The following is a 55,384-nucleotide window of genomic DNA, read 5'->3' on the forward strand; positions in this document are numbered from 1 at the left end:
GGGGTGAGGCCCGGCCGCTCAAGGTCCGGCTCAAGAAAGCCCGCTCGCTCAGCTCCTCCTCGCAGAAATGGCTTCAGCGCCAGCTCAACGATCCCTATGTCGCGCGCGCCAAGCGCGAAGGCTGGCGTTCGCGCGCGGCCTTCAAGCTCATCGAGATCGACGAGAAGGCGAAGATCCTGAAGCCCGGCCTGCGGGTGGTGGACCTCGGCGCCGCGCCGGGCGGCTGGAGCCAGGTGGCCGCGCAGAAGGTGAAGGTCGAGGACGGGCGCGGCAAGATCGTCGCCATCGACCTCCTCGAGATCGACCCCATCGCGGGTGTCGATTTCGCGCAGATGGATTTCCTCAAGGACGACGCGCCGGAAAAGCTGATGGCGATGCTCGGCGGCGAGGCGGATCTCGTCATGTCCGACATGGCGGCCAACACGACCGGCCACAGGGCGACGGACCATCTGCGCATCGTCGGCCTCGTGGAACTGGCGATCGATTTCGCGCGGCAGGTACTGGCGCCGGGCGGCGCCTTCATCGCCAAGGTGTTTCAGGGCGGCACGGAGAGCACGCTGCTCGCCGATCTCAAGCGCGACTTCGCCACCGTGCGCCACATCAAGCCGCAGGCAAGCCGGGCCGATTCCGCCGAGCTCTATGTGGTGGCGACCGGCTTCCGCGGGCGGCGGCGCGAGGCTGCGCCCGAGACTGACGAGTCCTAGGCGGCGCTGCCCATTTCGTTCGGCGTCTCGGCCGGAGCCGCGGGCTTGGTGCGCCGCTGCGCGAGTTCTGCGCCGGCGTCGGCGGGCAGGCGCACGAAGAAGAACACCGAGCACACCGCGATCAGCGACACGACGATGAAGGCGACGCTGAAATCGTCGAGATGCAGCGTGCCGTCGCCGCGCCAGCTGCGCATGCCGTCGAGCACCAGCGCGGCCACGGCGACGCCGGTCGAGATCGACACCTGCTGCGCCACGCTGGCGAAGCTGGTGGCGCGGCTCATCGCCTCGTTGGACACGTCGGCATAGGACAGCGCATTGGTGCTGGTGAACTGCAGCGAGCGGAAGAAGCCGCCGAGCAGCAGCGCGCCCACGAGCACCAGATAGGGCATGTCCGGCCGGAACAGCGCGCCGATGGCGATGAAGCCGGAGGCGATCACGCAGTTCACCACCAGCACGCGGCGGAAGCCGAAGGTGCGGATGATCGGCGCCGCGGTGAATTTCATCGTCATCGCGCCGGCGGCGGAAGCGAAGGTGATCATCCCCGAGGCGAAGGGAGTCAGGCCGAATCCCAGTTGCAGCATCAGCGGCAGCAGGAAGGGCAGGGCGCCGATGCCGATGCGGAACAGCGAGGCGCCGATGACGCCGGCGAAGAAGGTCGGGATCTTGAGCAGCTCGAGATCGAGGATCGCCCGCTCCGTATGCCGCGCATGGCGGACATAGAAGGCCATCGCCACGGCCCCGGCCGCGATGACCGCTAGGGCGATGGAGGGCGCCACCGCGTGCTGGCCGAGCAGCGCGAAGCCGAAGACGAGGCCGGACAGCCCGATGCCCGAGAGCCCCATGCCGCGCATGTCGAACGGCGGCACGTCCTCCTCGCGTATGTCCGGAATGAAGCGCGTCGCCAGCACGACCCCGATGAAGCCGATCGGGATGTTGATGAAGAAGATGTAGCGCCAGTCGAAATAGGTGGTGATGAAGCCGCCGAGCGGCGGGCCGAGAACCGGCCCCATCAGCGCCGGGATGGTCAGCCAGGCGAGGGCCGAGACGATCTCCTCCTTCGGCACGGTGCGCAGGATCACCAGCCGCCCGACCGGCACCATCATCGCCCCGCCCATGCCCTGCAGGATGCGGAAGGCGACGAAGTCCGGCAGCGAATGCGCGAGCCCGCAGAGCAGGGAGCCGGCGGTGAAGATGACGATGGCGGCCCGGAACACGGTCCGCGAGCCGAATCGGTCGGCGAACCAGCCGCTTGCCGGGATGAACACGGCGAGGCTGAGCAGATAGGAGGTCAGCGCCAGCTTGAGCGAGATCGGGTCCTCCTGCAGGTCGGCGGCGATGGCCGGCAGCGAGGTCGCGATGACGGTCGAATCGAGCTGTTCCATGAACAGCGCGCAGGCGACGATAAGCGGGACGAGGCGTTCGGCGCGCACGGATCCATCCGTAGGGGCGGCAGGGGACGATTTCACATGACGGTCGGCCTATAACGCCGATGCGCCCGACCGGGGAACCAATTCGCACGCACATATGCGTCATCACCTTCAGGTGACGCAGCGGCGCCGCGGGCGCGCAGCCGCATTGCGCGGAACACAGAGATAGATGCCTAGGAAAGCGTGTCGGCCCATGGTATGAGCCCTCGCCAACTCGAAGGTGGCGGCGTTCAGCAACCCGTCTCCCCTCGATCATCCATCCAACGGGCGGACGCGACCTTCGGCGCGTCGGTTGCCCCTAATCGGGAGTTGGCGATGTCGGTTTACGACGGCCTCGCGCGGGAAGCGCTCACCTTTGACGACGTGCTCCTCAAGCCGGGCCTGTCCGATGTCATGCCGGGTCAGGTCGACATCCGCTCGCGGGTGACGCGCTCGATCTCGCTGAACATTCCGATCATTTCCTCCGCCATGGACACCGTCACCGAATGGCGGCTCGCCATTGCGATGGCGCAGGCCGGCGGCCTCGGCGTCATCCACCGCAACCTCGACCCTGAAGTGCAGGCCGAGCATGTGCGGATGGTGAAGAAGTTCGAATCGGGAATGATCGTGAACCCGGTCACCATCCATCCCGACCAGACGCTGGCCGATGCGCTGGCGCTGATGAAGAGCCATGGCATCTCCGGCATTCCGGTGGTCGAGCGCGGGCCGAACGGGCGTTCCGGCAAGCTGGTCGGCATCCTCACCAACCGCGACGTGCGCTTCGCCAACAACCCGTTGCAGCCGGTTTCCGAGCTGATGACCAAGGAGCGGCTGATCACGGTGCGCGAAGGCGTCGAGCAGGCCGAGGCCAAGCGGCTGCTGCACCAGTTCCGCATCGAGAAGCTGCTCGTGGTGGACGATGAGGGGCGCTGCGTCGGCCTCATCACCGTGAAGGACATGGAAAAGGCGGTCACCAACCCGAACGCCGCCAAGGACGAGCAGGGCCGCCTGCGCGTCGCCGCGGCGACCAGCGTCGGCGATGACGGCTTCCGCCGGGCCGAGCTGCTGGTCGAGGCGGGCGTCGATCTCGTGGTGGTCGATACCGCGCACGGTCATTCGCGCAAGGTTCTCGATCAGGTCAGCCGCATCAAGCAGCTCTCCAACAAGGTGCAGATCCTCGCCGGCAACATCGCGACGGGCGAGGGCGCGCAGGCGCTGATCGACGCGGGCGCGGATGCGGTGAAGGTCGGCATCGGGCCGGGCTCGATCTGCACCACCCGCATCGTGGCGGGCGTCGGCGTGCCCCAGCTCACCGCCATCCTCGACGCCGTCGAGGTCGCGAAGAAGAACGACACGCCGGTGATCGCCGATGGCGGCATCAAATATTCCGGCGATCTCGCCAAGGCGCTCGCCGCTGGAGCGGATTGCGCCATGATCGGCTCGCTGCTCGCCGGCACGGACGAGAGCCCCGGCGAGGTCTACCTCTATCAGGGCCGCTCCTATAAGTCCTATCGCGGCATGGGCTCGGTGGGGGCGATGGCGCGCGGCTCGGCCGACCGCTACTTCCAGGCCGAGGTGAAGGACACGCTGAAGCTCGTGCCGGAAGGCATCGAGGGACAGGTGGCCTATAAGGGCCCGGTGGGCGGCGTGCTGCACCAGCTGGCCGGCGGCCTTCGCGCCGCCATGGGCTATGTCGGCGGCGCCAATCTCGGCGAATTCCGCGAGAAGGCGCAGTTCGTGCGCATCTCCGGCGCCTCGCTGCGCGAGAGCCACGTCCATGACGTGATCATCACCCGCGAGAGCCCGAACTATCCCAACGGGGCCTGAGGTCCCGTCCGTTGCCGCCGGCCGCCCGAGGAGGATTTCCAGCGCCGTGACCGTCACCGCCATCCTGCTGCCCGTCCTGGCCCAGGTCGCACTCACCTTCGTGGTGCTGATCCGGCTCGGGCTGGCGCGGCTGGCGGCGATCCGGGAAGGCGGCGTCGCGCGCGAGCGGGTCGCCATCGACGAGACGGCGTGGCCGCCGAGGGCGCGGCAGGCGGGCAACTGCTTCCGCAACCAGTTCGAGCTGCCGGTGCTGTTCTACGTGCTGGTTGCGCTCGCGCTGCTGACCCGGCAGGCGGACGGGCTGTTCGTCCTGCTCTCCTGGCTGTTCGTGCTGAGCCGCGCCGCCCACGCGCTGGTTCACGTGACGGTCAATGACGTGGCGTGGCGCTTCGCCGCCTTCGCCATCGGGGCGATCGTGCTGCTCATCATGTGGGTGATTTTCGCACTGGCGATCTTGTTCGCGCCGGCGCTGCTTTGACGGAGAAGAAATGACGCCGGCTGCCAGGCTTTCCGCCGCCATCGAGGTTATCGGCACCCTTCTTGCCGAACGCCGTCCGGCCGCCGATGTGCTGAAGGACTGGGGGCGCAGCCATCGCTTCGCCGGTTCCGGCGATCGGGCGGCGCTGTCCTCGCTGGTCTATGACGCGCTTCGCCGCCGGGCTTCCGCCGCCTGGATCATGGGCGAGCGCGTAGGCGAGGAGAGCCCGCGCGCCCTGCTGCTCGGCACGCTGCGGCTGGCTCGTGGCCTCGACGTCGAGGCCATCGCCGCCCTGTGCGACGGTGCACGCTTCGCCCCCGAGCCGCTGAACGCGGATGAGAGGGCGCGTCTTGCCGCCGCGTCGCTCGATGACGCGCCCGCCCATGTGCGTGGCGACTATCCCGAATGGCTCGACGCGCCGCTGGCCGCGGTGTTCGGTGAGGCGCGGGCGGCGGAGGGGGCGGCGCTGGCCGAGCGCGCGCCGCTGGACCTGCGCGTCAACACGCTGAAAGGCGGCGTCGACAAGGCCGCGCGCCAGCTCGCCCATCTCCATCCGGGGGCGGGCAACTGGTCGCCGCTGGCGCTGCGCATCGCGCTGGAGGCCGACGGCAAGGCGCCGCCGCTGACCGCCGAGCCGGCCTATCTCAAGGGGCTGGTCGAGATACAGGACGAGGGCTCGCAGATCGCCGCCATCCTCGCCGCCCCGCCGCGCGGTGGACAGGTGCTGGACCTGTGCGCGGGCGGCGGTGGCAAGACGCTCGAACTCGCCGCGCTGATGGACGGCGCCGGCCAGCTCTACGCCTATGACGACGACCTGCGCCGCCTCGCGCCGATCCACGAGCGCGTCCAGCGTGCGGGCGCGCACAATGTTCAGGTGCGTTCGCCCAGGGGGCGCGGTCCCGGCCGCGAGGACGTGCTGGAGGATCTCAACGGCCGCATGGACCTCGTGCTGGTCGACGCCCCCTGCACCGGCACCGGCACCTGGCGCCGCAACCCGGACGCCAAATGGCGCATGCGTCCCGGCGCGCTGGTCGAGCGGGTGAAGGAGCAGGCGGAAATCCTCGACGCCGCCGTACGCTTCGTGAAGCCCGGCGGGCGTCTCGCCTATGTTACCTGCTCGCTGCTCGACGAGGAGAATGTCGGGCAGGTCCGCGCCTTCCTGGAGCGTCATCCGGGCTTCCGCGTCGTTCCCCCGGCCGAAGCCGTGCTGGCGCTCGGCGAGCGGGGCATGGCGCTGCGGGAAGCCGCGCTCGACCGGCCCGAGGGCCTCCTGCTGTCGCCGCGCCGCACCTCCACCGATGGATTCTTCGTCAGCCTGATGGTGCGCGACGCCTGAGCCGGGTATGAACCGAACCGATCCCGCCGCCGCAAGATCATAGAGCCGCACATGACCGATACCCTTTCCGCCACCGACGCTCCCGCCCATCACGACACGATCCTCATCATCGACTTCGGCTCGCAGGTCACGCAGCTCATCGCCCGCCGCGTGCGCGAGGAGGGGGTCTATTCGGAGATCGTGCCGTTCCAGAGCGCGGCGGAAGCGGTGCGCCGGCTGAAGCCGGTGGGGATCATCTTCTCCGGCGGCCCGGCCTCGGTGAAGGACGAGAACAGCCCGCGCGCGCCGCAGGAGGCGTTCGACGCCGGCGTGCCGATCTTCGCCATCTGCTACGGGCAGCAGACGGCGGCCCTGCAGCTCGGCGGCGAGGTGGAGGGCGGCCACGCCGCCGAATTCGGCCGCGCCGAAGTGACGGTGAACAAGCCGAGCGCGCTTTACGACGGCGTGTGGGAGATCGGCGGGCGCTATCCGGTGTGGATGAGCCACGGCGACCGCGTGACACGGCTGCCGGAGGGCTTCGAGGTGGTCGCCACCTCCGAGAATGCGCCCTTCGCCATCGCGGTGAACGAGAAGCGGCGCATCTACACCACCATGTTCCACCCCGAAGTGGTGCACACCCCGCACGGCGCCGCGCTGATCCGCAATTTCGTGCGCAGGATTTCCGGCGCGCGCGGCGACTGGGGCATGAAGGCCTATCGCGAGGAATCCATCCGCCGCATCCGCGAGCAGGTGGGCAGCGAAAAGGTCATCTGCGGCCTGTCGGGCGGCGTGGATTCCTCCGTCGCCGCCGTGCTGATCCACGAGGCGATCGGCGACCAGCTCACCTGCGTCTTCGTCGATCACGGCCTGCTGCGCCTCGGCGAGGCGGAGAAGGTAGTGACGCTCTTCCGCGACGCCTACAACATTCCGCTGGTCCATGTGGACGCTTCCGAGATGTTCCTCGGCGCGCTGGAAGGCGTCACCGACCCGGAAGTGAAGCGCAAGACCATCGGCAAGCTCTTCATCGACGTGTTCGAGGAGGAGGCGAGGAAGATCGGCGGCGCCGCCTTCCTCGCCCAGGGCACGCTCTATCCGGACGTCATCGAGAGCGTCAGCTTCACCGGCGGCCCGTCGGTGACGATCAAGAGCCACCACAATGTCGGCGGGCTGCCCGAGCGCATGAACATGAAGCTCGTCGAGCCGCTGCGCGAGCTCTTCAAGGACGAGGTGCGCGCGCTCGGCCGCGAGCTCGGCCTGCCGGAGATCTTCGTCGGTCGTCATCCCTTCCCCGGCCCCGGCCTGGCGATCCGCTGCCCCGGCGAGATCACCCGCGAGAAGCTCGACATCCTGCGCCTCGCGGACGAGATCTACCTCGAAGAAATCCGCCGCCACGGGCTCTATGACGAGATCTGGCAGGCCTTCGCGGTGATCCTCCCGGTGAAGACCGTGGGCGTGATGGGCGACTACCGCACCTATGACTACGTGGTCGGCCTGCGTGCCGTGACCTCGGTCGACGGCATGACGGCGGACTTCTACCCCTTCGACATGGCCTTCCTCGGCCGCGTCGCGACGCGCATCGTCAACGAGGTGAAGGGCGTCAACCGCGTGGTCTACGATGTGACAAGCAAGCCACCGGGGACCATCGAGTGGGAATGATTTTTGCCCATCCGAGCGTATCCAAAAATACGCCACGATGCGACATAAGTGACTGAAATATATAAGTAAATATCTCGGAATCTTTCGGCATCTATCGCTGGGTTAGCCTCCGGAATGACGGTATGGCTGACGGTATGGCGCATCTTGTCTCATCCGAAAATCGCATATACCGTCAGGGCTAAGAGAGCTTCTGACGGTATAGTTTTTGACGTAATGCTCTGTAAACGCAGAGAAAATACCAATCAGAAGGGCCGTTTTTGGCCTGACGGTATAATTGGGCGCTCTCCGGCATATTTTGACCAATCTGGAGGGTGTGGATGTTGACCGACGCCGCCATTAAGGCCCTGAAACCGAAAGAGAAATTATACAAGATCGTGGACCGTGACGGTATGTATGTCGTGGTCCAGCCCTCGGGCGCGATCGTCTTCCGCCTGGACTACCGACTGAACGGCCGCCGGGAGACGTTGACGCTGGGGCGCTACGGTCCCGCTGGGCTCTCCCTGGCTCGGGCGCGTGAGAAGGTGGTCGATGCTCGACGCGCCATTTCGGAGGGCCGCTCGCCGGCGCAGGAAAAGCAGCGCGAGAAGCGTCGCCTCCAGGAGGCGAAGAGCTTTGGCCAGTTCGGTGAGCGCTGGCTTCAGGAAGCGCGAATGGCGGACAGCACGCGCGCCATGCGTCGATCAATCTTCGAGCGCGACATTCTTCCGGCGTTTCGCAACCGGCTGCTGCCGGAGATCCTGCCGGAGGATCTGCGCGGGCTGTGTGCGAAGGTGAAGGAGCGTGGAGCTCCGGCAACGGCGGTCCACGTCAGGGACATCGTGAAGCTGGTCTTCGCCTTCGCCATTCTGCATGGCGAGAAGGTCGCTAACCCGGCCGACGAAGTTGGCCCGGCGTCGATCGCGACCTTCGTGCCGAAGGACCGATCCCTGTCTCCGGCGGAGATCCGCATCATGCTCAGCCAGATCGAGCATGTGGCGACGCTGCCGACGATCCGGCTCGGGATAAAGCTGATCCTGCTGTCGATGGTACGAAAGAGCGAATTGCAGGACGCGGTTTGGGATGAAGTCGATTTCGAGAACGCCGTCTGGTCGATTCCCAAGGAGCGGATGAAGCGCTCGAAAGCGCACAACGTCTATCTGTCTCAGCAGATGCTCGACATTTTCATCGCTCTCAAGACCTGCGCCGGCAATTCCAAATACGTCCTGCCGTCGCGCTACGACGCCGACGCGCCCATGTCGCGGGCGACGTTCAACCGGATCACGACGGCGGTGGTGGAGCGAGCCAAGAAGGAAGGGCTGCCGCTGGAGTCCTTTACGGTTCACGATCTCCGACGCACCGGCTCGACCCTGTTGAACGAGTTGGGCTTCAACAGCGACTGGATCGAGAAGTGTCTGGCGCATGAGGACGGGCGATCCTCACGGGGCATCTACAACAAGGCGGAATACGAGCATCAGCGCCGGCATATGATGCAGGAATGGTCCAACCTGGTGGACGCCTGGGTTGCCGGCCAAAAATACACGCCGACCCTCTATCCGCCGACGATGGACCTGCTTACGCCCGAGCCGGATGTTTGATGGGGCGGGTCTTGCGGAGCTGGACGTCCGGAATGGGCGCACGCTTCACCGCCTTGGCGCGTGAAGCTCGGCGCCGTTCGTCCAACCAGGCTTCGACCTCGGTTAGATCCCAGACCACGCAGCGGGACGTGAGATAGAAGCGCTGGGGAAATTCGCCGCGCTGTTCCATGTCATAGATCGTGGTGTCGGCGAGAGGGACCATTTCCCGGAGTTGATGCCGCCGGATGGTGCGCTTCATGGTGGGCTCGACTTGCTGCCTCATGCCAAATTCCTTCGGTCGCCTCTCTAAGCGGATAGAAGGCGATAGATGATGCTGAATGGAAGCTCGAATATTCGGGCGTAGCAGCGCGTCGTGCTGTGGCGTGCAAATCGGACAAGCCCGAGGAGCACGGCGACAGCATCTCTTCCTGGCAGTCGTCCAGCAACCGTCCCTGAATGCGGCTCCTGCTATCCTGGCGTCCTACGATACCGTCCCTTCCGCCGCGATCCGATATAGCTGATGAGGTCCGCTGCTTTGAGGATGGCGATGTCCCGGCGCGCGGTTTTCAGGCTCACCGTCCAGGCCGCCACGATCTCGTTGGCGCCGCACCGGCCGTCCGCGACTCGGTCCAGGAACCAGCGTTGTCGCTCGTTGAGTTCCGCCCGATCAGGGACATTTATAGGGTCGCGTTCAGGGACACGATCAGGGTCATTAAGTTGCGCGCCTGTTGCTGGCCTTCCGCCAGCGGCCTCGCCGGCCACATAGGCTTCCCGGGCTCTTGCGAGCGAAATGCGATCCACCGGATCTGTCAGCGGGGTTGCCGCAGGTCCTTCGATCAGGCCGAGAACGAAGGCCCTGATGACCGGCGACGAAACCACGAGACGGAGGAAATAGACCGTATCCGGCCCGTGTTGCCCTGAGAGCCAATGCTTGACGGTCCTCTCACTCGCCTCGGTCTGGCGCATGAGCTGCTTGATCGCGCGATGGCTGTCGCCATGCGCCACGATGGGATTTGGTGGTGTTCGATGAAGCGCACCATCTGACCGCCTACCGTACCGGGGGCAAGGTACGGAAAACGGAGAACTACAAGCTGGCGGAGGCGCTCAAGGATCATTCGCGCGATCTTCTCCTCCTCTCCGCCACGCCGCACCAGGGGAACCATTTTCAGTTCTGGATGCTGGCGCAGTTGCTGAATCCGACGTTGTTCCGCAGTCCCGAGGAGATGGTGGATAATCGCCACCGGCTCAACACGGTGATGTTCCGCCGCACCAAAGCTGATGCTTGCCAGCCAGATGGCTCGCCGTTGTTCGCACGGCGTTGGGTTCACACCGAATCCTTCATCATGGCGCAGGAAGAGCGGCTGTTTTACGAAAAGCTGCGCGAGTATCTGGAGGACGGCTTCGATCTCGCGCGTCGTCAGGGCAACCAAGGGCGCGCGCTGGGCTTCCTGATGGCGATCTTTCAGAAGATCGCCGCATCGAGTTTCGCGGCCGTGCGCCGAACGCTCAAGCGCCGCTTGTTGATGCTGACCCTGCATGAGGCGCTGCTGCGCGACAAGGAATTGGACATCGAGGGGCGGGAACGGCTGACTGAGGAAGCGCGCGAACTGATCCACCAGGAATTCGATTTGCCGCGCGATAGCATCGGGCGCAGCGAGGTGGATCGTGTGCTGGCCGACTTGAAATACCGGCTAGTCAAGAAGCTGGATGAAGAGGCCCTGGAGATGGCCTCCGACCCCTACGACAGCGAGTATTCGGCCTCACATGCGGAAGAAGCTGCCTCTGCGGTCGTCAATCTGCACTTGCCAGAAGAGCGCTTGCGTATCGGCGATCTGCTGGGTGCGTTTCCGCCTCAGCGCGAGACCAAAATGCAGAAGCTGCTCGATGGTTTGGGGACGCTTTGGCGGCAGAACCAGAACGAGAAGATCGTGATCTTCGCCACCTATCTCGGCACGGTGGACATGATCGCCCGCGAGATTGAGCAAACCTTCCCCGGTCAGGGCGTGGTGGTGTTGCGCGGCGGGGATCACGGGGCCAAGGTGGCGGCGGAACGTCGCTTCCGACAGAAGGACGGGCCTCGCGTGTTGGTTTGCACAGCGGCGGGCCGCGAAGGCATCAACCTGCAATTTGCGCGTATCCTGTTTAACTTCGATCTGCCGTGGAACCCGATGGATATGGAGCAGCGCATCGGGCGCATCCACCGCTACGGCCAGAGCCACACCGCGCAGGTTTATAACCTTGTTCTCTCGGACACTATCGAGGGGCGTATCTTCCTGTTGCTGGATGAGAAGTTGACCGAAATCGCCCGGACAGTGGGCAAAGTCGACGAGCAGGGCAATGTTGCGGAAGATTTGCGGGCGCAGATTCTTGGGCAGTTGTCCGAACGGTTAAATTATGACCGCCTGTACCAAGAGGCGCTGTCTGATCCTGAGCTAAAGCGCACCCAAGTAGAATTGGAGGCAGCGCTCTCTAACTCTCGTGAAGCTCGGCAGGTTGTCTTCGATCTTTTCCAAGATCTCGATGGATTCAGTTTGGATGACTACAAGCCGTTTTCGGATGTCTCGTCCAGTCTGGATCGACTAGTGCGTTTCTTCGCGGCGGCGGTCGTGGACCGCCAGCAGAAGCTGGTGAAGGTGGACGACACCACATACGATCTCGTCACTTCTGAGGGCAATCGTCGCGCGCGCTTCACCTTGAATCGTGAGGCGGCAACAAATCAGGATGAGCTGCAACTGATGGGTCTGGACCACCCGCTGGTGCAGGAGGAGTTGGGGCGTTGGCGTAGTGTGGCTCCAGAGGAAATCGGCATTGCCGTGTCCGGTGATGTTGAAGGGCCGGTGCTGCTATCTCTGTGGATGGTGGAGACGTCCGCTGGCAACGGTGAGCGTCGCGTGGTGGTGCAGCCCATTGCCGTCAACCAGGACGGCGTGCGCATCCCAGCGGTTGAGCGGGCGTGCGAGAAATATCTACATGCGCCGGCGGCCCCACCAACTTTCCAACCGGAGCAGCGAGCGGATTTTTTCGCGCAAGCCGTCGAGCCGACTTTGCAGCGTGAACTGAAACACAAGGGGGCTGCAAACGGCGACGGCAGCTATTCGGCCGAGTTAATAGGATACGTTGAGATCGCGAGTGGCGTGTAAAAATTAATATATCAAGAAGTGTGAAGCTGCTTGGCTTCATAATCGTACAATCGACGTGATCCAATTTGCGGCTCGAAAACTGGAGAAGGGTGTCTCCATTATGATCGAGTTGCGTCATATCCGATATTTTGTCGCCGCCTCAGAACAAGGTAGCCTTCGCAAGGCCGCGATGCTTCTGAATATTGAGGAGTCCGCGGTAAGTCGGCGCATCCGCGATCTTGAGGATCGGCTCGGCGCTTCCCTGTTTCACCGCCATTCTGGCGGGGTTTCTCTTACGGTGGCGGGGCAGCGTTTCATTCGGCGCGCCCGCATCGCTCTTCAACAGATCGAAGATGGCATCAGCGACGTCGCCGCGATCGGCCGATCCGAGGACGGCATCGTCAAGATCGGCATCTTCTCATCGCTGGCGTCGGGCTTCATGTTCGAATTGCTGAAGACGTTCGCTGAAAGATACCCGCAGGTGGCGGTCGAGCTGATCGAGGGCAACCCAGAGGTCCATGTGGCCGCTATCCGGCAGCTCCAGCTCGATGTGGCGCTCATCACCGGTACAGGCGATTGGCCCGGCTGCGAAACCGAACAGCTTTGGTCGGAAGGTGTCTTCGCCGTCCTGCCGACAGAACACCGCTTTACGGAGAAGCAGACGCTTCGCTGGCACGATCTCTCCGGCGAAAGATTCATCGTCAGCGATGCGGCGCCGGGGCCGGAGATCCGCGACTATCTGATTCAGCGCCTGGCCGATCTTGGCCGCCATCCGAATATCCACCCCCAATATGTCGGGAGGGACGTCCTGTTGTCGATGGTGGCCATAGGGCGCGGACTTACGGTGGTCAGCGAGGCCGCGACAGGTGCGCGGTTTCCCGGCATCGCCTATCGCCCGATCGTCGATGAAGTCCTGCCGTTCAGCGCGATATGGTCGCGTAAGAACGACAATCCGGCGTGCCGCAGGTTTCTGAGCCTCGCCCGGATGCTGGCGCGCACCTATCGGCCGGCCATCAGGCAGGCGGGCGCGGCGATGAGCCCGCCTGCTTTGCCTTCGCGAAGCCTCGATCTGTCGCCATGAATCGCTCCAGCATGGGAACGATCAGGCGCACCGGATCGGTCGCCGGCTGACCCGACTCGCGGCCGAGAATCTCCGCGTAGGCGGTGAGATCGCGGTGAAGACTGGCGGGCAGTTCCAGCGAGATCTTGACCGGCTTGTCGTCGGCGATCGGGCCGAGTTTCAGCTTCGCCATGTCAGCCTCCGTAGGGTTCGAGCACGAGATCGCGCGTGACGATGACGCGGACGGGGAAGCCCGGACGGATGGTGAGCGTTGGTGCGATGTTGAGCTGGCGTTGCACGATCTGCTGACCGGTCTGGTTGACGCTGTTGGACGCACCATTGCGCAACGCGCGGGCGATGTCGCTTTCCTGTCCTGATGAGCCGGCCTCGGCGCCGACGCTGAGCAGCGTCGAGAGCACCGCGGCCTTGAACAACTCGCCCCAATGGTAATCGACGCCATCCTCTAGCCCGGCATAGCCTTCGGCGTCCGCGCCAGGCTGGCGCTCGAGGGTGATCGAGCGGCCGTTCGGAAAGGTCATCCGGTTCCAGACGAGCAGCACACGCCGCTGGCCGAAGCCGACGCCGCTATCATATTGCCCGATGACGCGGGTGCCTTGGGGCACGAGCAGAATCTTGCCCGTGGGGCTGTCATAGACGTTTTCCGTCACCTGCGCGGTGATCTGTCCAGGAAGATCGGAGCGGATGCCGGTGATGAGCGCGGCGGAAATCACCGCTCCGGCCTGAAGGACATTGCCCGAGGCGGGCGCTACGACCCGATCGGGCGAGACGGTGCGCTTGTCGGGCGTCTGGTTGAGGAAGGCGAGCTGCCGATCCTGCGCCGACGGTGTGGCTGGCTGCGGTGCGAGACCGAGGCTGGCGAGATCGGTTGCGGGGGCAGCCGTCGCGGAGGGCTGTGCGGCCGTCGCGGTATTGGCAGGCCGCGTCTCCGTGGACGCGAACAGGCGCGCGGTGCGAGCCGCCTCCAGTTCCTGCGTCCGACGTTGCTCCTCCGGGCTGGGGCCGGCTGGCGCGGGAGCAGTACCTCCCGGTGTCGAAACGGATGGCCCGCCGTTCTGTGCGTTGAGGATAGGGCGGCCGAGATCTCCGGGGAGCGGTGGGCCGAGTTTGGGCACGCCGGTATAGTCCTTCGGCAGACCCGCCAGTCCGTCAGGCGTCGAGCGGTTGTCGGTGGAATAGAGTTCCTGCCCCTGATTGCCGCCGTTCCGGGTCTGGAGCGCATAGACCAGTGCGCCACCGACGCCCAGGCTCGCTGCCAGGCCGAGGCCCGCCAGCACCTTGCGTGACAGGCGGGTGACGCGCGGCGGTTCGGGGCGCAGCCGCATCGGCGCGACCGGCTCACCCGTAAGCGGCTGGCCGTCATTCTCGTCGACCGCCTCTGGCTGCGGCGCCTCATCGGGCTTCCGATCGGCCTCGTTCTCCGGATCGCGTTCGTCGCTCACGATGCCGGCCTCCCATCGGTGCGGACGACGCGGACCCGCTTCTGATTTTTGCCCGCACCGAAGCGCAGTTCGGCGGCGGCGAACAGCCGGTCCACGATCATGTAGTTGCCGCGCACCCGATAGTTCACCAGTTCGGAGGTGTCGCCTTCCGGACCGACCACGAACAGCGGCGGCATCTCGCCCTGGCCGATGCCGCGCGGAAACTCGATGAAGACCTGTCGGCCATCGTCGAAGGCGCGCAGCGGTCGCCACGGCGCACGATCGCCTGTCACATCGTAGCGGAAGTTCACGCGCGCGAGGTCGATGCCATCGGAGACGGGCTGCGCAGCCTCGGCCTGACTGTTCTGGCGGCGCAGCGCGATGAGCTGATCTTGCGGATATTGCCAGGAAACAGACGCCATATAGGTCGAAGGCGTCGAGCGCAGTTCCATATGGTAGGTGCGGCGGTCGGTGTTGATGACGAGGTTGGTCAGCAACTCGGCCCGCGTTGGCTTCACAAGAATATGGATCTGCTTGCCGGCGCCGGCGCCGCTCTCGGTGTCACCGATGATCCAGCGCACGGTGTCGCCGGCGGCGACGGGGCCGGAACCGACGAGCTGCTCGCCGGGCTGGAGGGCGATGTCGGTGATCTGTCCCGGTGAGGCGTAGACCTGATAGAGCGCGCCATCGACGAAGGGATAGACCTGCATCGAGTTGATGAAGCCATTGCGGACGGGCTGGACACGCGCGGCGGCGTTGGCCTGGTTGACGCGGACCGTCGGGTCGGCGGCTTCCGGTTCGGGTTTGCCGTCCCTGCCAACCGGCTTCAACTGGCCGGGAAGTGGCAATGGCTTCGGCAGTTCCACGACCTGCACGGGTTTGGGCGGATCGGCGGCCTGCACGGCCGGCGCCGCATTGTCGTAGGAGATCTCCGGCGGCGGTGTATGCGTGGCGCACCCGGCGAGCGCCGATGCGCCGAGCAGCAGAAGCGGCATTCCGGCCTTACGGAAAACCGGAATGGCGTGGATGAGGAAAGCCGGACGCCCTGCACTCCAGGGGGCGGCTTTTCGGAGTGCTGGCGTCATTGTCCGAGCTCCTTCGACCAGTTGATGGCGTTGACGTAGATGCCGAGCGGGTTCTTTCTCAGCGTGTCGGCGTCGCGCGGCGGCTGAACGGTGACGGTGAGGATGGCGGACCAGCGTTCGGTGGAGGCGAGAGCACCGTCCTGATAGCGGCGCTCGATCCAGGCGATGCGGAAGCTCGACGGCGAGGCGCGAATGACCGACGAGACCTCCACCGCGACCTGCTGTTTGCCAACCTTGGCGAAGGGATCGTTGGCGCGGGCATAGTCGCTCAGCGCCAGAGCCCCGGCCTGGGTGGTGAAGTCGTAAGCGCGCAGCCAGTTCTGCCGCACGATGATCGCATCGGCCGGGATCGAGCGGACCTGCTCGATGAAGCGCGCGAGGTAGAAGGCGATCTGCGGGTCGTTCGGCTGATAGTCGGCGGTCGCCGGCGCGACGGCTTGGGCCTGGCCGAGCCGATCGACCTGCACCACCCAGGGCACGATCGAGCCATTGGTGGATTGCCAGACCAGCGCGGCGGAAAGGCCCATGGATAGAGCCAGCGAGCCGAATGCCATGAAGCGCCAGTTGCGGGCTTGCACGCGGGCGGAGCCGATGCGGTCGTCCCAAACCTGCGCGGCGCGTTGATAGGGCGTCTCGGGCTGTGGAGATTTGCCGTAGTGGGTGGCTGGTCGTTTGAACATGGTCAGTCGCTTCCGGAAAGGTTGACGGAGGAGCCGCCGCCGTGGCTGTCGCCGCTGCGAACGGCGTGAGCGGCGGCCTGAACGCCGTGCGTGAGTTGCTGTGAGCGCTTCATGCGCTTCGCCCAGGCCGGTGGACCGTCGGTGGCGGATGATGCCGGTGAGGCGGCTCCAGCGGCGGTTTCGCTCGCCGTTGCGCCGGATGCGCCAGTGGCGATCTCTGTCGCGGCCTGGCTGCCGGTCCGGTAGCTCTGCTTCAGGCTATCGGCAGCACGACCAGCGGCGCGCTTCAGCGGCGAGACGGCTGCCTTCGCGCCCGTGCTGGCGACATTGCCGAGACCAGAGGCGACGGCAGACGCGCCTGATTGCCCGGCCGCGCCAAGGCTGTAGGCGCTGGTCGCACCGCCTGCGAGTGTCGCCCCGCCACGGGCGGCGGCGGCCGCGCCGCCAGCAAGGGCGGCGCCACCGGAGACGACGGCGCCAGCGGTCGCTGCGCCGGCCGCGACCATGCCGCCGGCGGCAAGGCCAGTTCCGATGGCGGCGCCCGCACCGAGTTGCGGGCCAGCGAACTCGCCAGGGAGCGCTCGAAACAGGTCGAGCTGTCCGCGCTCCGATCGGGATTGTTGCCGCACCGCCACTCGGGGTTTCGCCAGCGATCAGCGTGCGTATCGGCCGGCATGGGCCGGAGGCGCCGGCGTGTGACGCTTGGCGGGGAGGATCGAGCCGCGAGGATCGGAGGTCGAGGTGACGGCGCCGCGTGCGGCCCAGGCTTCGAGATCGTCGACGGCATAGACGACACGGCCACCGAGCTTCCGATAGGCCGGACCGGTGCCGTAAGTCCGGTGCTTTTCGAGAGTGCGGGCGGAAAGACTGAGAAACTCGGCAGCCTCCTTGGTGCGTAGGAAGCGCGGCGGGAGAACGGCGAGATCGGGTCGCATGCGAGGGCCTCCGTGGGGTTCGTGAGGGCCGCTGGAGATCAGCGGCGAACGAAGGCCACGATGGCGAAGGGGGACCGGCGAAATGCAGGGTGAAATCAGGGGGGCCTAAAATCGCCCACCAGGCATTGTGTGGGTGCGATCAGCTCTGTCTGCGATGGCGCAGCAGCGCGCGATAGCCGCCGGCGATCATGGCGCGAGCGTCTCGGAGCAGCGATTTGACGGAATGGCGGGCCGAGGACTCCTGCCATTCATGGCGATCGAGCGGGTTGGTATGGAACACGACCTGCGCGATCTCTTGCTGCGTTGCTCCGTCGCGATGGCCGTCGAAGCATTGCAGCATCCTGCGTGATCGCATGCGCTGTTGCGCCGTCAGCCGCGTGTCGGGAGGGATGGCCCTACCGTGAAGGGACGCGAGCAGGCGACTGACGGCTTCGAGCCGGTCGAACCCCTCACTGTTGAGGGGGATTATAGCGGCGAGCGGTTTGCCAATCGGCGCGGTCGTCCCACGGTCGATCTGGACACGCTGGCCATTGCCGAGATCGTAGAGAAGGACGTCTTCGTCATCATCACCGATGCGGGAGGCGGCATTGAGCGTTGATTGCAGGTCAGCGTCGGGGGAGAGCCCTGAAGGAGCCGGCCCCAGAAAGATGGCGCTCGTATCTTCCGCGGGCATCCAGATGATGCAGGCTTTGGGAGGTGGTTCCAGAGGGCTTACCGGGAAATCGCAACCTCCATCGCTGCCGGATCTTTTCAGTCAGCGCGTGGGGATCTGCCTTTCGGTCACTCAGTTCCTGGAAATCCTCGCCATAAGCATCATTGCGGCGGAGCCACTCCCAGGCGAGATCGGAGGCGCTCAAATCGTCGACATGCTCATAGGCCGTGGACGAGCGCCAGCCGGATGCGTCGGGTGCCATAGCGATCCTCCCTTGGCATTTTGAGCTTATTGGGGAGGAGAGGATTCCTGACGGAGCTGCACTGCGGAAGCTGGGCGGTCGGCAATGGGCGATGCCCGAGCGGCATCACGGCGATCAGTGTGTCGAGGGGATCAATTCGCGATAGCCGTGTTCCGTCATCCAGCGTGCCCGCGCGAGATGCGTGTCGTGGACATGGCGGCTGCGCAGCGGATCGCGAGCGGGGTCGAGGCCGAAAAGGATCTGGACGGCCTCTCGCCAGTCGGCGCCATCGCGCGCCGAGTCCAGCAAACGCAGATAGAGGGCCATATGCTCGCGGTCATAGGCCGTGAGCGTCTGGCTGACGGGCGGCTCGTCGAGGAATGGCGGCGTCGGTTGATCCATAGGGCGACTATAATCGCTCGACGGACTTTCGTTAACACGGTCGCTGGAAATTCCGACGACAGGACCACGGACGGCGCCGACTTGAGATCGGCAGGCTGCTAGCGTTTTGCTGGTAGATGCTTCCGATCGTGGAGCAGCAAGACACCTTCGCCCTTGTCGGTCGAGAGCAGGACAATACCGGCTGCTTCGAGCGCCCTGCGAACGAGATCGCGCGTCGACTCATACACCTCGAGGCCGTTTTCGGATTCGAGGCGCTTGAGTGCGGTCAGCGATGTGCGGGCCTGGTCAGCGAGCGTCTCCTGTGTCCATCCCAGCAACGCGCGTGCGGCCCGTGATTGTCGGGCGGTGATCATGCATGACCACCTCCCACCGCCCAATAAGCCGTTGCCAGAACTACGACTATTTTAGTCGTTCTCGGTGCCCGAGAGAGGGGTGATGGCTGGTCGTCCGTCCGTTCCGATTTAGCGGCGTACCCGATTCGCTCGCAAGCAGAGGAAAGGCCCCGGCCTGTCCGGCCGGGGCCTTGCTCGGTGGTTCAGTCCCCGCGGCGGGTCGGGCGGGACCAGATCAGCGAGTAGCCATCGCCGTCCTCGTCGTCGAAGAGGTTGGCGTAGATGGGGGCGTTGAAGCTCGGATCGTCGAGCTTGAGGCCGAGATATTCGCGGCCCTCGTTGGAGCGTTTGGACCAGGCGGCGCCGATCTCGACGCGGCCGACCAGAACCCGGTGGCTGGGGGCGTTTTCGCCGGTGGCGCGCTGGTCGGGGACGATGCGCACGCCCTTGGCCTGGACGCTGAGGGTGACGATTTCGCCGCTGAACTCGTTCGAGGCGGTCTTCTTGAAGGTGCCGATGGTCGCCATTTTCAAATCTCCGTTTCCGTGTTCGAGCCCGCACCATTGCGGCCTCGATGGCGATCGACAGGCCGGAGGCGATCGACGGCGCACCCCGAAGGGGCCTGACAGCTAAGGAGGGCTTTCTTGTCCCGCGAGGAATGACGGCGCAGCCGGCAGGGGAAGAAAGTTTGACGCGGCTGTTGCGTCATAGGCGATCAAGGCGAAGCCGGCCTTCGGCCAGATCAAGCCATTGATGAGGCCGTTTGGAGCGGTCTGGAGACGCGAAGAAGCGGAGATGATGGCGGCCCTGTCGAGACCAGCGCCAAGACCTCCTCGATGCTCACCGGCGCATCCTCCCCTCTTGTCGGCGGGCCTTGCGTCTGTCGTGTTCACCCGACCTGCCACGGGCGGAAACCTCCGCCGCTTCGTGTCGATCGGTTGCGTCGAGATCGGCGCTCGATCCGGGTGGTCCTGAGGGGGTGCACGCTGCGGTCCTCTGCGTGATCCGGGCTCCGTCGCCCACATCGCCACCCCATGAAACGACGTGGACGCAGTGCGGTGTCGTTGTTCCGGTCTCGTTGGTGTCCGTTGCGAGACGATCAGGCTTGAGCGGGGTGCTGGCCGGTCGGGCCGGTGGCCGCCATCGCCGTGACGCGCGCAAACGCGGTGATGCCGACTGCAATCGCGCCGATGACAGAGAAAACCAACTGCCACGTCTCCGACGGCATGGTGTGTTTCACGATGCCATGCGTCGCGTGGTAGCCCGCGATGGCCGCGGGCGCGACGAAGGCGAGCGCGATCAGCATCCGCGCCCAGAGCGGGCGGACGATCCCGAGCAGAACCTGACCGATGCCGAGCGTCAGCCCGGCTGCGACCACGCCGACAAGGATTGCGCCAAGCCAGCCTGCGCCGGTGTCATAGGCCCAGGCGCCTGCGGTGATCCCTGCGAAGAATGGCAGCGCGAAGACGGCGAGCGTGAACAGCAGCCAGCAGAAGAAGCCGATTGCCGCGATGGAAAGGAGAATGCCGAGAAAGATCATGGTGGTGCCTCCGAGAGAAAAATTCTGACGGGCGCGCCTTCCACCACCACCACGGCGCGTTGGGGAACATAGCAAAAGATGGACGGCAACGGGAGCTGAAACGGATGAGGTTCCAGCTCCGCAGGCGATGACCTTCGCCCCGTCATGGGATGAAAGGGTCGATTTCGCGGACGATCTGGGAGGCGTCGCCGTCATATTCACTGGCGGGTGTGACCGACAGCGTGCCGTCGCCGGCGCGGAAGATGACGATGACGGTCATCAAGGTGGTGGCGAGGCTGAGCGCGAAGGCGTGGGCGGCGTTGAAGGACATCGATCCAGCTCCTGTCTCGAGCGGAGATCCATTCCCCGCTGACAGGCGCCCGATGTGTTCGGCCGAGGGCCGCAATCACCGCGACAGGCGCAGCCGAAGCGGCGGCACGCGCATGCGTAGTCCGACCCTTTACGGGTTGATGGCGTCAGGCCCTCGGCCGGACCAAGGATCAGCGCATTTGAAGCGGGGTGGAGATCCGCGACAGGAGCGGTCGTCGTCCAGGGGCGCTCATGCCGGTTTGCCTCGCAGCCACATCCGCACGTCGATGGAAATGTGGACGGCGCTCACGCGCCGCCCGTGCCGAACCGATAGACCGGGATGCCGAGCTTCCTGGCCTTGTCGGTGAGGTTGTCCTGGATGCCCGTGCCGGGGAAAATAAGGACGCCGATCGGCATCACCGCCAGCATGGCGTCGTTGCGCTTGAACGGGGCGGCCTTGGCATGCTTCGTCCAGTCGGGCTTGAAGGCGACCTGCGGCACCTTGCGCGTTTCCGCCCATTTGGCGGCGATCTTTTCGGCCCCTTTCGGGGAACCGCCGTGCATCAGCACCATGTCGGGGTGCTTGGCGTGAACCTGGTCGAGCTTGGCCCAGATCAGCTTGTGGTCGGCGGTGTCACCGCCGGAGAAGGCGATCTTCGGGCCAGCGGGCACGAGCACCTCGGTTTCCGCGCGGCGCTTGGCGGCGATGAAGTCGCGGCTGTCGATCATCGCGGCGGTCAGGTGGCGATGGTTGACCCGCGATCCTGTGCGCTGGGACCAGGGTGAGCCAGTGGCGCGGTGGTAGTGTTCGGCGGCGCCGTCGCGGAAGACTTCCAAGCTGTCGCGTCGTTCGATCAGCGATTGCCCAAGGTCGATCAGGCGTTCGAGCTGGACGGATTTGACTTCTGAGCCATCCTGTTCACGCTGGAGCCGCTTCTGCGCCTGCTCGTTGTCATCGAGCTTCCGGTCGGCCCGCTCGACGGCGCGGTGGAACATGTTGACGGTCGACCAGAGGAGATCGTCGAGGTCGGGATCGAGGCTGGTATCGGCCACGGTGGAGATCAGGGCGTCGAAGATGTCGGCAACGGCGCCTTCGATGATGCGGTCCTCCGGGACGGGTCGGGGATCGGCTTCCTCTTCCGAAGGTCGGTATCCGTAGAGCTGAAGCTCCTGCACGATATGGTCGGTCGGCGATGATGCGTGTTCGGGTTCGTAGTCGTCATGCCCGCTCATGGGATGCTCCGTCGGTTGGACCGCGACCGTCGCGGCCTTCATGGCGACGAAGCCGTCGGGCGGGACGGACCTGCACCCGGAGCGAAGCGTAGGGCCGAAGCGCAGCGGAGGATGGCGAAGGCCGGCGATTTTGCCTCGCGATGGAAAGCGGCCCGAAGGGCAGCGCCGGAAAATCGTCGGCCGCAGCCGTTGCCGGTCCGGCCCGGCTGACGGCCGATCGCCCTCTCGAAGGCCGAGGCGCGGTCCTCTCCGAAGGCTGAACGCATCCGGGCGAGCATGATGATTGCTGCCTCGACACTCCTTGCCGGCGACTATGCTGCTTCGAGCCAGAAACGGGCGACGTCCGGCGGTGCGAGCTGCACACGCAGATTGGCGCGGAGCGCGTCGATGCCGAGGCGCCGGAGATCCTCGTTGAAGTCCTCCAGCACCGGCGAGAGCACGATGGCCTCGATCCCGGCCGTGTTCGCCCGTTCGACCAGGCTATCCCGCGCGCTGTCGCCCGCCGGGTCATTGTCGCGGACGATGTAGAGCCGGCGCAGAGTCTCGGGGAACAGGATGGCGGCCAGATGGGCAGCGGAGAGCGCCGCCGCCATCGCCATGTGCGGTATCGCCTGATGTGCTGACAGGACGCTTTCGATGCCTTCGCCTGCCGCCATCACCTCGCTGGCGATCCCGAAACGGACGGCATGACCGAGCAGGTCGCCCATCGCCTTGCGCTGGGTTTGGATCGGCGCCTTGTCGGAGCCGTCAGGTGCGAGCCAGGTCCGATGCGCACCGGTGATCGTGCCCCTGAGATCGGTGACGGCGGCGATCATCGCCGGCCAGGTTTCGGTCGGGCCATGATCGTCGGGCCGGTAGTAGCAGCGCGGATGGAAGCGGAGGTTTCCGGTTCCGTGCAAAGCCGTAATGCCGCGATTGCGGAGATACGCCTCTACAGAGGTGCCGCCGATCGGCTGCGACATGGCGAACAATCGCCTTGCCGCTTCGGCTGAGCCTGACGGGGCTGGCGTGCTTGGTCGCTTCTTCTTCTCAGGTGCGGGTTCGGGACGCGGCAGGCTGAGGAAGGTTCGGGCTTCCGCGACGACATCGGCGAAGTCGATGAGGCCGCAGCTCTCGCGAATAACGTCGAGCAGATCGCCATGCTCACCGGTGGCGGCGTCGGTCCATTTACCCGCCGGTCCCTTCGCCGTCGCCTTGAGCCGCACGAACATCGAGCGGCCGGGCGTGTTGCGGACGTCGCCGACCTGCCAGTAATTGCCCTGGCGATGGCCGGCGCCGAGATAATGGCGGCATACCGCCTCGGCCTCCCGGCCGAGACGGTTCGCCAGATCGGAAGCGTCGAGACGGGTCATCACGCCGCCTCGCGTTCGCCGATGCGCTGGACCGGATAGCGGCCCAGCACGCGCTCCAGCACCACGGGGCCGGCGGTATCGGTCGGCACGAACATCCTGAGCTTCCAGGAGATGATCTCGTGGAACAGGCCGTAGGCGGTGAGCCGCTCGCGCATCGTGTCGGTGAAGCCGGACAACTCGATGCGCTCGGCGCCCATGATGCGGACGCGGCGAAGCTGAAGCCCCTCGGCGAGGTCGAGGATGGTGCGGCCATCCATTAGCGCCACGAAAGCGTCGGCGGGCGTGAGCGTAGCTGCGCCGGTCGTGGCGGCGTTGGCCGCCCAGGCGGGCGAGACCTTGCGGCCGACGATCCGCTCGCCGTCGTCGGTCTGGAGCCGATAGACACGGGTGGACTCGTTCGGCAGCCGCTTCCAGATCGGCAGCAACAGACCGGCGACGACATGGATCGTGTTGTCGGAGAACTCCGGCACGTCCGCGACCTCGGCGGCCCAGGTCATGGTGAAGGCATCGCGATCCGCCTCGGTCCAATGGGTCTCGCCCATCATCTTCACCGGAACGGTGTGCGATTCCATTGGCCGGATCAGCCGGACACGGCGTTCGATCTCGCCATCGTCGAGCATGATCGAGGTGGCGGGGATCTGGACGGCGGCGCGACCCGACCGTTCGTTCACCAGCAGCCTGGCGCCGGGTTCGCCGAGATAGGCGAGCGCGTCGTCCAGCGTGACCGGGCGGTTGCGGGTGCGCTGCGCGATGGTGAGCAGCCGGGTCTCGGCACCCGTGCCCGGATGGGTGTAGATCGTCTGGCGGCCGGTGACGGTGAAGCCTTCCGCTGTCAGCGTCTCCAGTCCGACATCGTAGATGCCGGCGGCGATGGCGCCCTCGATCTTGCCGGTGAGAAGCTGCTCGAAGGCGGTGAACAACACGCCCTGAAGTTCGATGGTCAGCGCCAGCAGCCGGTTGAGAAAGGTGGTGATCGGCGGCAACTCGTCCTTGATGCCGTTCGCGTCCATCAGCTTCAGGCCGGTGGCGGACTCGAAGCGGTCGAGCGAGCAGCCTTCGACCTTGCCGCGCACCAGCAGGAGATAGAGCTGGCGCAGCGCATCGCGGGCATAGGCGCTTTCCAGATTGTCCTCGGGGCGGAACAGGCCCTGGCCGCCGGTCTGGCGCTGGCCACGGGTGATGGCGCCCAGCGTGTCGAGTCGCCGGGCGATGGTGGAGAGGAAGCGTTTCTCCGCCTTGACGTTCGTGGCGATGGGCCGGAACAGCGGCGGCTGCGCCTGGTTGGTCCGGTGCGTGCGGCCGAGGCCCTGAATGGCGGCGTCCGCTTTCCAGCCGGGTTCGAGCAGATAGTGGACGCGCAGCCGCGTGTTCCGCGCCGAAAGCTCGGCGTGATAGCTACGGCCGGTGCCGCCGGCGTCCGAGAAGATCAGGATGCGCTTGCTGTCATCCATGAACTGCTGGGTTTCGGCGAGATTGGCGGCGGCGGCGCGGTTCTCGACGACGAGACGGTCGCCGCCCGAAGACGCGCGCTTGCGGACGATGCGCCGCGAGCGGCCCGTGACCTCCGCCACCAGCTCGGTGCCGAAATGCTGGACGATCTGGTCGAGCGCGCCGGGCACCGGCGGCAGGGAGGCAAGCTGCGCGATCAGCTCGTCGCGGCGCGCCACGGCCTCGCGGCTTTCGACGGGCTGGCCGTCGCGATAGACTGGCCGCGACGACAGATTGCCCTCGCTGTCGGTGAACGGCTCGTAGAGCTGCACCGGGAAGGAATGGGCGAGGTAGTCGAGAACATATTCCCTCGGCGTGATGTCGACGCGGATATCGTTCCATTCCTCGGTCGGCAGATCGGCCAGCCGGCGTTCCATCAGCGCCTCGCCGGTCGAGACGATCTGGATGACAGCAGCATGGCCGGCTTCCAGGTCGCTGGTGATCGACCGGATCAGGGTCGGTGTCTTCATGCTGGTGAGCAGATGGCCGAAGAAGCGCTGCTTCGCGCTCTCGAAGGCCGAGCGCGCGGCGGACTTGGCTTGCCGGTTCAGCGTGCCGGTGGCGCCGGTGATATTGGCCGCCTCCATCGCCGCGTCGAGGTGGTTATGGATGATGGCAAAGGCCCCGGCATAGGCATCGTAGATGTGGGTCTGCTCGAGGGTCAGCGTGTGCTCGACCAGCTCGTATTCCACGCCGTCGAAGGAGAGCGAGCGGGCGGTGTAGAGGCCGAGCGCGCGCAGATCGCGGGCCAGCACCTCCATCGCCGCGACACCGCCGGCCTCGATCGCCTCGACGAACTCAGCGCGGGTGCTGAACGGAAAATCCTCGCCGCCCCACAGGCCGAGCCGCTGGGCATAGGCGAGATTGTGGACCGTCGTGGCGCCGGTCGCCGAGACATAGACGACGCGGGCGTTCGGTAGCGCGTGCTGGAGCCGCAGACCCGCGCGGCCCTGTTGCGAGGCGGCGACGTCGCCGCGTTCTCCCTTGCCGCCACCGGCGTTCTGCATCGCGTGCGCCTCGTCGAAAATGAGGACTCCGTCGAAGTCTGAGCCCAACCATTCGACGATCTGTCGGACGCGCGAAACCTTCTCGCCACGGTCGTCGGAGCGTAGCGTGGCATAGGTCGTAAACAGGACGCCTTCCGGCAGCGTGATCGGCCGCCCCTGCGGGAAGCGCGACAGCGGCGTGACCAGCAGGCGCTCCATGCCGAGCGCCGACCAGTCGCGCTGCGCGTCCTCGATCAGCTTGTCGGACTTGCTGATCCACACCGCCTTGCGGCGGCCCTGGAGCCAGTTGTCGAGAATGATGGCGGCGGACTGACGCCCTTTGCCGACGCCGGTGCCGTCACCGATCATGAAGCCGCGCCGGAAGCGCGCGGCGTTCGTCGCATCCTCGCGCGCGGCGGTGACGACATCGAAGGTGGCGTCCACCGTCCACGATCCGGCAAGATGATCGGCGTGAGCCTCGCCGGCATAAATGACGGTCTCGAGCTGCGCGTCGGACAGCAGCTCGTGGATATTGACCGGGAGGTGCGGCCGATAGCTCGGTCTGGGCGGGGCGACCGAAGCCATCGCCGCCGATTGCACCAGCCTGGTGGGGTGCGCCTGAGAACCGGCAATACGGATCGCCTGCAATCCGTATTCTTCATAGATGCCGTCGGAATAGATGCCGTCGGACAAACGGCCGCCTTCGCCCGCTAGGCCGTCCGGGGTCTCGTAGGCGAGTGGCAGGCCGTCCGGCTCGGTCATCGGCACGGCCGCAGGGACGGCCTTGGCGGTGCGGTTGATATAGCCGCGCACGCTGCGAGGGGCGGAAGCCGCGACAGTCGGGACCGTGAGGGAGGGATCGACGGCGAGCCGTGTCGGCAGATGATCGTCGAGCCAGCCCAGCAGCGTGGCGGCGTCCGAGGCAACGCCGGGTGCGGCCGGGAACACGGCCGGATCGTCGGCGGGCCGCTTGTCGATGACGGTCAGCCGCGTCGGAAACGTCGTGCCGTGTTTGGCATAGACCGCGCCGTCGATGGCGGCGGAGAAGACGATGCGCCCGCGCTCCTGCAGGCGAATGAAGGCGCCCCGCCAGGCCAGATTGTCGGGCGCGAAGCTGGCGCCGGTGATCGTAACCAGGCGTCCGCCGGGAGTCAGACGCGCCAGCGCCGAGGCGACATGGCGATAGGTGGTGTCGGCGACGCGGCCTTCGACATTGGCCATCGCCGAAAATGGCGGGTTCATCAGCACGACGCTGGGTGTGGCGGCGGGATCGAGATGATCGTCGATCTGCGCCGCATCGAAGCGGGTGACGGGAATGGCCGGAAAGAGAAGCGAAAGCAGCGCGGCGCGGGTGTCGGCCAGCTCGTTGAGAACGAGCGCGCCGCCGGCGATCTCGGCGAGGATGGCGAACAGGCCGGTGCCGGCCGAAGGCTCCAGCACCCGGTCGGCCGGAGTGATTGCCGCGGCGTGGGCGGCGACCAGGCCGAGCGGGATCGGCGTCGAGAATTGCTGGAAGGTCTGGCTCTCCGTCGACCGCCGTGTATGCGTCGGCAGAAGGTTGGCGATTTTCGACAGCGCGGAAAGGCGGGCTGCCGGAGACCCGGCTTTGCGGAAAAGCGCACGGCCGTATTTGCGGAGGAACAGGACGGTCGCCGCCTCGCAGGCGTCATAGGCCGTCTTCCAGTCCCAGGCGCCGGTGGCGTCCGATGTGCCGAAGGCGGCCTCCATCGCCGCACGCAGGGCGGCGGCATCGACGCGCTCGCCGCGTTCGAGATGGGGCAGCAGCAGACCGGCGGCCGTGAAGATGGCGCTGGCGGGTTCGGGATTGGAGCCGAGCGGAAGCGGCGCGGCGGCGGAAGCCGCCGCGGATGCGGAAATCAGGGTCATGATGTGAGCCTCGGGAGAGCGGGAACGGACGAGCCGCGCGGCGCTCTCTCTCGACCGCACCGGCTCAAACCCGTTCCGGCCGCCCTCTCACTCTCGGGACGCCGGCATGGAAAAAGCGCCCGACCGTGAGGGGGGGCGCTTTTCCGGGGATCAGATCCAGTGTCCGTCCGCGATCTCGCAGGCGACGAGCGCGCGGGCCTTGCGGATGAGGTCATCGCCGCAGGTGTCGATGTGGCCGAAGAACCTGGCGCGGGCGCCGTTCTCGGCCCAATCGGCATAGGCGCAATATTCGCGAGCCTTGGATCGGAAGGCCCGCATGTCGTTGGCCCAATGCGGCTTGGGCTCGATGACCACGGTGATGCCGTCCCTGGTTTCCGGCCAGGGCAGAGACCGTTCGCGCGGCGGATGCTGGCGATCCGCCGCGAAGATGGCGTCGATGTCGGTCATGGCGCCTCTCCCGCGTCGGGGCGCACGAAGCCTTCGGGATCGCCGGGATCGGGCGGCAGATAGGCGTCATAGGGATTGCCGTCGGCGAGATGGCCGAAGGGCGTGAAGACGTAATCGCCATCGTCCCGCCCCACGGCGCAGATGACATAGCGCGGGCTGCCCGTCACCGCGTCGAGGCATTCCATGAGGGCGAGATTGCCGTCGCCCGCCGCGCGCAGCAGGGTCTGGAAGTTGCTCCGGGCGTAGGAGGGAATGCTCATAGCGCTCCTCCCTCGCCGGAGATGGTCTGATCGAGCCAGCCATCGGTGTAGATCCAGTCCACGGTCTCGCCGGTGGCGAGGTCGAGGACATGCGCGCCGCCGCCGAATCCATCGAGCCGGGGCTTCGAGCAGGTGTTGGCGTATTGGAAGCCCCATCTGCCGGCCAGGCCGAACTCGACGGCGCAGCGCTTCACGAACTGGATGAGGCGCTCGGGATCGCCGGTCACGTCGTCGCGCATCCAGAGTTGGCTGCCGCCATGCTCCGGCTGGATCGAGAGGAGGAAGCCTTCGGAGGGTGGTTCCTCCGATGCGCCGTCCTCGGACAGGCGGTTGTAGAGATCGAGCGCTCGGGCGGCGTTCTCGGGCGTGCCGACGTCGAGCAGGCACGAGAAATGGGTGAAATAGTCGGCCATGACAGGCTCCTGAAACGAGAAAGCCCGGCGCGATGGCCGGGCTGGGTTGGGGGGATCGAAGGCGGTCAGTAGCCGAACCGCCAGGATGGCCAGGGCTGGCCATCGTCGGCGGCGGCGACGGCTTCCGGCAGGTAGCCGGCATCGCCTTCGATCAGGGATGGATCGCGCACCGGCGTTTCGTCGATGACAGTGACGCAAACGACGAGACCGTCTTCGACCTCGACGTGAACGGGCACGAGATACTGAAAGACGACGCGGCGCGTGGCGGACGGGGCGGGTTCGATCATGGAGGGTCTCCTTGCGACGATGCGGGGAAGCGACCTCTCGCCGCTCCCCCGCCGTGAGGGTCATTCGGCCGCGATCGTCAGGGCGTCCTCGTCCTCGATCTCGTCGGTCTCCTCGTCCTCGCTGAGGAAGGCCGGCAAGGCAGCCTCGTCTGCGGCGTCGACCTCCGCGCCCGGTTCGACGGCGTGGCCATCGTTGGGATCGATCAGGCGCAGCGGCTCTGGCAGCCAGCCGGTGTCGGCCAGCAGGCGCTCGGCTTCCTTGGCCATGTCGCCCTTCTTCAGATGGTCGATGAGCTGGGCAGCCCGCTCGCCGGCGCCCTCTCGCACGGCTTCGAGGATACGGGGCTTGGTGACGCGGCCGAGATAGTTTCCGACCGTCGGCCGCCAGCCTGCCGCCACCATGTCGAGGCCGGTGGCTCGCGCCAGCCGGTCGGCCTGTGAGAACCGCACGTCCAGCCCATGCTGGCTGACGCCCGATCCGCTGTAGGGATTGGGCCGCTCGAACAGGGCGTTCACGCCGTAGCTGACGCAATGGGCGAGCAGATCGAGGCGCGTGCCGGGGTCGAGCAGGGAGAGCCAGTCCCACAGGGCCTGGTCGTCGTCGGGAACGTGATCGCCCCAGCGCTCGTGTCGCTCGGCGACCTCGCGCGCGGGCGTGCTGTCCTTCAACTCCTCGGACTGTGCCGAGAAGAAGATATGATTGACGCGGGCCTCGAGGCAGCCGGCCGGCGCGGTGCGCCGGAAGGTGTCGCTGACCAGCTTGTGCAGCAGCATGGTCATGGCGACGTCGGGATGTTCCGCAACCGCGTTGCGCAGAGCGAGGGTGCGATGCGCGGTCAGCTCGATGACGAGGCGCTCGGGCAACGGCTTGATGCCGTCCTCCTCATCGTCTTCCGGCTCCGCGGACTGGCCGCCGATGGTGATGACGGCGCGTTGAACGGCGGGTGCGGCCTGCTGGCCAGCTTCACCGTCAACCTCCTGCGCATCTTTGCCTTCGGTCTCGACGGGACGTTCATCCTCGGGACGGACATAGCCGCGATCCACCGACAGCGAGCCGTCGGCATCGAGGCTGATGAAGACGCCGGCGACGGCGATGTCGGCCGGATCGTAGATCGTCGGGCGCTGCTCGAAGGCGTCGAGGGCCTGTTCGATCTCGCCGAGACGTGCGTCGATCTCGTCCGGCAACTCGTCGGCTTCGGCATATTCGGCTTCGAGCCGGTCGTATTCGTCGCGCAGCGCTTCGCGGGTGGCGCTCTCCTCCTCGGTCAGGCCGACCGTGACGCCAGCCAGTTCGCGAAGCCCATGCTGGTGGCCGTAGGGAAAGCTCAAGGCGGCCTCGACCCATTTCCAGCCTTCGCTCGCGAGCTCGTCGGCAACGATCTTCAGCTTCTCGGCCACCAGGCGGTCGAGCAGGGCCGGATCTTGCAGCCATCCGCCATCGTCCGACTGGAACAGGTCGCGCAGCACGATGCCGCCGGCCGCCTCATAAGCCTCGACGCCGATGAAGACGGCCCTTTTGTCGGAGGCGCGTACCGAGGTCTCGGTCAGCATCCGGCGGATCTGATAGGGCTCCTTCTGCCAGCTATCCTTGACTGCCTCCCAGACCTGTTCCTGACGGGCATGGTCCGAGCTGACGGTGAAGGCCATGAGCTGTTCGAGCGTCATGCCATCCTCGGCATAGATCTCGAGCAAAGTCGGCGAGACGGACGCGAGGCGCAGGCGCTGCTTCACGACATTGATGCCGACGAAGAAGGCGGCGGCGATGGCTTCCTCGGTCATGCCCTTGTCGCGCATGGCCTGGAAGGCGCGGAACTGGTCGAGCGGATGCAGCGGCGCGCGCTCCATGTTCTCGACCAGCGAGACCTCGTCGACCAGGATGTCGCTGTTGGCGTCGCCGACGACGCAGGGCACCGGCGCGGTCTTGGCCAGGCGCTTCTGCTTCGCGAGCAGTTCGAGGGCACGATAGCGGCGGCCACCGGCGGGCACCTCGAACATGCCGCTCTCGGCGCCATCGGCGTCGAGGACGGGACGGACATGGAGGCTCTGGATGAGACCGCGCCGGGCGATGGACTCGGCCAGCTCCTCGATCGAGACGCCGGCCCTGACGCGCCGAACATTGGACTGGCTCAGCACCAGCTTGTTGAAGGGGATGTCGCGCGCCGACGACAGGGTGATCTTCTGAATGGCAGTCGCCATGTTCGTTACTCCGCGACGGGCGGCCGGGAGCCTCTCTCTCGACCTCCAACCCGTCACGAAGCGAAGCGCCGCCCTCTCACTCTCGGAGGGCAGCGCCAGGCGGGCGGAAAGGCGTAAAGCCGGCAGCCCGCTTCTCCGCCTTTCCGGTTTTCAGGATCGTCACGCCGCCTGCCGCTGGTCGTCGGCCGCATCGACATCGGCGCCCGGCTGGAACCCCAGGAGCCAGTCGGCCGCCTTGCTGGCCTGGGAAGCGGCGCGGACGATGGCGCGATTGTCCTCGCGCAGCACCTCGAGCCAGGAGCCGATATAGTCGGCATGGCGGACGGTGGGCGTGATGCCGAGCGAGGCGCAGCAGAAAGCCGCGTTGATCTCGGCGACCAGCTCCTCGAAGGCGTATTTCTTCGAGCCGAAGGAACCCGAGAAATCGCGGTTCAGGCGCGAGGGGTGGCCTGTGGCGTGCCCGAGCTCGTGCAGGGCCGTGCGGTGCCAGTTGATCGGCTCGAAATACGCCTGCGGCGGCGGCACCTGCACATAGTCATGCGACGGGACATAGAAAGCGCGGTCGCCGCCGATGCGGAAGTCGATGCCGGTTGCCCGGATCAGGGCCTCGACCTGCGGTTCGATGAGTCCGGGCGGCGGCGGTGGAGCCACAATGGCGACATCCTCCGGCAGGCCGTCACATTGCGCCGCATTGAACACCGTGAACCGTTTGAGGAACGGGATCGCGGCGGCTTCCTCGCCGGTCTCGCGGGCGCGGCGCTTCTCGTCCTCTGGCGTGAAACGGTCGGCATAGACGACGGTGGTGCCGCGTTCGCCCCGTCGGACATTGCCACCGAGCGACAGGGCCTGGCGGAAGGTGAGCCAGCTCTGGCCGGGAAAGCCGTGCTGGATCACCGCGCCCCAGAGGATCAGCACATTGATCCCCGAATAATGCCGCCCGGTCGCGGCGTTCCTCGGCATGGCGAGGGGCGCCTTGGCCGTGGCCGTGCCCCAGGGCTGGACCCAGGGGAAGCGGCCTGCCTCCAGCTCGGCGATGATCTTGCTGGTAATGTCGTCGTATAGGCTCGCCCGGTCGGCGCCGGCACGCCCGTTGCGGTCATTCCTGAACATCGCGGTTCTCCGCGACGGGCGCCGGAGACCTCTTCTCCAGCCCTCAACCCGTCACGGAAAACCCGGTCCGCACTCTCACTCTACTGGGGGCGTTGCGGGGCTCTCCCCGCAGAAGGGGTCGGCCGAGACCCTGGCTCGGCCGCAGGGGAAGGCTTTCCCCATATCCGCCTGTTCTCCTGGGCTTCCTTGAAAACTGTCAGAAACTCGCATATGTTTCCGACAGGAGAAAGACGATGACGCGGCTGACCGAACAGATTCTGTCACATGCGACGGGCCTGCCCGAAGGCGCTCCTGTGTCCGCCAAGAGCCTGCTGCACCTCGGAAATCGGGCGGCCGTGGATCAGGCGTTGTCGCGCCTGACGGAGCGTGGGCAGCTCATCCGCGCCGGTCGCGGCGTCTATCTGCGTCCTATTGCCAGCCGGTTCGGCACGCGCACGCCTTCGGTCGAGCAGGCTGTCGAAGCCCTTGCAACCCAAAAGGGAGAGATCATCGTCTCGAACGGCGCCGCCGCGGCGAACGCCCTTGGCTTGACGACGCAGGTGCCCGTCCGCTCGGTTTATCTGACCTCCGGGCGCAGCCGAAAGATGCACCTCGGCAAGCAGGTCGTGGAATTGCGGCATGCGCCGCGCTGGCAATTGGCCTTGGCCAACCGGCCGGCAGGAGAGGCCGTGCGGGCGCTGGCCTGGCTCGGCCCGGAGAAAGCAGAAACGGCGCTCAAGACGTTGAAGCGGAAGATGCCGCCCGGCGTGTTCGGCGAACTGGTCGCCGCCGCGCCGCAGCTTCCGACATGGCTCGCGCAGAGCGTCGGAAAGGCGGCGTATGGCTGACGTCTTTCTCCAGCTTTCGGCCGAGGACCGGCGCGACGCGCTGGGTGTCGCGGCCGATCGTTCGGGCCGTCCCACCCATCTGCTCGAAAAGGATGTGTGGGTGGTATGGGCGCTGGCGACCCTCTATGCCGCGCCGCTCGGCGAACATTTGGTGTTCAAGGGCGGCACGTCGCTGTCGAAAGCCTATCAGGTCATTCGCCGGTTTTCGGAGGACGTGGATCTGACCTACGACATTCGGGCGATCGCGCCCGATCTGGTCGGGGACAATGGCGAGGGCCTTCCGAAAACCCGCAGCGAGGAAAAGCGCTGGTCCAGCGAGGTCCGTCGGCGGTTGCCGGCCTGGGTCGCGGAAACAGTGCAGCCCGTGATCGCGAACGCGCTGGCCGCCGAAGGTCTGGCGGCGTCCATCCGCGTCGAGGATGACAGGCTCTTCATCGACTATGAGGCGACCGCGGCCGGGTCCGGCTATGTCGCGCCTAGCGTCATGCTGGAGTTCGGCACCCGCTCGACGGGCGAACCGGCGAGCCTGCGCGATGTCTCCTGCGACGCCGCCGGCCTGATCGACGGGCTGGTATTCCCGACGGCGCGTCCGCGGGTCATGCACGCGGAGCGGACCTTCTGGGAGAAGGCGACCGCCATCCACGTCTTCTGCCTCCAGGAGCGACTACGCGGCGACCGCTTCGCGCGACACTGGCACGATGTCGTCCGGCTGGATGAAGCCGGCTTCGCGGAAGCTGCTTTCGCCGATCGCGAACTGGCCAACGCTGTCGCCCGGCACAAGTCGATGTTCTTCGCGGAGAAGGCCGCCGACCGCACGCCGATCGACTATGCAGCGGCCGTCAGCGGCGGCCTGCAGCTCGTGCCGGTCGGCGATGGCGCGAAGGCGCTGAAAGACGACTATGCCCGCATGGTCGAGGATGGGCTGCTCTTCGATGACGCAGAGCCGTTCGAGGCGCTCATGGCGCGATGTGCAGATATAGCCGCTCGAGCCAATCGCGTGGCCAGATGAGATTGGGGATGGGGGGATATGGGTGAGGGTGACGAAGGGCGAAAATTCCAGTTTCTGCGGAACGGCGACGCTGAACCTTCAGATCTTGATTGGAACAAGGGGGCCGAGAGCGCTCGTCATGCCATTTCGGAGGCGATGAGCGCCAAGAACATCGCATTCCTGCTCGGCGCTGGATGCTCGTCTTTGATGAAGGACGACAAAGAGCTTGGCATTTCCACGATGGCGCCTTTGGCGGAGGAGTTTTGCGGGGAAACGCTCAATGCACGCGCAGCAGGATACTATGACGATCCACCGGCAGTAGGCGGGGCGCCTGCGCCTTGGCGGCTGACCAAGGGCGAACTCGACTATCTCGATGCGCTCGGGATCGACTTAGCGAAGGATTACAGTCGTAACCTGGAACGCTTGATGGAGGTGTTGTTCGCGCAGCGGTTCGTGCTGCGCCATAGCGAGAACGCTGCTCTTCACCCCAATCGGGCGGTGCTCGATGGCATCATCAAAAAGGTCCAGGATTTCCTCTGGACCCGTGTCACCAAGGGGAGATTTGCCACGGATGGCGACACCACCGTGCGCGACCTCTACGAGCGGTTTTACAAGAAGCTGGTCTTGCGGGATCGGTCCTTGCCCCGGCCGTGGGTGTTCACGACCAACTACGATCATTTCAGCGAACTGGCGATGGACCGCCTCGGCATTCCATATGCCAATGGCTTTTCCGGCGTGGTTGAACGCCGCTTCAATCCGGCCAGTTTTCGCTACGCCTTAGCCGAGCAGCTCGACGTCGCCAGCCGCAAATGGACCGCCGTCGACGCCTTCGTCTATCTCTGCAAATTGCATGGTTCGGTCACTTGGACCGAGGACGATCATGGCCTCTTCCCGATCAGGGAAGTCTGGCCGCCAGCGTCCGCGAACCAGATGATGATCTATCCGACGCCAGCGAAGCAGAACTCTTCGCTCGGTTCGCCCTACGCGGATCTCTTCCGGGAATTTCAGTCGCGGATCGTGCGGGAGCAAAGCGTTCTCATCACGGCAGGCTACGCCTTCGGCGACGAGCACCTGAACAACATCATCTATCAGGCTCTGACGATCCCGACCTTCCGCCTGGTGATCTTTGCGGCGCCCGACACGGAGGGAGAGATCGCCAAGCTGCGGGCGCTGCGCGATCCACGGATCTGGATCATCGGTGGCGACGGTCCTGAAGCGGGGACGAGGGCGCACTACTTCAACATGGTCGTCGAGCATTTCATGCCGCAGCGCCCGAGTGACCGGATCGACGATGCCGTTCGCAAGGTGTTGTCCGATTTGGCGCCGAAGAAGGACGACGAAATGAAGGATGCCGAGGCATGAGCCACGACGATCGCAAACGCGCGATCGGCAAGGTGGTCTCGGTCGCGGCCGACCGCTTCGTCGTCGAGATGCACGCCGGCACCGACAATTTCACGGTCGTCGGCTTCGACGACGTGCATTATGTGGCGCGGCTGGGGTCATTTTTGATGATCCCGTCGCAGTCGGAATATGTCGTGGTCGAGGTTGTCGGCCTGCGTGAACGCGACGCAAGCACGCCGTCCGAGCGGGGTGACTTCGACCGGGCCGGCTCTTCCAAATATCTGGATGTGGTGCCTGTCGGCATGTTGCCGATGCGTGGTGGGGCGTTCCGTTTCGGCGTGTCAGTTTTCCCGTCCCTGTATGCGGACGCGCTCTATGCGCTGGACGGCGAACTCGACCGCATCTTCGAGACCGAGGCCGCCGTCGAACCTTCAGTCGGCCTGGACGGCGGCGCTTGCGAACCCGAAGGAGCCACCCGCTACCGGGTGCTGCCGATCGGCAAATCGGTGGTGTTCGAGAACTACGACATCAAGGTCCGGCTGAACGAGTTCTTCGGCGGTCATGTCGCCGTCCTGGGCAATACCGGCAGCGGCAAGTCATGCACGGTCGCCTCGGTCTTGCAGTCCCTTTTCAGCAAACCCGAGGAGCATCACGCCCGCGGCGCGACGTTCATCGTCTTCGATGTCAATGGCGAGTATCACGCCGCTCTGAACGCTTCCGCGAAGGAGGGGGCCATCGGGGTCGAGCGCGTCGTCCTCGACGGCACGGCGGCAGGCTTCCGCTTGCCGCATTGGTTCCTGGAGCTGGCGGAATGGGAGTTGCTGCTGCAAGCCAGCGAGCGCACCCAGGTGCCGATCTTGCGCATGGCGCTCGGGCTCTCCACCCTGTTCTCAAATGTGGGGGCCGCAGAACTCAACAGCGTCCGCAATCACATCCTCGCCAAGTGCATCACCCAGATCATGCGCGACGACTCTTCGAGCCCGTCCAAGCATGATCGGATCATTGGCATCCTTCAGCGCTTCAGCACGAACGAGATCAACGCGGCGAAAATCCGGCCATTTATTGCGATCAACTTTGGCCAAATGGCCAACCCTGCGGGTCTAGATACTTATCTGGTTGGTCCGAACGGCTTTGAGTTGGAGGATCTGAAGCTCCCAGATTATCAGAATCTGCCTTTTGATTTTTCTGCCCTCGGAGACGCGATAGACCTCGCCATCTTGTATGCGGAGGCGCACGGCAATCGGCAAATCCGTGACTACTGCTCCCAGATGGTGACGCGCTTCCAGGCGCTGGAAGATCGTCGGGAGTATGAATTTCTCCGCCACGAGGCGGTCGGTGCTGCCGCCGACAATGGAGAGCTGGAGTTCCTGACCCGGCTGGTCGGGTTGGTTGGCAAGGGGGCCGGTCACACCAAGGCCAATCAGATCATCATCATCGACATGAACGATGTCGAGGACGAGGTGGTCGAGCTTGTCAGCGCGGTGATTGCGCGGATGCTGTTTCGCCTGCTCCGGCGAGCCGATCCGCGTAACCGCTTCCCGATCCACCTCCTGCTGGAAGAGGCTCACCGTTACATCTCGGCGACGCCATCCCGCTATGCTGTGGACGCGACCAAGATATTCGAGCGCATCGCCAAGGAAGGGCGCAAGTACGGCATGTTCGTGCTCTTGGCGTCCCAGCGCCCGAGCGAGCTGTCCAAGACGGTTCTCAGCCAGTGCTCCAACTTCCTGGTTCACCGCATCCAGAACCCCGACGATCTTTCTCAGATTCGGCAGATGACGCCGTTCATTTCAGAATCGGTCCTGAAGCGGTTGCCGTCATTGCCTCGGCAACACGCGCTGGTGTTCGGAACCTCGGTCAATCTCCCGACGACATTCAAGGTGCGGGAGGCATCACCACGGCCGCGCAGCGACGATACCGCCGTGGTCGATTTGTGGTTCCACGAAGAAGGTCGAGCCGCTGACATTCGCCTCGCGCTCCGCCCGGCCGACGCCGCTGCGGCGGCGGCTGAAGGGGAGCCGATGGCGGTAGATGAAGCGCCAGACGATGACTTCTGACCATCTGGAGACGCTGGCGCAGACACTGGAAGCTACGGGAGATTACCGGGTCATCCGGCGTCTCAAGCCGCGCTCTCGCACCATTCCGCCTCCCGGCACGCCGCTGCGCCTTGGCCTGGTGGTCGATGTGGAGACCACGGGGCTCGATCCTCAGCGCGACGAGATCATCGAGCTGGCCATGACGCCATTCAACTACGGCTTGGATGGCACCATTTTCAGCGTGGGTGACAGCTTCCAAGGGCTGCGTCAGCCGAGTGAGCCGATCACGCCGGAAATCACCGCGATCACCGGCATCACGAATGAAATGGTGGCCGGCCAGGTCATCGATCCCGCCGAGGTCGCCAAATTCGCGGCGCCGGCCTCGCTTGTCATCGCGCACAACGCGGCGTTCGATCGCCGCTTCCTTGAACGCTTCTGCGATGTGTTCTCGACGAAGCCCTGGGCCTGCTCGTTCAGCCAGATCGACTGGGCAGCGGAAGGATTCGAGGGCGCGAAGCTCGCCTATCTCGCTCAGACCGCCGGCTTCTTCTATGACCGCCACCGCGCGATGCACGATTGTCTTGCGACGATCGAGCTGCTGGCGATGCGGCTGCCCCGATCCGGTGTTACGGGCCTTAGCCGCCTACTGGATGGCGCTCGTACTGTCGCCTGGCGCATCTGGGCGGAGAACTCGCCCTTCGACCTCAAGGATGTTCTCAAGGCGCGAGGATACCGCTGGAACGGCGATCCCGGCCCGCAGCCCCGCGCTTGGTATATCGACGTTCCCGAAGCCCAGCGCGAGGCCGAGCTGCGGTTCTTGAGAACGGAGATCTATCGGTATGAGGCCGACCCTCCCGTCCGGCGGATCGATGCCTATGATCGGTTTTCAGATCGCATCTAAGCGCTACCAAAGGTCGGGCTAACGCTTGCTCTGGTGGTATCCGTTGCCGCCCTCGACGTTTCCGACCGCCTTCAATAAATCTCCGATGGAGCGTCCGCCGATCCGGCAGGTGGCCACCACACGGTCGTAGGACTTATGGTTGGCGACGCACTCCGCGTTTCGGCCCATGGCAAGTCTTTCCAGCGCGGCCTTGGCAGCAGGGCCGGTGGGGGAGTGGAGTTCGGGCGCGTAGAAATCCTCCAGCCGGATCTCCACCCAGTTGGCTGGCCCTTGGCCCACGGCCACGCACAGGGAGTCGCCGTCGCCGACATAGACCACAGGACCGAAGAAGTGTGCGCCCCGGTGGAGATAGGGCGGCATCGGGCCGCGGTCGGGAATGGCCTTGCAGGGATCGGCCTTGGCCGCGGTCGCCGTCGTCAGCGCAGCCAGCAACGCCAGGCCGATTACGATGCGCATAGTCGTTTCTCATTTCCACTTTATGGGGCGCCGGAGGCTCATGCCGCTGCTTTCAGGCGCTTCTTGGCGAGCATTGCGCGGACGAACTTGTCCCCTTTCGCCATAGGTATTTCCTCATATGCTGCGTAAACGGCACTTTTCTTCATGTCTATAGAGGGGCGCGGTGAAGATATGGCATCCTCCTCGGACAATATTGACGCAAAGGACATCCGGAGCTTGGCGACGGACCTTCAGGCCTTAGCGGACTTCCTGCCCGTCTTTCGGCAGCCAGGGTTCCAGGCGGGGACATGGGCTGGCGGCGCAGAGACCGAACCGGGTGTTATCCAGATGCCGTATGTTTCCTACGATCCGGTCGTCGATTCCTTCCGCAAGGTCGCCTACGAGCATGGCTGGGTGAAGAAGGATTTTGCCTGGTCGGCATGGATGCAGTCCGACGAAGCAAGGTCCCTACGGGCCGGGACCGCCATCCGCAGCGCTACGTCGGACCAACTCGGGCAGCTGCTGACGGTTTGCATCCGGCAGGACCGCTTCGTTGAAGGCGCCCTAATGGGTGCGTTTGAATCGGGGCTGATCCTGCGCATTGTCGAACGCGCCGCTGTACTTGCCGCGGCAGCCTGACGGCTTCCCAAAGTGACAATCGCTTGCCTTAGTGATAGCGTCACAGCGCAAAATCGGCGGAATGCACGGATCGAGTCGAATTGTTTCCTGCATCCCGTGCTTGACGATAGTCCCCGAAAGTTCGGTTTTTGGGGTATCCCGAAAAAATCCAGCAATTTCAAAAGCCGGCCATTTTGGCGGAATGGCTGACGGTATATCGCGATCAAAAATATTTTTAATGGCGTGATTTCAAGGTGTTATGGCAGCCATTGATAATAGAGTGGGAGTGACGGGTACAAACGGCGGCAATAGCGTAGTTTCGGCGACGATATTCGCCGCGGTGCCGTTACCGTCCGGTCTGTTTCTGACTTCCGTCGAGCGGCGTTGATCTCCCTCTCAAAGACTTACTTATCCGATCTGTGGCCAATCCCCGAGCGAAGTAAAGCGGCTTCAGGGGAGGGGAGAACTCTAGCGTAGAATGGCGCGCACATGGGCTGGTCCGCGCCATCAGCGGAAATTGACCTACTGCCCAATAGCGGACATTGGGCCATAGGTGCACCGTATCAGACGATCGTCCCGGAGCAAAACGCGCGCCGGTTCGGCCGATCAATGGCCGTGCCGCGGGAGGAGGAGATGACAAGGCGCGGCATGACGAGGCCATGCGCCATGATCCTATGGCCTTGTCGTCATACATTATCAGCCTGGGCGCCGGCGGCTCGCGCTGACGCGGATGACCGCCACGTCCTGCCCCAGATGATCGGTCACCGACAGTTCGATATCGGAACCGCTGGGCGGACTGGCATTCGCGCGGCCGAGCTCATCGAAGCACAAGCGTATCAGGGTCGCCCAGGCGGCATCGTCATTGGCAAGCTCGATGGGAGCGTCCTTGTCTTCGCCGGTTCGCCGGAAGCGGTAGGTCGCCATGCTAGTTGCTCCCGCTTATGCGCACCGGCGGACGAGCACCGCCACCGGCGGCGAGCGTCCACAACCTTCTTACTTGCCGCGATATGCCTGAAGCGAGACTTGTCCCTGGTTCGGAAGGCGGCCCGTCACGCATGACGTTTCGAGCGACGTGAACGGCCGGAGCCAACTGACTGCAAGAAGGAAAGCGGGAGAGCAGAAGAGACTCGATTGTGACGTCGACGATATTGTCCATCCATCACGTTACCACAGGCGCGATCGTGGCCGGCGCACGTCGGCGTGATGGCGACGAAATCCGCTTTCATGACCGGGCCGGTGACATTTTCGATCAGCACGAATGGCTCATCGACATCTGGCAATTGACCGGCGCCTGACGAACGGGCAGCCCTAGCCGGCGAGCCGATCCGTCGCGACGGTCAGCCGGATGGACAGGCCCTCCGGCTTCCATTCGCGTGTGATCTCGCCACCCAGTTGCCCACGCACGGTGGAGCGCGCGAGGAGGGTGCCGAATCCGTCGCTGTCGGGAGCGCGATCGATCCGCGGCCCACCACGCTCTTTCCAGGTCAGGATGAAGGTCGCGCCTTGATCCTCGCAGCGGATGTCCATTCCTCCGTTCCGAACCGACAGAGCGCCGTATTTGGCGGCATTGGTCGCGAATTCATGGAACAGCAGGGCGAAACCGCTCACGGCGCCACCGGCCACATCGATATCCGGCCCTTCAATAGTGACACGGGAGCCCGGCGTCGCGTCGCATTCGTCATATGGCGACAGGATGGTGCGCATGAGGGTGTGCAATGTCGTTGCCTGCTGCAGTCGCATGTTGGCCGCGGAGGTGTGCGGTACCGTCAAGGCATGAGCCTGTGACAGGGCATTCAACCGCGACACGACAACGGAAGCGAGGTCATCCACGCTCGTCGCCGATCTCCTGCTGAGTGAGACGATGCTGCTCGCGAGCGAGAACAAGTTCTTCACCCGGTGATCCATTTCCCGAATGAGGAGATGCTGCTGTTCCTCGGCGCGTCGCCGTTCGCTGATGTCCCGCGCGATCGTCGAGGCGCCCATGATCCGACCGGAATGGTCCTGTATCGGCGAGACCGACAGCGAAATGTCGACCAGGCTGCCAACCTTCCTGAGTCTCGTTGTCTCATAGTGCTCGATGCGCTCGCCGGCGCGGATGCGTGCCAGGATGTTCGGCTCCTCGTCGGGACGATCGGGCAGCACGAGCACCGAAACCGACTTGCCGACGATCTCCTCGGCGGTATAGCCAAACAGCCGTTCGGCTCCCTTGTTCCAGCTGGTGACGATGCCGTCGAGATCCTTGGTGAGGATGGCATCTGCCGAGGTCTCGACGATTGCGGCGAGACGCTGCGCAGTCTCGTAGGCCACGGAGCGATCCGACACGTCAATCAGAAGATTGACCGCGCCGGTTATCGTTCCTCCGTCGTCAAGCAAAGGCGTCGAAAACGCCAGAACAGTCACGCGCAATCCGTCCGGTCCTTCGATGACGAGCTCGTGTCCTCGCCTGAGTTCGCGCTCCGCGGATGCCAGGGCTATCGGTGACTGTGCATAGGACATGGATCGACCATCCGGCCCGAAAAGCCTCCATGATCGCGAGAAGTCTGCGGTGCCCAGCCGGGGTTCCGGTCGCCACAGATGCCGCGCCGCCTCGTTAAAGAAGACGAGCCGGTCTTCGACATCGGTCACGTAGACGGCCTGGGGAAACACCTTCAGAAAGGCGTACAGCGAGGCTTTCTCCTGCTCATTCCGATCGGCGGCGACGATCGGCACTTCGCGCGCACCTGCGACGCTGTCCGACAAGGGCGGAGCAGGCATGCGAGGCTCCTTTCGCTTCTTTGAGCGGAACGCTTCAGGAATGGCGTTGAAGGCGTAAGTCGACAGACGACTGTCCGCCTCCATGAGCCGGGCTGAAATAGGCTCGACCTTTCAATCTAGTGCCACCGCCTGCCTGCGCACAACGTGATAGTGCACATAACGCCTTGCAAGGCGGACGAAAGATGCCGTTGCGGCAAAACCGATGGATCGTTCAGGCCAGCCAAGAGTTCACCCCCATTGTCCTGCCGTAACCGCACCGGTGTCGAGTTCCATGAGTACGCCAATTGCCGTGCTGGTCGTCGAGGACGAGGTGATGATCCGCGTCGACGTCGCCGACTATCTTACCCATCGGGGATTTGAAGTGTACGAGGCGGCCAACGCCGATCAGGCACTCGAGATAATGGAAGCCGTCCCGAATATCCGGCTGCTTTTTACCGATATCGACATGCCCGGCAGCATGGACGGGCTGAAGCTCTCGGCCACCGTGCGCAACCGCTGGCCTCCGGTACACACCATCGTGACGTTGGGACACCGCTTCGTCGACAAATCCGAGCTTCCCGCCGGAAGCGTGTTCTTCGCCAAGCCTTACGGGCCGCCTGACGTCGCCAGATCCATCCACAACCTGCTCGCTGGCCAATAGTCCGGGGGGAGCTCTCGGATCCACGGGAAGGTCCCCAGCCCCGCCACTGATCTCCGGCGAGACGCTCAAGAGGCTTCCAGACCACTTGTTATTGTGCGCTGCAGCACGATATTGCTGCATGTGCGTTATTTCCTTTGCCGCCCTTCCCGGGCCACAACAAGGACGCCTCGCTTGCGAAATATCCCGGATATGCTTGCCCGCCTTGCAGTCCTACGCGGGTACACGGGCACTTTCTCAGCCGATCCCGCCCGCGCCGATCGGCTGTCGACGCTCACCACTTTCGGTACGAATCCTGGAGGGTTGAGGGCACACTTCTATACGCCGCCTGGCATCCGTCCGGGTGCGCCGCTCGTTGTCGTGCTGCATGGCTGCACGCAAAATGCGGCGGGGTACGATCATCATTCCGGCTGGTCGGAGCTTGCCGAGCGCGCCGGCGTCGCATTGCTCTATCCGGAGCAGCAGCACGCCAATAATCCGAACCTGTGCTTCAACTGGTTCCACCCGGAGGATACGCGGCGCAACCACGGCGAGGCTCTGTCGATCCGACAGATGATCGAGACGATGGTCCTTGCTCATGATCTCGACCGGAGCAGAGTCTTCGTCACCGGCCTGTCGGCCGGCGGCGCCATGGCCAGCGTCATGCTTGCGACCTATCCGGAGGTGTTCGCGGGAGGTGGCATCATCGCCGGCCTCGCCTATGGCCGCGCCTCGACGGTTCCCGAGGCGTTCAGCTGCATGCACGGCCAAGGCTCGATTTCCGACGGCGAGCTCTGGCGGCTCCTGCGTGAGGCGTCCAGCCACTCCGGTCCCTGGCCGAAAGTCACCATCTGGCAGGGCTCGGCCGACCACACAGTCGCCCCCTCCAACGCCGAGGACATCGCCGCGCAATGGCGCAGCGCGCATAGGCTCGAAGCGGCCGCATCGCGAACCGAAAGACAGGGCCCACACTGGCGGCGGATCTGGTGCAACGCGGCTGGCGAGGCGGTGATCGAGCTCAACACGGTCGCTGCGATGGGACATGGCACGCCGCTCGGAGACGAACTGGGCACGCCGGGACCTTACATGTTCGACGTTGGCATCTCCTCGACCTGGGAGATCGCCCGATTCTGGGGCATCGTCGAAGCACGTGATAGTCTCTCGCCGGAGCTCGTTCCGGATGCGCGCGGAGCTTTCCGCGCCGCGTTCCCGCCACCCGAGGCGCACGCTTTACCCCTGCATGGAGAGCGAGCAAGCAATGACGCCCCCGCACGTCCTGCGATCCATGGCTTGGCTCGCGAAAGTTCCGTACGCAAGATCATCGAGGACGCGCTGCGCAGTGCAGGCCTGATGCGCTAGGACCGGCACGCGCCTCCGCCGAACACTTCCAAGCCGCAGCACAGCGATCGTTTCGCGCTAGCGGCCTCCGATGAGGAAGATGAACACTTGTCCGCGCAGTTCCGCGATCCGGAACTTTCCGGGCGCTGGGAGTACGTCTTCGGGCTTGCCGTCATCCCCGATCGGTGGCGTCGCCAACCGTCAATGTGCGCGCGGCTTCGGCATCGTTGCCTACGAGATCGAAAGCATCCCCGAGGATACACCGCCAGAACCGACACAGATCAGGTCGATAAGGCCGTCGCGCAACTTTCGACGCCGCGGCGGTCGGGCGTGGTCTGGCCGGGCATGATCGCCCAGCCGCCGGCCTCGACGAACTGGCGCTTCTTGTAGTTGTCGGGGATCGCCTTGAACTCGGCGAGTTTCGCAGATGCATCCGGCGCGGCGTTGAACCGCTCGACGCAGATGGCGGACGCCAGTTCCCCGCGCGCGACATCGCCTGCGGTTGTGGCCGCTGCTCGTGATGTGCCGCCGGTCACCCAGCCGCCCCAGTTAAATCCGACGATCATCGTGGCCGCGGCCGTGGCCACGCAGGCCCATACGAGGATCATCTTGGAGGGCCGATAGTCGTCAATTCGCTGGCTGAGCGATGTCTTGGTGCTGCCCTGCATGGTCATTGGAAGTCTCCTGCCGATTGAAGGTGGGATTCCGCCGTCCGGCCATGCTTGGCCGAACGATTCACGCACAGTGCTTAGTAGCCCATGCCGCCATTTCCGGTCGGCGAGGCGGGTTCCTTGACGGGAATATCGGCGATCATCGCTTCGGCGGTGATCATTGGCGGCAATCGTGCCGACCTGCGCGATCTCGGCCGAGGACTCGACCTTCCTGGCGCGGGCCTGGATTTCCTTCACCACAGTGGCCACGCCGAGATCAATGCCGCGCTTAAGATCCATCGGGTTCATGCCGGCGGCGACCAGCTTGGCGCCTTCGCGCAGGATGGAAGCGGCGAGCACGGTGGCGGTGGTGGTGCCGTCGCCGGCGAGGTCGTTGGTCTTCGAGGCCACTTCGCGCACCATCTGGGCGCCCATGTTCTCGAACTTGTCGGCGAGCTCGATCTCCTTGGCGACCGTCACGCCGTCCTTGGTGATGCGCGGGGCGCCGTAGGCCTTCTCTATGATGACGTTGCGCCCCTTCGGGCCCAGCGTCACCTTGACGGCATTGTTGAGCAGTTCGACGCCGCGCAGCATGCGGTCGCGGGCGTCGGTGGCAAAGCGGATTTCCTTGGCAGACATAGGATCAGGTCCAGTTCGGTCTTGAGAGGCGGGACTCGGAGATCGGCTGGTCAGGCGGCTTGCCTGCCGGTCGCCGCGGTCGTCTCGACGATGCCCAGTATGTCGGCCTCCTTCATGATCAGGAGGTCCTCGCCGTCGATCTTCACCTCGGTGCCGGACCATTTGCCGAACAGGACGAGGTCGCCGGCCTTGACGTCGAGCGGAACCAGCTTGCCGGCCTCGTCGCGCAGGCCGGGGCCGGCGGCAACGACTTCGCCCTGCGCCGGCTTTTCCTTCGCGGTGTCGGGAATGATGATCCCGCCCTTGGATATGAGATCGCCTTCCGAGCGCCGGATGACGACGCGGTCGTGGAGTGGCCGGAATTTCATGGGGTTCTTTCTGCGGCCGGCGTAAAGGGCGGCCGCAGCGCCAACATAGCTCCTTTGGCACTCGGGAGATAGGACTGCCAGCATTATAATTTTGCCGGCACGGAAATATTGAAAGAGCGACTCGGAACATTTTCTTCGAAAAACAGAGGAGCCGATCAGAAAAATCGGCATCTACTGATGTGCTCGTCTCCGCTTCTATTTTTCCGATTCAGCCGATGAGCGGACAAAATATTTACGTTATAGCGATACGGCCTTGTCTGGAACGAAATTGAGGCGTACTCATAAAGCTGTTGATTTGGCCGATTTGGCTTTCGCTGTCTCAGCGACGCCGACGCGCCGTCACCATCAAGTTCTCAACAACGGATGCGTGGCGCCGATCCGGCGTGTACGGCGCCTGTTCGAATCTGGAACGCTTCTGCCGAACACGGATGTATTGGCGGCACGGGTCTCGGTTCGGAGAGAAGCGGTCTTCCCACATCGGCTCGAGCGTGCGTGCGCCATTGCCTGATTGGCTGCCGATCACCATCCGACAGCCCACGCAGCAAGTCGCCGATCATTTCGGCGAACCGCCCTATCTCAGAAGGACCACAAACCATCATGACCACTCGAAGCATTCCACAACACAGCGCCCCTGCCATCGACAGCGAGCCGACGACGCATCTCTTCGCAATCGGGCAGACCGTCCGGCTCAGAGGCGGATATACCGTCTTCACCTCGCGGTTCGGCGATATCTACCGTGTTACCGGCAAGCTGCCGCCGAGCGGGAACTCGCTGCAGTACCGCATCCGCAACGAGCGCGAGCAGCACGAGCGGGTGGCGGTGGAGGACAGCCTGGAAATCGTTCGCGCGGATGAGCAGGGTGAGAACACGGCGCTCGTCGACAGGACGTTCCGTCGCTGACCGGCGGCCTCTCCGGAACCGGACATGATGAAGTTCGTGATCGAGTTCTATCGCACCCGCGAGCGGGACGACGCTCATGCGGTCGTCGGCCGCGAAACCGTGGACGCGGTCGATCTCGATACTGCGATCGGGATGGCGCGGTCGCTGGCTCAGTCGCTCGACATGCCGCAGCGACCCGATGCCTTGGCGATCGTCGACGAGAACGGCCGCACGCTTCATTCCTGCGCCTTCGACGCTGCACTGGGGCAAGAGAAAAGGCCGTCGCCGTGAACCAATTCAGGCAGCCGTTCGTCCGGTGCGACGCATCTGGAACCATGGCAGGGCCGTCATGACACTGGCTTTCCCCAACCCAAGCCGCAGCCTCGACAAGGCGCGGAACGCCGTCCGGTTCACCGGCTATGACGGCATGTTCGAGATTTCGTTCTTGGTTGACATCGGCGCGCTGGTGAAGTCGGCTGCCGAATTGCGCATGTCGGAAACGCTGGAGGCGACGTGCCTTTCCGCTTTCGATGTGCTGCGTAGTCCCATCTATGCCGCCGCTGCGAAGGCCTATCTGGATGGTCGCCGCGCCCCTTATATCCTGACCGCCGCCGATATCCGCTAGACGGATCAATGCTCCCGAGAATCCTTCATGCTGATCCGTTACGGCTACGAGATAACGCTGACCTGTCAGCAGCCGACTGCGCTCGTCTGCCTTCTGTCCGTCCATGAGGATCGCGCCGCCGATATCCGCGCGGCAGAGACATTCTTCACCACGCCCGATGTCCCAACATCGACCTATCGCGATCTGTTCGGCAATCGGTGCCGGCGGCTCGTCGCGCCCGCGGGCGACCTGACGATCTGGGGCGACGCCACGATCGAGGATGATGGCAGGCCGGATCCGGTGCTGCCGGTTGCTCGGGAAATGGCCGTCCCCGAACTGCCGGACGAATGCCTCGTCTATCTAATGGGTAGCCGCTACTGCGAAACCGACCGTCTCAGCCAGACGGCGTGGGACCTGTTCGGCACGCTCGCGCCTGGCTGGGGCCGTGTGCAGGCGATCTGCGACTTCGTTCACAACCACATCCGCTTTGACTACATGCAGGCCCGCTCCACGCGAACGGCATTCGAGACGTTTCAGGAGCGCGTCGGCGTCTGCCGCGACTTCGCCCATCTCGCCGTCGCCTTCTGCCGCTGCCTCAACATTCCGGCCCGCTATGTGAACGGGCATCTCGGCGACATCGGCGTGCCGGTCGTCGATCCGATGGATTTCAGCGCCTGGATCGAGGTCTTTCTGGACGGCGCATGGCGCACCTTCGATCCCCGTAACAACGTGCCGCGGGTCGGTCGGATCGTCGTCGCCCGCGGGCGCGACGCCGCCGACATACCGCTGATCAATTCCTTCGGGCCTCATGTTCTGAAGTCCTTTCGGGTGTGGACCTATGAGGTCCAGGGGCTGTCATAGGCGCAGGGGCCTCCGCTGGCGGCGATGGGAGCCCGGAGGAGGCTTGCCGAATGAACGAGAGCCTCGCGCGGCTTCCCAGAGAACCGGCAGACCGGCTCACGCGGCCTTTCATGCGCTTCCTGCGCATCGAGGCGATGGCGGGCGTGGTTCTGCTGCTGAGCACGCTTCTCGCACTGCTTCTCGCCAACACGGCGTGGTCGGCCTCGTTCCTCGCCTTGTGGGATATGCCGGCGGGGGTCCGGCTCGGCGAGGTCGAGCTCTCCCGTTCGTTGCAGCACTGGATCAACGACGGGCTGATGACGCTCTTTTTCTTCGTCATCGCGCTCGAGCTGAAACGCGAGCTGGTGCTTGGCGAACTGCGCAATCCGCGCGTCGCCGCCCTGCCTTTGGCAGCTGCTTTCGGCGGGATGCTGATACCGGCCGGGGTATTCCTGCTCGTGGTTGGCAGCGGGCCGGGCGCAAACGGCTGGGGCACCGTCATGTCCACCGACACGGCCTTCGTCATCGGATGCCTGGCGATTCTCGGCGCGCGTATTCCAGAAGGCTTACGGCTGTTCCTGCTCTCGCTCGCGATCTTTGACGATGTGGGTGCCATCCTGGTCGTGGCGATTGGCTATGGCGACACCTTGAACTGGGCTGCTCTCGGTGCCGCCGGGATCGGACTTGCCGTGGTGGCTGCAATTTCGCGCCTGGGAGTGCGCAATATTCTCGTCTATTTCGCGGTAGGCGGCGGTATCTGGCTGGCGTTCGATGCCTCGGGAATCCATGCGACCATTACCGGCGTGATCCTTGGACTGATGACTCCGGCGCGGAGCTGGGTGAGTGACACGCGTTTGCACGCGATCCTTGACCGCGTGGTCGCCTATCCTCCCGGCGATCACTGGAGCGGGGATGCGGCGGCGCGCAGCGACCTCCATCGAGCGGGCGTCGCCACGCGCGAAGCGCTGTCGCCAATCGAGCGGCTGGAGATCGCTCTCCATCCATGGGTGGCCTTCGCCGTCATGCCGCTCTTTGCCCTTGCCAATGCCGGCGTGCCGATGGCGGCGGCGACCTTCGATGTCGCTCTCACCACTGCGATTGTCGCGGCCTTCGTGGTCGGCAAGCCCGCCGGGGTTGTGCTCTTCAGCGTTCTTGCCGTGAAGCTCCGCTTGGGGGTCCGTCCAGACGAGCTGTCGTGGGGCCTGCTGGCGGCTGGAAGCCTGCTGACCGGGATCGGATTCACCATGGCGCTTTTCATCGCCGAACTTGCCTTCGAGCCCATGCTTCTGGACTCGGTCAAGCTCGGCATTCTCGGCGCCTCCATCATCTCGGCAGCAGCCGGCTTTCTAGCGTTGAGCTGGCTGACGTCTCGCAGAACGCCATAGCGCCCTACGCGCGGCAGCTGACCAGGGTGGTGCTCCATTGCGTTTACGCCCGGACGGAAACCTCGACCGACATCGCGTCGAACGCATCGCTCATCCCGAAGAATTCACCGGTCACGGGCATCACCTGCCGAATATCGCGGCCAACGGCAACCGGAATGAGGTTGGCGCCGCCCACACTGCGGTTCGTCGGATCGAAAGTGATCCAGCCCGCTCCGGGAACATAGACCTCCGCCCAGGCGTGGGTTGATCCCGAGCCCATCGTTCCCGCAAGCTCCTGGGAGGGATTATGCAGATAGCCCGAGACGATCCGCGCGCCGAAGCCCAGGGTCCGCACGGCCTCCACGAAGAGCACGGCCATGTCGCGGCACGATCCCCAGCCGCGCTCCAGCGTGTGGACAGGCGACTGCGTACCCTCGTCGTCGCGTCCCTGATAGGAGATCCATGGCAGTACGCCTGCGTTGATGTCCTTCAGCAGCGCAAGCGTGTCTGTCGGCTCGCCGTGGACGAAGGCTTGGCTCCAGGCTCGCAGCCTTCCGGCCGGATCCGGATATTGGGGCGTTGTCAGGGCACCGAGGTCCGTCCACTCGTCCGCGCTATACTGGAAGGGATAGAAGATCGCCGATGCGGCGACATCGAACACCGGCCATGCGACTGCATCGAGCTCGATCTCGGCGAGGCTTTCGATGACCAGATTGTCAGTCATATCGTGGAAGGTCGCCGTTGCCACCATATTGCCGGCGACGTCATGGGCCCACGTCACGACCGCACCGGGGGTGATCGTCAGGTCGATCGAACGCAGACGAAGCTCCCGGCTCTCGCGGGGACGCAGCATCATCTGATGCGGCCGCAAGCTCACGGGCCTGTTGTAGCGATAGGTCGTGCTGTGATGAATCTTCAGGACGCTCACTGCATCTCCCTTGAGTCAGCGGGACCTCTGCAGAACCGCTTGATAACATGTGCGCCGAGGCCGCTTCCCAGCCTCGGACGGAGGGCAGATCGGGCCAGTATCCACCGCATGTGGCGCCCTGTCGTTCGATTACCAGGGATGGCTACACCGGAGCGGGGCGAATAATGCGCCTGGTCGGCAAAACTACCGAAATCACCACAGGTAGGTGGCTGTTTTGTCGCCGAATAAGTCTACACAGAGCATATCGGCCGCTTAATTCGAACAATTTTCAATGTCATAATAATGTTTCACCCACTCTTAGACCTCGCGAACATCAATGACCCATGCCGATAGACGCGCGTGGATGCGGAGACACGATGCCGACGGCTGACCAATGCGGCGCAGCGAAATCTGATGCGAAGAGCTGGATGGCCCGGCTGAGCGGCTATCGGCAATCCGATCCACGACGCAGCGTCTGGGAGCTGCTCATCACGGCCATTCCCTTCACGCTCGCCTGGAGCGCCATGCTGACGTCGCTGAAGCTCGAGCAGTTCTGGCTCTATGCGCTCCTGATCTTCCCCGCCGCCGGGCTCCTGGTCCGCCTGTTCATGATCCAGCACGATTGCGGCCACGGCTCCTTCTTCCGCAACCGAAGCGGCAATGACTGGACCGGACGGGTGATCGGCGTGCTGACCATGACGCCCTATGATCACTGGAAGCGCAGCCATGCCGGCCATCACGCCAGCTCCGGCAATCTCGACCGGCGCGGCATCGGCGACGTCGATACGCTGACGGTGGAGGAATATCGGGCGCGCTCGCGCTGGGGGCGGCTGCGCTACCGGCTCTACCGCAACCCGCTGGTGATGTTCGGCATCGGCCCGATCTACGTCTTCCTGCTGCAGAGCCGCCTGCCGCTCGGGGTTGTCGGCAAGGGCTGGGAGCCGTGGATCAGCACCATGACGACCAATCTGGGTATCGCCGTCGCCGCCGGCCTGCTGATGCGGGCCTTCGGCATCGGGCCGTTCCTCCTGGTCCACCTGCCCATCGTGATCGCCGCCGCCGCGACCGGCGTCTGGCTGTTCTACGTGCAGCACCAGTTCGAAGACACGCACTGGGCCGCCAACGAGAACTGGGAATTCCACGAGGCGGCGCTGCATGGCAGCTCGCATTACGACCTGCCCGGCGTGCTGCGCTGGTTCACCGCGAATATCGGCATGCACCATGTACATCATCTGTGCAGCCGCATTCCCTATTACCGCTTGCCGGAAGTGCTGCGCGACCACCCGGACTTGCGCGACATCGGCCGCCTGACGCTGTGGGAGAGCTTCGGCTGCGTGCGGCTGACGCTGTGGGACCAGCGCCAGGGACGGCTCATTTCCTTCCGTGAAATGAACGAAATCTACGGATGAGCCGCCGTCAAATCCTGGGATTCGGCATTTAAAAACCCGTCTGCCCTTGTAATATTCTCGTCGAAGCGCATATTGGTCTAGTCGATACACGGCGATAAGAACGCTCTCCGCGCGGACACTGCTTCCTCGCCACAGGTTCTATTTTCCTGAAAATGCGATTTCGACGGCCCGCATCCGTTCGGGCAAGCCAAAATACAGTCATGAAAGGGTTTCCATGACCACGGGAACCGTAAAATGGTTCAACGCCCAGAAGGGCTTTGGATTCATTGCGCCGGACGACGGCGGTAGCGACGCATTCGTTCACATCAGTGCCGTCGAGCGTGCCGGTCTCCGCGAGCTTCGCGAAGGTCAGAAGGTGGGCTTCGAGCTCATCGCTGATCAGCGCAGCGGGAAGATGTCCGCGGACAAGCTTCACTCACTTAGCTGATCGCCGACTGTCCGAAGCCTGACTTCGGACAGTCGGCGGTAGCGCGTCGCCTTCCCGGCCGACCACGGATGTACTGGCGGCCGGTTGAGCGATGCCGCAGCGACTGGAGGCGCTCCGCGCTCTTCGGCCCCGCGCTTTCCCAAGGTCGCGGGGCCTTCGTTTTCTGAAGACATATGTCAACATGATAGGGAGGAAGTGCTCATGGCCAAGGGTCAGGTACGCGGCAATCGGGAAGCCAAGAAGCCGAAGAAGATCAAGGAGCCCGTGGCAGCGCCCGCCCTCTCCAAGGGAACGCCAGCCTCTGTGGGACTGCCGAAGAAGAAGGGCTGAGGCCGCGCCATGCACAGCCGGACCCGAGAGACCACGGTCACCTTCAGGCATCCGTTCAAGCTCAGCGCGCTCGAAAGCGGGCAGCCTGCGGGGACCTACCGGCTGGTGATCGACGAGGAAGAGATTCCCGACCTCACCTTTCTGGCGTATCGGCGCTCAGCGACGATGCTGCACACGCCCGCCATCGCCCTTGCCGGCTCCATCCAGGTCTTCACGATCAATTCCGAGGAACTGGCGAGGGCACTGGAAGCTGACCTCAAGACGTGATCGTGGGTCAAATCTCAAGGAGACATCGGCCATGGACTATCTCGGCGGACTAAGCGGCACCGGCCGTCTCCTTTGCGGGAACACCTTGGTTGCCCCGACGCAGTATGATTTCGACGGCTATCTCTCCAGCGGCGGACAGGTGACAAGCTGCGGCGAGATCCGCGTGCCCACCTCCGTGCTCCGGGAAGTGTTCGGCCGCGCCGACCTGCGGCTGCGCACCGTCGACGGCCGCCTGCTGCGCCTGCGCTTCTCCGAGAAGCGTCTGCCATCGGGCTGCGACGGCGCCGCCCATGTCGATGTCACCGGCGACCTCCCCGCCGCCGGCGAATGGTGCGCCGACCGGGACACCGCCTACCTCACGTCCTAGCCCTGGCTCCGGACCCGCCCCGGCGAAGTTCCGCCCCCCGGCCGTCGGCCCATGCCTCTGGCGCCACCCCGCATCGGTAGGCATTGATGAATCCGATCGCTGATCTTCGCCGCTATGCCCTGCAACTGCGCAGCCGCACTTGGCAGGGGTCCGTCTGGAACGATCCTGCGCCGATACGTGAGGAACTGTTCGGCGCCGAGCGGCTGGAGCAGCACGCAAGAAGCCTCGCCGCAGCGCAGCCGATCGCCCTGCGCCCGCCTTCTGTCCCGCCCCTGCACGCCCGGCTGAAAGACAATGCCGGCGTCCTGCTCGCCGCCTACCGGGCGACGGCCGCCGATGCGGAGGGGGGACGCGCCGTGGTGCCGGCCGCCGAATGGCTGCTGGACAATTATCATCTCGTCGAGGAGCAAGTTCGGGAGATCCGCGACGACCTGCCGCCCGGCTATTACCGCCAATTGCCGAAGCTCGCCGAAGGGCCGTTCGCTGGCTATCCGCGGGTGCTAGGGCTTGCCTGGGCCTATGTCGCCCATACCGACAGCCATTTCGATCCCAAGATGCTGCGCCGCTTCATCGCGGCCTATCAGCAGGTCGAACCGCTGACCATCGGCGAGTTGTGGGCGGTGGCGATCACGCTTCGCATCGTACTCATCGAGAATCTGCGCCGGCTTGCCGACCAGATCACGGTCGGACGTCAGTGGCGCCGGGAGGCCGACCTCCTGGCCGACTGTCTTCTCACCTCGGGTGAAGCGCGCGCCGCGCTCGAAGCGGACATCCTGATCCGCTCACCAGAACCGCTGGACGAGGTTTTCGCTGCCCAGCTGGTCAAGCGGCTTAGAGACCAAGACCCCCGGATAATGCCGGCGCTGGGATGGCTGGACGCAAGACTTAGAGCCCAGGCAGCCTCGGTCGACGGTGTGGTGCAGCGCGCCCAGCAGCGGCTCGGTGCATCCAATGTCAGCGTCCGGAACGTCATTACAAGCATGCGGATGATCTCTGACATCGACTGGCCCGAAATGTTCGAGAGCGTCAGCTTAATCGATGACCGGCTGCGGGCGGGCAGCGCCTTTGCCGCGATGGATTTTCCTACCCGCAATCTCTATCGCAGCGCGATCGAGCAACTCGCCCGCGGCTCCCCGGCCTCCGAGCTCGACATCGCCGGCCAGGCTCTGCAGGCGGTTACGCAAGCGGCCTCTGCCACATCGCATGCCGCGGATGACGGGCCGGCCAGCGATCCCGGCCATCATCTGATCGGCAATGGGCGGCGCGCATTCGAGCGGACAATTCAGTACCGCCCACCGGTGCGGCTCCGCTTCAGCCGCCTCAGCATCCGGCTCGGCATCGGTGGCTATATCGGCACCATCGTCGCCATCACCCTCGGTCTCGTCGCGCTGGCGCTGTGGACGCTCTCCGCCGCCGGGCTCTCCGGTGGCTGGCTCGCTCTGTTCGGCCTTATTAGCTTCGTCCCGGCGAGCGAGGTGGCGACCGCCCTGGTGAACCGTGGCGTGGCATGGATGTTCGGCGCCACGAGCCTGCCCGGCCTCGAGCTCGCGGGCGGCGTACCGAGTTCGCTGCGCACTCTCATCGCCGTGCCGACGCTGCTCACCAGCGAAGCCGATCTTCTGGAGCAGGTGGAAAGGCTCGAGGTGCATTTCCTTTCCGGCACCAGCGGCGATCTCACCTTCGCCTTGTTGTCGGACGGCATCGACGCCGATTGCGAGGTTCTGCCGTGGGACGCGCCGCTACTGGAACTCGCCGCGCAGGGGATCGAGCAGTTGAATCGGCGCCACGGTCCCGGCCCGGCGGGCGAGCGCTTCCTCCTGCTGCACCGTCATCGCCGGTTCAATCCGGGCGAGGGCAAATGGATGGGATGGGAGCGCAAGCGAGGCAAGCTGCATGAGCTCAACCGGCTGCTGCGCGGAGCGGACGATACCTCCTTCATGGCCGTTGGTGGCCGTCCTCCGCAGGTGCCGGAGGATGTGCAATACGTGATCACGCTCGATGCCGATACTCGCCTGCCTCGCGACTCCGCGCTCCGGCTCGTCGGCAAGATGGCACATCCGCTGAACCGGCCGAAATTCGACGCTGCCGAGCAGCGGGTGGTCAGCGGC

The 55,384-nt window shown here is 64.9% G+C and carries 57 protein-coding genes and 2 pseudogenes (2 of these 59 cut by a window edge); 28 read left to right on the forward strand and 31 right to left on the reverse strand.

Annotated features, from left to right (window positions below; all coding sequences use genetic code 11):
• Positions 1–704: the 3' portion of an RlmE family RNA methyltransferase gene (locus FO470_RS08735; protein ID WP_144342549.1), read on the forward strand. It extends 28 nt beyond the left edge of the window; 704 of the gene's 732 nt are visible here — the last part of the coding sequence; the start codon falls outside the window, past its left edge; it ends in the stop codon at positions 702–704.
• Here FO470_RS08735 and FO470_RS08740 read toward each other — a convergent pair.
• Positions 701–2,134: an MFS transporter gene (locus tag FO470_RS08740; protein WP_144342550.1), complete on the reverse strand. Its 1,434-nt coding sequence runs from the start codon at positions 2,132–2,134 to the stop codon at positions 701–703. The genes FO470_RS08735 and FO470_RS08740 overlap by 4 nt on opposite strands.
• A gap of 312 nt (positions 2,135–2,446) precedes the next feature.
• Between FO470_RS08740 and guaB the strand changes: the two genes are divergently transcribed.
• From guaB to FO470_RS08765, 5 genes are all read left to right on the forward strand, one after another.
• Positions 2,447–3,937: an IMP dehydrogenase gene (gene guaB, locus FO470_RS08745; protein WP_144342551.1), complete on the forward strand. Its 1,491-nt coding sequence runs from the start codon at positions 2,447–2,449 to the stop codon at positions 3,935–3,937.
• A gap of 46 nt (positions 3,938–3,983) precedes the next feature.
• On the forward strand, positions 3,984–4,415 hold the full coding sequence (locus FO470_RS08750) for an MAPEG family protein (protein ID WP_144342552.1): 432 nt from the start codon (positions 3,984–3,986) through the stop codon (positions 4,413–4,415).
• A gap of 10 nt (positions 4,416–4,425) precedes the next feature.
• Positions 4,426–5,751, forward strand: a complete 1,326-nt coding sequence (locus tag FO470_RS08755; RefSeq protein ID WP_144342553.1) for an RsmB/NOP family class I SAM-dependent RNA methyltransferase — start codon at positions 4,426–4,428, stop codon at positions 5,749–5,751.
• Between the two features lie 51 nt (positions 5,752–5,802).
• A complete protein-coding gene (guaA, locus tag FO470_RS08760; protein WP_144342554.1) occupies positions 5,803–7,386 on the forward strand; it encodes a glutamine-hydrolyzing GMP synthase in 1,584 nt (527 codons plus the stop codon).
• Between the two features lie 317 nt (positions 7,387–7,703).
• Positions 7,704–8,960, forward strand: a complete 1,257-nt coding sequence (locus FO470_RS08765) for a tyrosine-type recombinase/integrase (protein WP_128779096.1) — start codon at positions 7,704–7,706, stop codon at positions 8,958–8,960.
• Here FO470_RS08765 and FO470_RS08770 read toward each other — a convergent pair.
• Positions 8,938–9,198: a helix-turn-helix transcriptional regulator gene (locus tag FO470_RS08770; protein ID WP_144342555.1), complete on the reverse strand. Its 261-nt coding sequence runs from the start codon at positions 9,196–9,198 to the stop codon at positions 8,938–8,940. The genes FO470_RS08765 and FO470_RS08770 overlap by 23 nt on opposite strands.
• Before the next feature lie 209 nt (positions 9,199–9,407).
• Positions 9,408–9,944: a Fic family protein gene (locus tag FO470_RS08775; RefSeq protein ID WP_246659525.1), complete on the reverse strand. Its 537-nt coding sequence runs from the start codon at positions 9,942–9,944 to the stop codon at positions 9,408–9,410.
• 14 nt (positions 9,945–9,958) lie between these two features.
• Here FO470_RS08775 and FO470_RS08780 point away from each other — a divergent pair, with 14 nt between their 5' ends.
• The gene (locus tag FO470_RS08780; RefSeq protein WP_246659526.1) at positions 9,959–12,079 is read left to right on the forward strand and encodes a helicase-related protein; all 2,121 of its coding nucleotides are present in this window, start codon (positions 9,959–9,961) and stop codon (positions 12,077–12,079) included.
• Between the two features lie 100 nt (positions 12,080–12,179).
• Positions 12,180–13,139 carry a LysR family transcriptional regulator gene (locus tag FO470_RS08785; protein WP_144342556.1) on the forward strand — a complete coding sequence of 320 codons (960 nt, stop codon included), beginning with the start codon at positions 12,180–12,182 and terminating at the stop codon, positions 13,137–13,139.
• Here FO470_RS08785 and FO470_RS08790 read toward each other — a convergent pair.
• The 22 genes and pseudogenes from FO470_RS08790 to FO470_RS08895 form a co-directional block, all read right to left on the reverse strand.
• Positions 13,072–13,311 (reverse strand): DUF2274 domain-containing protein, encoded by a 240-nt coding sequence (locus FO470_RS08790; protein ID WP_144342557.1) that lies wholly within the window; start codon positions 13,309–13,311, stop codon positions 13,072–13,074. The genes FO470_RS08785 and FO470_RS08790 overlap by 68 nt on opposite strands.
• A 1-nt stretch (position 13,312) precedes the next feature.
• On the reverse strand, positions 13,313–14,578 hold the full coding sequence (locus FO470_RS08795) for a TraB/TrbI/VirB10 family type IV secretion system protein (protein WP_144342558.1): 1,266 nt from the start codon (positions 14,576–14,578) through the stop codon (positions 13,313–13,315).
• Positions 14,575–15,642 (reverse strand): P-type conjugative transfer protein TrbG, encoded by a 1,068-nt coding sequence (gene trbG / locus FO470_RS08800; RefSeq protein WP_144342559.1) that lies wholly within the window; start codon positions 15,640–15,642, stop codon positions 14,575–14,577. The genes FO470_RS08795 and trbG overlap by 4 nt, the downstream gene beginning before the upstream one ends.
• Positions 15,639–16,322 carry a conjugal transfer protein TrbF gene (gene trbF, locus FO470_RS08805; RefSeq protein ID WP_144342560.1) on the reverse strand — a complete coding sequence of 228 codons (684 nt, stop codon included), beginning with the start codon at positions 16,320–16,322 and terminating at the stop codon, positions 15,639–15,641. The genes trbG and trbF overlap by 4 nt, the downstream gene beginning before the upstream one ends.
• Positions 16,323–16,324: 2 nt before the next feature.
• Positions 16,325–16,882 (reverse strand): annotated as a pseudogene (locus FO470_RS08810) (TrbL/VirB6 family protein); the annotation flags it as partial.
• 93 nt (positions 16,883–16,975) lie between these two features.
• On the reverse strand, positions 16,976–17,257 hold the full coding sequence (locus FO470_RS08815; protein WP_012454948.1) for a helix-turn-helix transcriptional regulator: 282 nt from the start codon (positions 17,255–17,257) through the stop codon (positions 16,976–16,978).
• A 139-nt stretch (positions 17,258–17,396) separates the two neighbouring features.
• A complete protein-coding gene (locus FO470_RS08820) occupies positions 17,397–17,930 on the reverse strand; it encodes a DUF2285 domain-containing protein (RefSeq protein ID WP_144342561.1) in 534 nt (177 codons plus the stop codon).
• Positions 17,863–18,171 (reverse strand): transcriptional regulator domain-containing protein, encoded by a 309-nt coding sequence (locus FO470_RS19670; RefSeq protein ID WP_144342562.1) that lies wholly within the window; start codon positions 18,169–18,171, stop codon positions 17,863–17,865. Before FO470_RS19670 ends, FO470_RS08820 begins: the two co-directional genes overlap by 68 nt.
• A gap of 114 nt (positions 18,172–18,285) precedes the next feature.
• Positions 18,286–18,552: a DNA -binding domain-containing protein gene (locus FO470_RS08830; RefSeq protein WP_012454945.1), complete on the reverse strand. Its 267-nt coding sequence runs from the start codon at positions 18,550–18,552 to the stop codon at positions 18,286–18,288.
• 98 nt (positions 18,553–18,650) lie between these two features.
• On the reverse strand, positions 18,651–18,905 hold the full coding sequence (locus tag FO470_RS08835; RefSeq protein WP_012454944.1) for a helix-turn-helix domain-containing protein: 255 nt from the start codon (positions 18,903–18,905) through the stop codon (positions 18,651–18,653).
• A 182-nt stretch (positions 18,906–19,087) separates the two neighbouring features.
• Complete coding sequence (locus FO470_RS08840) at positions 19,088–19,411, reverse strand: DUF736 domain-containing protein (RefSeq protein WP_144342563.1); 324 nt, start codon at positions 19,409–19,411, stop codon at positions 19,088–19,090.
• A 572-nt stretch (positions 19,412–19,983) separates the two neighbouring features.
• On the reverse strand, positions 19,984–20,424 hold the full coding sequence (locus tag FO470_RS08850; RefSeq protein WP_144342565.1) for a hypothetical protein: 441 nt from the start codon (positions 20,422–20,424) through the stop codon (positions 19,984–19,986).
• 142 nt (positions 20,425–20,566) lie between these two features.
• A complete protein-coding gene (locus FO470_RS19505) occupies positions 20,567–20,734 on the reverse strand; it encodes a hypothetical protein (RefSeq protein ID WP_012454941.1) in 168 nt (55 codons plus the stop codon).
• A gap of 284 nt (positions 20,735–21,018) precedes the next feature.
• Positions 21,019–21,945 carry a DUF2493 domain-containing protein gene (locus FO470_RS08855; RefSeq protein ID WP_144342831.1) on the reverse strand — a complete coding sequence of 309 codons (927 nt, stop codon included), beginning with the start codon at positions 21,943–21,945 and terminating at the stop codon, positions 21,019–21,021.
• A 311-nt stretch (positions 21,946–22,256) separates the two neighbouring features.
• On the reverse strand, positions 22,257–23,297 hold the full coding sequence (locus FO470_RS08860; RefSeq protein WP_186291888.1) for a DUF7146 domain-containing protein: 1,041 nt from the start codon (positions 23,295–23,297) through the stop codon (positions 22,257–22,259).
• A complete protein-coding gene (locus FO470_RS08865; protein WP_144342567.1) occupies positions 23,297–27,658 on the reverse strand; it encodes a strawberry notch family protein in 4,362 nt (1,453 codons plus the stop codon). Before FO470_RS08865 ends, FO470_RS08860 begins: the two co-directional genes overlap by 1 nt.
• A 150-nt stretch (positions 27,659–27,808) precedes the next feature.
• Entirely contained in the window at positions 27,809–28,105 is a 297-nt protein-coding gene (locus FO470_RS08870) for a hypothetical protein (RefSeq protein WP_144342568.1), read from the reverse strand.
• Positions 28,102–28,365, reverse strand: coding sequence for a DUF6117 family protein (locus tag FO470_RS08875; RefSeq protein WP_144342569.1), 264 nt, complete (start codon positions 28,363–28,365; stop codon positions 28,102–28,104). Before FO470_RS08875 ends, FO470_RS08870 begins: the two co-directional genes overlap by 4 nt.
• Entirely contained in the window at positions 28,362–28,778 is a 417-nt protein-coding gene (locus FO470_RS08880) for a hypothetical protein (protein ID WP_144342570.1), read from the reverse strand. The genes FO470_RS08875 and FO470_RS08880 overlap by 4 nt, the downstream gene beginning before the upstream one ends.
• Before the next feature lie 65 nt (positions 28,779–28,843).
• A complete protein-coding gene (locus FO470_RS08885; RefSeq protein ID WP_144342571.1) occupies positions 28,844–29,065 on the reverse strand; it encodes a hypothetical protein in 222 nt (73 codons plus the stop codon).
• A gap of 60 nt (positions 29,066–29,125) precedes the next feature.
• The gene (locus FO470_RS08890) at positions 29,126–31,261 is read right to left on the reverse strand and encodes a ParB/RepB/Spo0J family partition protein (protein WP_144342572.1); all 2,136 of its coding nucleotides are present in this window, start codon (positions 31,259–31,261) and stop codon (positions 29,126–29,128) included.
• 159 nt (positions 31,262–31,420) lie between these two features.
• Positions 31,421–32,371 carry an ArdC family protein gene (locus FO470_RS08895; protein ID WP_144342573.1) on the reverse strand — a complete coding sequence of 317 codons (951 nt, stop codon included), beginning with the start codon at positions 32,369–32,371 and terminating at the stop codon, positions 31,421–31,423.
• Positions 32,372–32,604: 233 nt separating this feature from the next.
• Here FO470_RS08895 and FO470_RS08900 point away from each other — a divergent pair, with 233 nt between their 5' ends.
• Genes FO470_RS08900 through FO470_RS08920 form a run of 5 tightly spaced genes read left to right on the forward strand, consistent with a single transcriptional unit; the run spans position 32,605 to position 38,464 of the window.
• Positions 32,605–33,198, forward strand: a complete 594-nt coding sequence (locus tag FO470_RS08900; RefSeq protein WP_144342574.1) for a DUF6088 family protein — start codon at positions 32,605–32,607, stop codon at positions 33,196–33,198.
• Positions 33,191–34,207, forward strand: coding sequence for a nucleotidyl transferase AbiEii/AbiGii toxin family protein (locus tag FO470_RS08905; RefSeq protein WP_144342575.1), 1,017 nt, complete (start codon positions 33,191–33,193; stop codon positions 34,205–34,207). Before FO470_RS08900 ends, FO470_RS08905 begins: the two co-directional genes overlap by 8 nt.
• Before the next feature lie 18 nt (positions 34,208–34,225).
• Positions 34,226–35,548 carry an SIR2 family protein gene (locus FO470_RS08910; protein WP_144342576.1) on the forward strand — a complete coding sequence of 441 codons (1,323 nt, stop codon included), beginning with the start codon at positions 34,226–34,228 and terminating at the stop codon, positions 35,546–35,548.
• Positions 35,545–37,584, forward strand: coding sequence for an ATP-binding protein (locus FO470_RS08915; protein ID WP_144342577.1), 2,040 nt, complete (start codon positions 35,545–35,547; stop codon positions 37,582–37,584). Before FO470_RS08910 ends, FO470_RS08915 begins: the two co-directional genes overlap by 4 nt.
• A complete protein-coding gene (locus tag FO470_RS08920) occupies positions 37,559–38,464 on the forward strand; it encodes a 3'-5' exonuclease (RefSeq protein ID WP_246659527.1) in 906 nt (301 codons plus the stop codon). The genes FO470_RS08915 and FO470_RS08920 overlap by 26 nt, the downstream gene beginning before the upstream one ends.
• A gap of 18 nt (positions 38,465–38,482) precedes the next feature.
• Here the strand turns inward: FO470_RS08920 and FO470_RS08925 are convergent, their stop codons facing one another.
• A complete protein-coding gene (locus FO470_RS08925) occupies positions 38,483–38,920 on the reverse strand; it encodes a thermonuclease family protein (RefSeq protein WP_144342578.1) in 438 nt (145 codons plus the stop codon).
• Between the two features lie 171 nt (positions 38,921–39,091).
• Between FO470_RS08925 and FO470_RS08930 the strand changes: the two genes are divergently transcribed.
• Positions 39,092–39,538: a DUF6508 domain-containing protein gene (locus tag FO470_RS08930; protein ID WP_144342579.1), complete on the forward strand. Its 447-nt coding sequence runs from the start codon at positions 39,092–39,094 to the stop codon at positions 39,536–39,538.
• A gap of 675 nt (positions 39,539–40,213) precedes the next feature.
• On the opposite strand, the gene FO470_RS08935 is transcribed toward FO470_RS08930, so the two are convergent.
• Complete coding sequence (locus FO470_RS08935; protein ID WP_144342580.1) at positions 40,214–40,441, reverse strand: hypothetical protein; 228 nt, start codon at positions 40,439–40,441, stop codon at positions 40,214–40,216.
• 209 nt (positions 40,442–40,650) lie between these two features.
• Here FO470_RS08935 and FO470_RS19510 point away from each other — a divergent pair, with 209 nt between their 5' ends.
• Positions 40,651–40,812 (forward strand): hypothetical protein, encoded by a 162-nt coding sequence (locus tag FO470_RS19510; protein ID WP_186291889.1) that lies wholly within the window; start codon positions 40,651–40,653, stop codon positions 40,810–40,812.
• A gap of 13 nt (positions 40,813–40,825) precedes the next feature.
• Here FO470_RS19510 and FO470_RS08940 read toward each other — a convergent pair whose 3' ends face one another.
• Positions 40,826–42,271 (reverse strand): PAS domain S-box protein, encoded by a 1,446-nt coding sequence (locus FO470_RS08940; protein WP_144342581.1) that lies wholly within the window; start codon positions 42,269–42,271, stop codon positions 40,826–40,828.
• A 271-nt stretch (positions 42,272–42,542) separates the two neighbouring features.
• On the opposite strand from FO470_RS08940, the gene FO470_RS08945 reads away from it, so the two are divergent.
• A complete protein-coding gene (locus tag FO470_RS08945; RefSeq protein WP_144342582.1) occupies positions 42,543–42,911 on the forward strand; it encodes a response regulator in 369 nt (122 codons plus the stop codon).
• A 171-nt stretch (positions 42,912–43,082) separates the two neighbouring features.
• A complete protein-coding gene (locus FO470_RS08950; RefSeq protein WP_186291890.1) occupies positions 43,083–44,246 on the forward strand; it encodes an extracellular catalytic domain type 1 short-chain-length polyhydroxyalkanoate depolymerase in 1,164 nt (387 codons plus the stop codon).
• An 809-nt stretch (positions 44,247–45,055) separates the two neighbouring features.
• Here the strand turns inward: FO470_RS08950 and FO470_RS08960 are convergent.
• Together FO470_RS08960 and FO470_RS08965 are read right to left on the reverse strand one after the other, a co-directional pair.
• Positions 45,056–45,514 (reverse strand): annotated as a pseudogene (locus tag FO470_RS08960) (TCP-1/cpn60 chaperonin family protein); the annotation flags it as partial.
• A 50-nt stretch (positions 45,515–45,564) separates the two neighbouring features.
• Positions 45,565–45,882 carry a co-chaperone GroES gene (locus FO470_RS08965; protein ID WP_144342583.1) on the reverse strand — a complete coding sequence of 106 codons (318 nt, stop codon included), beginning with the start codon at positions 45,880–45,882 and terminating at the stop codon, positions 45,565–45,567.
• A 597-nt stretch (positions 45,883–46,479) separates the two neighbouring features.
• On the opposite strand from FO470_RS08965, the gene FO470_RS08970 reads away from it, so the two are divergent.
• From FO470_RS08970 to nhaA, 5 genes are read left to right on the forward strand one after another with little or no spacing between them, the layout of a single operon-like run.
• The gene (locus FO470_RS08970) at positions 46,480–46,782 is read left to right on the forward strand and encodes a hypothetical protein (protein WP_144342584.1); all 303 of its coding nucleotides are present in this window, start codon (positions 46,480–46,482) and stop codon (positions 46,780–46,782) included.
• A gap of 27 nt (positions 46,783–46,809) precedes the next feature.
• Positions 46,810–47,052 (forward strand): hypothetical protein, encoded by a 243-nt coding sequence (locus FO470_RS08975; protein ID WP_144342835.1) that lies wholly within the window; start codon positions 46,810–46,812, stop codon positions 47,050–47,052.
• A gap of 58 nt (positions 47,053–47,110) precedes the next feature.
• On the forward strand, positions 47,111–47,386 hold the full coding sequence (locus tag FO470_RS08980; RefSeq protein WP_144342585.1) for a DUF1488 family protein: 276 nt from the start codon (positions 47,111–47,113) through the stop codon (positions 47,384–47,386).
• Positions 47,387–47,413: 27 nt separating this feature from the next.
• Positions 47,414–48,226, forward strand: a complete 813-nt coding sequence (locus FO470_RS08985; protein WP_144342586.1) for a transglutaminase-like domain-containing protein — start codon at positions 47,414–47,416, stop codon at positions 48,224–48,226.
• 50 nt (positions 48,227–48,276) lie between these two features.
• A complete protein-coding gene (gene nhaA, locus FO470_RS08990; protein WP_144342587.1) occupies positions 48,277–49,590 on the forward strand; it encodes a Na+/H+ antiporter NhaA in 1,314 nt (437 codons plus the stop codon).
• 43 nt (positions 49,591–49,633) lie between these two features.
• Here nhaA and FO470_RS08995 read toward each other — a convergent pair whose 3' ends face one another.
• Positions 49,634–50,497, reverse strand: coding sequence for a transglutaminase family protein (locus FO470_RS08995; protein ID WP_144342588.1), 864 nt, complete (start codon positions 50,495–50,497; stop codon positions 49,634–49,636).
• A gap of 407 nt (positions 50,498–50,904) precedes the next feature.
• Here FO470_RS08995 and FO470_RS09000 point away from each other — a divergent pair, with 407 nt between their 5' ends.
• The 6 genes from FO470_RS09000 to FO470_RS09020 all read left to right on the forward strand — a co-directional run.
• A complete protein-coding gene (locus FO470_RS09000; protein WP_246659528.1) occupies positions 50,905–51,885 on the forward strand; it encodes a fatty acid desaturase in 981 nt (326 codons plus the stop codon).
• A 214-nt stretch (positions 51,886–52,099) separates the two neighbouring features.
• Positions 52,100–52,312 (forward strand): cold-shock protein, encoded by a 213-nt coding sequence (locus FO470_RS09005; protein ID WP_144342590.1) that lies wholly within the window; start codon positions 52,100–52,102, stop codon positions 52,310–52,312.
• 201 nt (positions 52,313–52,513) lie between these two features.
• Positions 52,514–52,642 carry a hypothetical protein gene (locus FO470_RS19775; protein WP_272482969.1) on the forward strand — a complete coding sequence of 43 codons (129 nt, stop codon included), beginning with the start codon at positions 52,514–52,516 and terminating at the stop codon, positions 52,640–52,642.
• 9 nt (positions 52,643–52,651) lie between these two features.
• Positions 52,652–52,909 carry a hypothetical protein gene (locus tag FO470_RS09010; RefSeq protein ID WP_144342591.1) on the forward strand — a complete coding sequence of 86 codons (258 nt, stop codon included), beginning with the start codon at positions 52,652–52,654 and terminating at the stop codon, positions 52,907–52,909.
• Between the two features lie 31 nt (positions 52,910–52,940).
• Positions 52,941–53,276 (forward strand): hypothetical protein, encoded by a 336-nt coding sequence (locus FO470_RS09015; protein ID WP_144342592.1) that lies wholly within the window; start codon positions 52,941–52,943, stop codon positions 53,274–53,276.
• 86 nt (positions 53,277–53,362) lie between these two features.
• Positions 53,363–55,384 carry the 5' end (the start) of a GH36-type glycosyl hydrolase domain-containing protein gene (locus FO470_RS09020; RefSeq protein ID WP_210244916.1) on the forward strand. 6,510 nt of this gene lie beyond the right edge of the window, so 2,022 of the gene's 8,532 nt are visible here — the first part of the coding sequence; the start codon lies at positions 53,363–53,365; the stop codon falls past the right edge of the window.

This window comes from Ancylobacter moscoviensis (assembly GCF_007559435.1).
GTDB lineage: Bacteria > Pseudomonadota > Alphaproteobacteria > Rhizobiales > Xanthobacteraceae > Ancylobacter > Ancylobacter moscoviensis.

Bases quoted from the DNA above. Each gene is read 5' to 3' on its own strand.
- nhaA (WP_144342587.1), top strand. From the start codon at position 48,277: ATGAACGAGAGCCTCGCGCGGCTTCCCAGAGAACCGGCAGACCGGCTC.
- FO470_RS08835 (WP_012454944.1), bottom strand. From the start codon at position 18,905: ATGATCACCGCCCGACAATCACGGGCCGCACGCGCGTTGCTGGGATGG.
- FO470_RS08830 (WP_012454945.1), bottom strand. From the start codon at position 18,552: ATGGATCAACCGACGCCGCCATTCCTCGACGAGCCGCCCGTCAGCCAG.
- FO470_RS08765 (WP_128779096.1), top strand. From the start codon at position 7,704: ATGTTGACCGACGCCGCCATTAAGGCCCTGAAACCGAAAGAGAAATTA.
- FO470_RS08755 (WP_144342553.1), top strand. From the start codon at position 4,426: ATGACGCCGGCTGCCAGGCTTTCCGCCGCCATCGAGGTTATCGGCACC.
- FO470_RS19670 (WP_144342562.1), bottom strand. From the start codon at position 18,171: ATGGCACCCGACGCATCCGGCTGGCGCTCGTCCACGGCCTATGAGCAT.
- FO470_RS08815 (WP_012454948.1), bottom strand. From the start codon at position 17,257: ATGCGACCCGATCTCGCCGTTCTCCCGCCGCGCTTCCTACGCACCAAG.
- FO470_RS19505 (WP_012454941.1), bottom strand. From the start codon at position 20,734: ATGTCCTTCAACGCCGCCCACGCCTTCGCGCTCAGCCTCGCCACCACC.
- FO470_RS19775 (WP_272482969.1), top strand. From the start codon at position 52,514: ATGGCCAAGGGTCAGGTACGCGGCAATCGGGAAGCCAAGAAGCCGAAG.
- FO470_RS08770 (WP_144342555.1), bottom strand. From the start codon at position 9,198: ATGAAGCGCACCATCCGGCGGCATCAACTCCGGGAAATGGTCCCTCTC.
- FO470_RS09000 (WP_246659528.1), top strand. From the start codon at position 50,905: ATGGCCCGGCTGAGCGGCTATCGGCAATCCGATCCACGACGCAGCGTC.
- FO470_RS08855 (WP_144342831.1), bottom strand. From the start codon at position 21,945: ATGAGCGGGCATGACGACTACGAACCCGAACACGCATCATCGCCGACC.
- FO470_RS08785 (WP_144342556.1), top strand. From the start codon at position 12,180: ATGATCGAGTTGCGTCATATCCGATATTTTGTCGCCGCCTCAGAACAA.
- FO470_RS08975 (WP_144342835.1), top strand. From the start codon at position 46,810: ATGAAGTTCGTGATCGAGTTCTATCGCACCCGCGAGCGGGACGACGCT.
- FO470_RS08925 (WP_144342578.1), bottom strand. From the start codon at position 38,920: ATGCGCATCGTAATCGGCCTGGCGTTGCTGGCTGCGCTGACGACGGCG.
- FO470_RS08870 (WP_144342568.1), bottom strand. From the start codon at position 28,105: ATGACCGACATCGACGCCATCTTCGCGGCGGATCGCCAGCATCCGCCG.
- FO470_RS08820 (WP_144342561.1), bottom strand. From the start codon at position 17,930: ATGCCCGCGGAAGATACGAGCGCCATCTTTCTGGGGCCGGCTCCTTCA.
- FO470_RS08865 (WP_144342567.1), bottom strand. From the start codon at position 27,658: ATGACCCTGATTTCCGCATCCGCGGCGGCTTCCGCCGCCGCGCCGCTT.
- FO470_RS08875 (WP_144342569.1), bottom strand. From the start codon at position 28,365: ATGAGCATTCCCTCCTACGCCCGGAGCAACTTCCAGACCCTGCTGCGC.
- FO470_RS08980 (WP_144342585.1), top strand. From the start codon at position 47,111: ATGACACTGGCTTTCCCCAACCCAAGCCGCAGCCTCGACAAGGCGCGG.
- trbF (WP_144342560.1), bottom strand. From the start codon at position 16,322: ATGTTCAAACGACCAGCCACCCACTACGGCAAATCTCCACAGCCCGAG.
- FO470_RS08965 (WP_144342583.1), bottom strand. From the start codon at position 45,882: ATGAAATTCCGGCCACTCCACGACCGCGTCGTCATCCGGCGCTCGGAA.
- guaB (WP_144342551.1), top strand. From the start codon at position 2,447: ATGTCGGTTTACGACGGCCTCGCGCGGGAAGCGCTCACCTTTGACGAC.
- FO470_RS09015 (WP_144342592.1), top strand. From the start codon at position 52,941: ATGGACTATCTCGGCGGACTAAGCGGCACCGGCCGTCTCCTTTGCGGG.
- FO470_RS08880 (WP_144342570.1), bottom strand. From the start codon at position 28,778: ATGGCCGACTATTTCACCCATTTCTCGTGCCTGCTCGACGTCGGCACG.
- FO470_RS08890 (WP_144342572.1), bottom strand. From the start codon at position 31,261: ATGGCGACTGCCATTCAGAAGATCACCCTGTCGTCGGCGCGCGACATC.
- FO470_RS08935 (WP_144342580.1), bottom strand. From the start codon at position 40,441: ATGGCGACCTACCGCTTCCGGCGAACCGGCGAAGACAAGGACGCTCCC.
- trbG (WP_144342559.1), bottom strand. From the start codon at position 15,642: ATGACGCCAGCACTCCGAAAAGCCGCCCCCTGGAGTGCAGGGCGTCCG.
- FO470_RS08945 (WP_144342582.1), top strand. From the start codon at position 42,543: ATGAGTACGCCAATTGCCGTGCTGGTCGTCGAGGACGAGGTGATGATC.
- FO470_RS08910 (WP_144342576.1), top strand. From the start codon at position 34,226: ATGGGTGAGGGTGACGAAGGGCGAAAATTCCAGTTTCTGCGGAACGGC.
- FO470_RS08930 (WP_144342579.1), top strand. From the start codon at position 39,092: ATGGCATCCTCCTCGGACAATATTGACGCAAAGGACATCCGGAGCTTG.
- FO470_RS08885 (WP_144342571.1), bottom strand. From the start codon at position 29,065: ATGATCGAACCCGCCCCGTCCGCCACGCGCCGCGTCGTCTTTCAGTAT.
- FO470_RS08920 (WP_246659527.1), top strand. From the start codon at position 37,559: ATGAAGCGCCAGACGATGACTTCTGACCATCTGGAGACGCTGGCGCAG.
- FO470_RS08895 (WP_144342573.1), bottom strand. From the start codon at position 32,371: ATGTTCAGGAATGACCGCAACGGGCGTGCCGGCGCCGACCGGGCGAGC.
- FO470_RS08860 (WP_186291888.1), bottom strand. From the start codon at position 23,297: ATGACCCGTCTCGACGCTTCCGATCTGGCGAACCGTCTCGGCCGGGAG.
- FO470_RS09010 (WP_144342591.1), top strand. From the start codon at position 52,652: ATGCACAGCCGGACCCGAGAGACCACGGTCACCTTCAGGCATCCGTTC.
- FO470_RS08905 (WP_144342575.1), top strand. From the start codon at position 33,191: ATGGCTGACGTCTTTCTCCAGCTTTCGGCCGAGGACCGGCGCGACGCG.
- guaA (WP_144342554.1), top strand. From the start codon at position 5,803: ATGACCGATACCCTTTCCGCCACCGACGCTCCCGCCCATCACGACACG.
- FO470_RS09005 (WP_144342590.1), top strand. From the start codon at position 52,100: ATGACCACGGGAACCGTAAAATGGTTCAACGCCCAGAAGGGCTTTGGA.
- FO470_RS08900 (WP_144342574.1), top strand. From the start codon at position 32,605: ATGACGCGGCTGACCGAACAGATTCTGTCACATGCGACGGGCCTGCCC.
- FO470_RS08850 (WP_144342565.1), bottom strand. From the start codon at position 20,424: ATGATCTTTCTCGGCATTCTCCTTTCCATCGCGGCAATCGGCTTCTTC.
- FO470_RS08915 (WP_144342577.1), top strand. From the start codon at position 35,545: ATGAGCCACGACGATCGCAAACGCGCGATCGGCAAGGTGGTCTCGGTC.
- FO470_RS08840 (WP_144342563.1), bottom strand. From the start codon at position 19,411: ATGGCGACCATCGGCACCTTCAAGAAGACCGCCTCGAACGAGTTCAGC.
- FO470_RS08790 (WP_144342557.1), bottom strand. From the start codon at position 13,311: ATGGCGAAGCTGAAACTCGGCCCGATCGCCGACGACAAGCCGGTCAAG.
- FO470_RS08985 (WP_144342586.1), top strand. From the start codon at position 47,414: ATGCTGATCCGTTACGGCTACGAGATAACGCTGACCTGTCAGCAGCCG.
- FO470_RS08940 (WP_144342581.1), bottom strand. From the start codon at position 42,271: ATGCCTGCTCCGCCCTTGTCGGACAGCGTCGCAGGTGCGCGCGAAGTG.
- FO470_RS08970 (WP_144342584.1), top strand. From the start codon at position 46,480: ATGACCACTCGAAGCATTCCACAACACAGCGCCCCTGCCATCGACAGC.